General features: G+C 60.4%; 46 protein-coding genes, 1 tRNA gene and 1 pseudogene (2 of these 48 cut by a window edge). 21 read left to right on the forward strand and 27 right to left on the reverse strand.

From position 1 onward, the window contains the following. The 4 genes from CS390_RS10165 to CS390_RS10180 form a co-directional block, all read right to left on the reverse strand. Positions 1–249, reverse strand: the 5' portion of a protein-coding gene (locus CS390_RS10165; protein WP_099774248.1) for a tautomerase family protein. 141 nt of this gene lie to the left of the window's left edge; the window shows 249 of its 390 coding nt (coding positions 1–249); the start codon lies at positions 247–249; its stop codon lies beyond the left edge, outside the window. A 29-nt stretch (positions 250–278) separates the two neighbouring features. Continuing rightward, the gene (locus tag CS390_RS10170; protein ID WP_099774249.1) at positions 279–698 is read right to left on the reverse strand and encodes a hypothetical protein; all 420 of its coding nucleotides are present in this window, start codon (positions 696–698) and stop codon (positions 279–281) included. Between the two features lie 163 nt (positions 699–861). Beyond that, positions 862–1,206: a hypothetical protein gene (locus CS390_RS10175; protein ID WP_099774250.1), complete on the reverse strand. Its 345-nt coding sequence runs from the start codon at positions 1,204–1,206 to the stop codon at positions 862–864. Between the two features lie 48 nt (positions 1,207–1,254). Beyond that, a complete protein-coding gene (locus CS390_RS10180; RefSeq protein WP_099774251.1) occupies positions 1,255–2,853 on the reverse strand; it encodes an inorganic phosphate transporter in 1,599 nt (532 codons plus the stop codon). 213 nt (positions 2,854–3,066) lie between these two features. On the opposite strand from CS390_RS10180, the gene CS390_RS10185 reads away from it, so the two are divergent. Continuing rightward, positions 3,067–3,513 carry an N-acetyltransferase gene (locus CS390_RS10185; RefSeq protein WP_099774252.1) on the forward strand — a complete coding sequence of 149 codons (447 nt, stop codon included), beginning with the start codon at positions 3,067–3,069 and terminating at the stop codon, positions 3,511–3,513. On the opposite strand, the gene CS390_RS10190 is transcribed toward CS390_RS10185, so the two are convergent. The 11 genes from CS390_RS10190 to CS390_RS10240 all read right to left on the reverse strand — a co-directional run bounded on the left by CS390_RS10190 (position 3,488) and on the right by CS390_RS10240 (position 17,778). Continuing rightward, positions 3,488–4,951 (reverse strand): right-handed parallel beta-helix repeat-containing protein, encoded by a 1,464-nt coding sequence (locus CS390_RS10190; RefSeq protein WP_099774253.1) that lies wholly within the window; start codon positions 4,949–4,951, stop codon positions 3,488–3,490. The two genes, CS390_RS10185 and CS390_RS10190, sit on opposite strands and share 26 nt — an antisense overlap. 17 nt (positions 4,952–4,968) lie before the next feature. After that, positions 4,969–6,084: a polysaccharide lyase gene (locus CS390_RS10195; protein WP_065760783.1), complete on the reverse strand. Its 1,116-nt coding sequence runs from the start codon at positions 6,082–6,084 to the stop codon at positions 4,969–4,971. Next, on the reverse strand, positions 6,075–7,478 hold the full coding sequence (locus CS390_RS10200; protein WP_065760784.1) for an alginate biosynthesis protein AlgX: 1,404 nt from the start codon (positions 7,476–7,478) through the stop codon (positions 6,075–6,077). Before CS390_RS10200 ends, CS390_RS10195 begins: the two co-directional genes overlap by 10 nt. 41 nt (positions 7,479–7,519) lie before the next feature. Beyond that, on the reverse strand, positions 7,520–8,173 hold the full coding sequence (locus CS390_RS10205) for an alginate O-acetyltransferase AlgF (RefSeq protein ID WP_099774254.1): 654 nt from the start codon (positions 8,171–8,173) through the stop codon (positions 7,520–7,522). Between the two features lie 12 nt (positions 8,174–8,185). After that, the gene (locus CS390_RS10210) at positions 8,186–9,280 is read right to left on the reverse strand and encodes an alginate O-acetyltransferase (RefSeq protein WP_099774255.1); all 1,095 of its coding nucleotides are present in this window, start codon (positions 9,278–9,280) and stop codon (positions 8,186–8,188) included. 9 nt (positions 9,281–9,289) lie between these two features. Continuing rightward, positions 9,290–10,717 carry an MBOAT family protein gene (locus CS390_RS10215; protein ID WP_099774256.1) on the reverse strand — a complete coding sequence of 476 codons (1,428 nt, stop codon included), beginning with the start codon at positions 10,715–10,717 and terminating at the stop codon, positions 9,290–9,292. A gap of 14 nt (positions 10,718–10,731) precedes the next feature. Next, positions 10,732–12,189 (reverse strand): alginate export family protein, encoded by a 1,458-nt coding sequence (locus CS390_RS10220; RefSeq protein ID WP_099774257.1) that lies wholly within the window; start codon positions 12,187–12,189, stop codon positions 10,732–10,734. Beyond that, positions 12,186–13,631 (reverse strand): tetratricopeptide repeat protein, encoded by a 1,446-nt coding sequence (locus CS390_RS10225; RefSeq protein ID WP_099774258.1) that lies wholly within the window; start codon positions 13,629–13,631, stop codon positions 12,186–12,188. The genes CS390_RS10220 and CS390_RS10225 overlap by 4 nt, the downstream gene beginning before the upstream one ends. A gap of 10 nt (positions 13,632–13,641) precedes the next feature. Continuing rightward, the gene (locus CS390_RS10230) at positions 13,642–14,790 is read right to left on the reverse strand and encodes a PilZ domain-containing protein (protein ID WP_099774259.1); all 1,149 of its coding nucleotides are present in this window, start codon (positions 14,788–14,790) and stop codon (positions 13,642–13,644) included. Between the two features lie 15 nt (positions 14,791–14,805). Next, the gene (locus CS390_RS10235) at positions 14,806–16,299 is read right to left on the reverse strand and encodes a glycosyltransferase (protein WP_371918260.1); all 1,494 of its coding nucleotides are present in this window, start codon (positions 16,297–16,299) and stop codon (positions 14,806–14,808) included. Positions 16,300–16,470: 171 nt separating this feature from the next. Then, complete coding sequence (locus CS390_RS10240) at positions 16,471–17,778, reverse strand: nucleotide sugar dehydrogenase (protein ID WP_099774261.1); 1,308 nt, start codon at positions 17,776–17,778, stop codon at positions 16,471–16,473. 664 nt (positions 17,779–18,442) lie between these two features. Here CS390_RS10240 and CS390_RS10245 point away from each other — a divergent pair. The 6 genes and pseudogenes from CS390_RS10245 to CS390_RS10270 form a co-directional block, all read left to right on the forward strand. Then, positions 18,443–18,808 (forward strand): helix-turn-helix domain-containing protein, encoded by a 366-nt coding sequence (locus CS390_RS10245; protein WP_099774262.1) that lies wholly within the window; start codon positions 18,443–18,445, stop codon positions 18,806–18,808. A gap of 79 nt (positions 18,809–18,887) precedes the next feature. Next, a complete protein-coding gene (uvrY, locus tag CS390_RS10250) occupies positions 18,888–19,526 on the forward strand; it encodes a UvrY/SirA/GacA family response regulator transcription factor (protein WP_099774263.1) in 639 nt (212 codons plus the stop codon). A 2-nt stretch (positions 19,527–19,528) separates the two neighbouring features. Further along, entirely contained in the window at positions 19,529–21,352 is a 1,824-nt protein-coding gene (uvrC, locus tag CS390_RS10255) for an excinuclease ABC subunit UvrC (protein WP_099774264.1), read from the forward strand. Positions 21,353–21,384: 32 nt separating this feature from the next. Continuing rightward, positions 21,385–21,945: a CDP-diacylglycerol--glycerol-3-phosphate 3-phosphatidyltransferase gene (gene pgsA / locus CS390_RS10260; protein WP_065761978.1), complete on the forward strand. Its 561-nt coding sequence runs from the start codon at positions 21,385–21,387 to the stop codon at positions 21,943–21,945. 66 nt (positions 21,946–22,011) lie between these two features. Then, a tRNA-Gly gene (locus CS390_RS10265) sits at positions 22,012–22,087 on the forward strand. 277 nt (positions 22,088–22,364) lie between these two features. Beyond that, positions 22,365–22,898, forward strand: a pseudogene (locus CS390_RS10270) (integrase arm-type DNA-binding domain-containing protein); the annotation flags it as partial. Between the two features lie 246 nt (positions 22,899–23,144). On the opposite strand, the gene CS390_RS10275 reads toward CS390_RS10270, so the two are convergent. Genes CS390_RS10275 through CS390_RS10290 form a run of 4 tightly spaced genes read right to left on the reverse strand, consistent with a single transcriptional unit; the run spans position 23,145 to position 27,064 of the window. Next, a complete protein-coding gene (locus tag CS390_RS10275) occupies positions 23,145–24,011 on the reverse strand; it encodes a DUF1989 domain-containing protein (RefSeq protein ID WP_099774265.1) in 867 nt (288 codons plus the stop codon). A 39-nt stretch (positions 24,012–24,050) separates the two neighbouring features. Next, on the reverse strand, positions 24,051–24,722 hold the full coding sequence (locus CS390_RS10280; protein WP_099774266.1) for a GntR family transcriptional regulator: 672 nt from the start codon (positions 24,720–24,722) through the stop codon (positions 24,051–24,053). After that, complete coding sequence (locus CS390_RS25505; RefSeq protein ID WP_099774267.1) at positions 24,719–26,218, reverse strand: amino acid ABC transporter permease/ATP-binding protein; 1,500 nt, start codon at positions 26,216–26,218, stop codon at positions 24,719–24,721. Before CS390_RS25505 ends, CS390_RS10280 begins: the two co-directional genes overlap by 4 nt. A 15-nt stretch (positions 26,219–26,233) precedes the next feature. Beyond that, positions 26,234–27,064: an ABC transporter substrate-binding protein gene (locus tag CS390_RS10290; RefSeq protein ID WP_099774268.1), complete on the reverse strand. Its 831-nt coding sequence runs from the start codon at positions 27,062–27,064 to the stop codon at positions 26,234–26,236. Between the two features lie 870 nt (positions 27,065–27,934). On the opposite strand from CS390_RS10290, the gene CS390_RS10300 reads away from it, so the two are divergent. Next, on the forward strand, positions 27,935–28,657 hold the full coding sequence (locus tag CS390_RS10300; RefSeq protein ID WP_099774269.1) for a sulfite exporter TauE/SafE family protein: 723 nt from the start codon (positions 27,935–27,937) through the stop codon (positions 28,655–28,657). Positions 28,658–28,780: 123 nt separating this feature from the next. On the opposite strand, the gene CS390_RS10305 is transcribed toward CS390_RS10300, so the two are convergent. Further along, positions 28,781–29,347, reverse strand: coding sequence for a helix-turn-helix domain-containing protein (locus CS390_RS10305; RefSeq protein ID WP_099774270.1), 567 nt, complete (start codon positions 29,345–29,347; stop codon positions 28,781–28,783). A 123-nt stretch (positions 29,348–29,470) separates the two neighbouring features. On the opposite strand from CS390_RS10305, the gene CS390_RS10310 reads away from it, so the two are divergent. Beyond that, positions 29,471–30,385 (forward strand): DMT family transporter, encoded by a 915-nt coding sequence (locus CS390_RS10310; RefSeq protein ID WP_065760666.1) that lies wholly within the window; start codon positions 29,471–29,473, stop codon positions 30,383–30,385. 68 nt (positions 30,386–30,453) lie between these two features. Here the strand turns inward: CS390_RS10310 and CS390_RS10315 are convergent, their stop codons facing one another. From CS390_RS10315 to CS390_RS10335, 5 genes are all read right to left on the reverse strand, one after another. Further along, the gene (locus CS390_RS10315) at positions 30,454–31,215 is read right to left on the reverse strand and encodes an SDR family NAD(P)-dependent oxidoreductase (RefSeq protein WP_099774271.1); all 762 of its coding nucleotides are present in this window, start codon (positions 31,213–31,215) and stop codon (positions 30,454–30,456) included. Positions 31,216–31,292: 77 nt separating this feature from the next. After that, positions 31,293–32,072, reverse strand: a complete 780-nt coding sequence (locus CS390_RS10320; protein ID WP_099774272.1) for an amino acid ABC transporter ATP-binding protein — start codon at positions 32,070–32,072, stop codon at positions 31,293–31,295. After that, positions 32,065–32,727, reverse strand: coding sequence for an amino acid ABC transporter permease (locus CS390_RS10325; protein WP_099774273.1), 663 nt, complete (start codon positions 32,725–32,727; stop codon positions 32,065–32,067). The genes CS390_RS10320 and CS390_RS10325 overlap by 8 nt, the downstream gene beginning before the upstream one ends. A gap of 12 nt (positions 32,728–32,739) precedes the next feature. Further along, positions 32,740–33,381 carry an amino acid ABC transporter permease gene (locus tag CS390_RS10330; protein ID WP_099774274.1) on the reverse strand — a complete coding sequence of 214 codons (642 nt, stop codon included), beginning with the start codon at positions 33,379–33,381 and terminating at the stop codon, positions 32,740–32,742. A 197-nt stretch (positions 33,382–33,578) separates the two neighbouring features. Continuing rightward, on the reverse strand, positions 33,579–34,472 hold the full coding sequence (locus CS390_RS10335) for a transporter substrate-binding domain-containing protein (RefSeq protein ID WP_065760671.1): 894 nt from the start codon (positions 34,470–34,472) through the stop codon (positions 33,579–33,581). A gap of 201 nt (positions 34,473–34,673) precedes the next feature. On the opposite strand from CS390_RS10335, the gene CS390_RS10340 reads away from it, so the two are divergent. Further along, positions 34,674–36,170, forward strand: a complete 1,497-nt coding sequence (locus CS390_RS10340) for a PLP-dependent aminotransferase family protein (protein WP_099774275.1) — start codon at positions 34,674–34,676, stop codon at positions 36,168–36,170. Between the two features lie 89 nt (positions 36,171–36,259). Here the strand turns inward: CS390_RS10340 and CS390_RS10345 are convergent, their stop codons facing one another. Continuing rightward, complete coding sequence (locus CS390_RS10345; protein ID WP_099774276.1) at positions 36,260–37,582, reverse strand: aspartate aminotransferase family protein; 1,323 nt, start codon at positions 37,580–37,582, stop codon at positions 36,260–36,262. 298 nt (positions 37,583–37,880) lie between these two features. Here CS390_RS10345 and CS390_RS10350 point away from each other — a divergent pair, with 298 nt between their 5' ends. The 6 genes from CS390_RS10350 to CS390_RS10370 all read left to right on the forward strand — a co-directional run bounded on the left by CS390_RS10350 (position 37,881) and on the right by CS390_RS10370 (position 44,640). After that, positions 37,881–38,672: an aldolase gene (locus CS390_RS10350; RefSeq protein WP_099774277.1), complete on the forward strand. Its 792-nt coding sequence runs from the start codon at positions 37,881–37,883 to the stop codon at positions 38,670–38,672. Positions 38,673–38,792: 120 nt separating this feature from the next. Continuing rightward, positions 38,793–40,556, forward strand: coding sequence for a type I secretion system permease/ATPase (locus CS390_RS10355; RefSeq protein WP_099774278.1), 1,764 nt, complete (start codon positions 38,793–38,795; stop codon positions 40,554–40,556). 1 nt (position 40,557) lies between these two features. Further along, the gene (locus CS390_RS10360; RefSeq protein ID WP_099774279.1) at positions 40,558–41,871 is read left to right on the forward strand and encodes an HlyD family type I secretion periplasmic adaptor subunit; all 1,314 of its coding nucleotides are present in this window, start codon (positions 40,558–40,560) and stop codon (positions 41,869–41,871) included. Next, on the forward strand, positions 41,868–43,253 hold the full coding sequence (locus CS390_RS10365; protein WP_371917262.1) for a TolC family protein: 1,386 nt from the start codon (positions 41,868–41,870) through the stop codon (positions 43,251–43,253). The genes CS390_RS10360 and CS390_RS10365 overlap by 4 nt, the downstream gene beginning before the upstream one ends. Positions 43,254–43,783: 530 nt before the next feature. Then, positions 43,784–43,924 carry a hypothetical protein gene (locus CS390_RS24940; protein ID WP_157767130.1) on the forward strand — a complete coding sequence of 47 codons (141 nt, stop codon included), beginning with the start codon at positions 43,784–43,786 and terminating at the stop codon, positions 43,922–43,924. Positions 43,925–43,938: 14 nt separating this feature from the next. Further along, entirely contained in the window at positions 43,939–44,640 is a 702-nt protein-coding gene (locus tag CS390_RS10370; RefSeq protein ID WP_065760677.1) for a response regulator transcription factor, read from the forward strand. A gap of 202 nt (positions 44,641–44,842) precedes the next feature. Here the strand turns inward: CS390_RS10370 and CS390_RS10375 are convergent, their stop codons facing one another. Next, entirely contained in the window at positions 44,843–53,143 is an 8,301-nt protein-coding gene (locus CS390_RS10375) for a hypothetical protein (RefSeq protein ID WP_256587594.1), read from the reverse strand. Between the two features lie 482 nt (positions 53,144–53,625). Between CS390_RS10375 and CS390_RS10380 the strand changes: the two genes are divergently transcribed. From CS390_RS10380 to CS390_RS10400, 5 genes are all read left to right on the forward strand, one after another. Continuing rightward, the gene (locus tag CS390_RS10380) at positions 53,626–54,585 is read left to right on the forward strand and encodes an AMP-binding protein (RefSeq protein ID WP_099774280.1); all 960 of its coding nucleotides are present in this window, start codon (positions 53,626–53,628) and stop codon (positions 54,583–54,585) included. Further along, positions 54,582–55,349, forward strand: a complete 768-nt coding sequence (locus tag CS390_RS10385) for an ABC transporter ATP-binding protein (protein WP_099774281.1) — start codon at positions 54,582–54,584, stop codon at positions 55,347–55,349. Before CS390_RS10380 ends, CS390_RS10385 begins: the two co-directional genes overlap by 4 nt. Continuing rightward, the gene (locus CS390_RS10390; RefSeq protein WP_099774282.1) at positions 55,349–56,230 is read left to right on the forward strand and encodes a branched-chain amino acid ABC transporter permease; all 882 of its coding nucleotides are present in this window, start codon (positions 55,349–55,351) and stop codon (positions 56,228–56,230) included. Before CS390_RS10385 ends, CS390_RS10390 begins: the two co-directional genes overlap by 1 nt. Before the next feature lie 4 nt (positions 56,231–56,234). Next, complete coding sequence (locus CS390_RS10395) at positions 56,235–57,299, forward strand: branched-chain amino acid ABC transporter permease (protein WP_099774283.1); 1,065 nt, start codon at positions 56,235–56,237, stop codon at positions 57,297–57,299. A 78-nt stretch (positions 57,300–57,377) separates the two neighbouring features. After that, on the forward strand, positions 57,378–57,671 hold the 5' portion of the coding sequence (locus CS390_RS10400; protein WP_099774284.1) for an ABC transporter substrate-binding protein. The gene runs 1,047 nt beyond the window's last position; only the first 294 of its 1,341 coding nucleotides appear in the window; it begins with the start codon at positions 57,378–57,380; the stop codon falls past the right edge of the window.

The following is a 57,671-nucleotide window of genomic DNA, read 5'->3' on the forward strand; positions in this document are numbered from 1 at the left end:
CAGGCGAATGAGTGCTTTCTTCGCCTGTACCGAACGGCCCTCGAACAGGCTGATCTCAATGATGGTGTACTGGTGTGAGCGGTCGTCGGGGTAGAGGAAATCCGCCGGGTCCAGCGCAATGAAACGTTGGAAACGTTTCTCGACCGGATACGCCAGTGCAGCCATCACTGCGGCATGAATCGCCTCCGACAGTCCTGTGCGGTGGCGCTCCAGTGTCGAGCGCAGGCCATAGACCTTTATTTGTGCCATGGGTAATCCATCCTTGGAAATGTGCTGGGTCAGATTGTGGTGCTGGTTGCGAGGTAAAGGTCCTTTTGCCACTGCGCAAAGCGTTCATCCAGGCGTGGTTTCAGCCTGTCGAAGTTGTCCCAGGTGTCGGCCACACTGCTGGGGCGATCACCCTTTGTCGCCAGCAGGTCCTGGCAGTCGGCGGCAAACTGGCCGTTCTCGATGGCCTGGTAGTGGGCGACGAAGGCATTGCCCTGGCGGTTGAGGTCTTCAGCGTTGAGCCTGCTGTCGCAGCACTGGCGAAAGAACAGGCCGGGCGTGAGGGTACGTTCAACCAGCGAATTGATCTCGTAGTCGAAGTCTGCCTGAAAGTTACGGCTGGTCAGGGACCGTTGCACGGCCCAGGCGACGAACAGGGCGGTGTGGGGCAGTGTGGCAAGGGCTCGCAAGGAGGCGTCATCGTACGTCATGGGGCTCATCCTTTTTTGAATCATTATTCTTCCAGGGCAGTTAGCCTACACCACAACGCTGCCTGCTCGCAGCCAAGGCCCCATGTATCACTATGACGAGTAGGGGTGGGCAGGCGCAGTGCTTGCAGGCGGATGCCTGGACGCGGGTCCGCGAGCCGCAGGTTCAGGTCGCACGAAACTCCCAGACAATCTCTACCACACGCACCGCCAACAGCATGTAGACCAGGCACAGGATGACCTGCAGGAGCAGTGGATGGCGGGCCTTGGACAGCTTGCGCAGGCCGTCGGCCATGTTCAGCAGCATCAGAAACACGGCCAGCGCTATCAGCCCGACGCCGGCCATGTGCGCTGCGAACAGGCCGAAATACACTTGGCCATCACCGGTGAGCGTGCTGCTGCCCGCCGCCAGCAGCAGTGAGCACATGAGAAAGTTGCGCAGGTTGTCGAAGACGTCCTTGTTCAGCCCATTGTCCAGCAGACGGCAGATGTGGCGCAGCAGTTCAGCCATGGCAAGGCTCCGCGAGGTGGCGAGGGTGCCTTGAGTATGGCTGCTGTTTCAGAACACCTGGCGCAGTAACCAGTACAGGCTACCCGACAACAGAATCGCCGCCGGCAGGGTCAGTACCCAGGCCATCAGCAGGTTGGCGATGGTCCGTAGCTGCAGGCCCGAGCCATTGGCGGTCATGGTGCCGGCCACGCCAGAGGACAGCACATGGGTGGTCGAAACGGGCAAGCCATATAGGTCTGCCGCGCCAATGGTGAACATCGCGACCAGTTCGGCGCTGGCGCCCTGGGCGTAGGTCAGGTGGGTCTTGCCGATTTTCTCGCCGACGGTCACCACGATCCGCCGCCAACCGACCATGGTGCCCAGCCCGAGGGCGATGGCCACGGCAACCTTCACCCAGAGGGGAATGTAGTGCGTGGCATCGTCGATCTGCCGTTTGAAGTCTTGCAGGGTGGCCTGGGTCGCCGGATCAAAGTGGATCAGCTTCTGCTTGTCCATCAGGCGAATGGCTTCGCTGGTCAGGTACATGTCGTTGCGCACATTGGCCATGGCCTCGGCCGGTACGCCGGCAAAGGAGCCATATCCCTTGACCTCTTGGCCAATCAGGCCGGCGAGCGTGGCCAGGGCGGGTAGCAGATCGGCATTTGCCTGCTGGCTGCGAATGAAGGTGGTCAGGGTCTGTCGCGGATCGTCGGGGGCCGGTTGTGGCGCCGTGCGCACCAGCGCCTGTTGGGTGGCCTCGGCCACGAAGGCGAATTGCACGGATTGTTCAGCGGGCATGGTGCGGTTCAGTGCATAGGCCATCGGCAGGGTTCCGACCAGAATCAGCATGATCAGCCCCATGCCTTTTTGCCCGTCGTTGGAGCCATGGGCGAAGGACACACCGGTACAGGTCAGGATCAGCATCCCGCGAATCCACCAGGGCGGTGGTGCGTTGCCGACGGGCGCCTGGTACAGCGCCTTGCGCTTGACCAACAGGCGCAAGGTCAGCAGCAACAAGGCCGCGCAGACAAAACCGACCACCGGTGACAACAGCAACGAGTAGCCGACCTTGCTGGCCTGGGTCCAGTCTATGCCGCTGGTGCCGTTGCGACCGTGCATCAGGGCATTGGCCACGCCAACGCCGATGATCGAGCCGATCAAGGTGTGTGACGATGAAGCCGGCAGCCCCAGCCACCAGGTTCCCAGGTTCCAGACAATCGCCGACAGTAGCAGGGCGAAGACCATCGAAAAGCCGGCCGACGAGCCGACCTGCAGGATCAGTTCCACCGGCAGCAACGCGACGATACCGAAGGCTACTGCGCCACTGGAGAACAGTACGCCGAGGAAATTCCAGCAGCCCGACCAGATCACGGCGAACGAGGCCGGGAGCGAATGGGTATAGATGACCGTGGCCACCGCGTTGGCGGTATCGTGGAAACCGTTGACGAATTCGAACCCCAGAGCGATTACCAGGGCTACGCCCAGCAGGACAAAGGGTGTCCAGGTGGTAATCACCGTGCCACTGGCACTGACATCGCGAAACAGGCTCCAGGCGGTGTACACCAACCCGGCCAGCAACAAGGAGAAAAACAGGGTCAGCGTGGCGCGGCTGGGAGTTTGGCTAACGCTTGAAAGTGCAGAGCGTGTCGCCAGTGTCGGGGTGGTCATGAGAAGGGGTCCAGGTAGCGTTTGCCATGAAGGAACGAGCCTTGCGTGACCAGCATAGAAACAAATAGTTAATACGATCTGATCTTGATCAAGTAAACCTGGAAGTGCGTACGTTTTACTGACAAGCGTTGTATCGTCCACAGCGTCCGTACAGTCGCTGATACGCTGTTGATTCCTTCGTCGGCAAGGCCGGCATTTTTGGTTGATCGTTTAATGACCCTGCAACTGATTCGCGCTACTGACCAGCACTTGCCTTTTGCTCGCGCGCTGACGTGCGACAACATGCTGCCGTATTACCGGGAGTACGACCTCCTGTGGATGGATGAAGCCTTTGATCAAGCCTGGACCTGGCGTGAGCAATGGCTGATCGTCGAGGGCGAGCAGTTACTGGGTTTTTGCAGCCTGAGCCAGGATGCCCGGGCGCTGTTCATTCGCGAGCTGCAGGTGATTGCAAGCGCCCGGGGGCAGGGCGTCGGCTCCTGGGCGTTGGAGCAGTTGGCGGTCTGGGCGGCAGCGCGGCGCCTGCCGTTGTTGCGCCTGACCGTATTCAAGAGCAACCCGGCGCAGGGGTTGTACCGGCGCCGGGGCTTTGAAGCGGTGGGTGAGGACGATTGCTTTGTGCGCATGCAGCGCGTTATTGCACGGCAGCCACCTGGCTGACGCGAATCACCTGGTGCTGACGCAGGGTGGCGTCGAGCAGCAGGCTCTGTACGGGCAGCAAATCGCCGATCAACAGGTTCTGTAGCAGGGGTGTACCGTTGAAGCGGTTAGGCCCCAGGTCCACCTGGCTCAAGCCTTCGACCCGCACCACCGCCTTGCCGACCTGGCCCAGGGTGTTGCCGCTAAGAATCAACGGGCCGGGCAGGGCGCTGGCATTGCGCAGGCTGACGGCATATTCCGGGGTGTTGCCAATACGGTTGTTGATCAGCGTTGCCGCGGCGACTTCACTGGCATCTATCGCGCTACCCTGGCTGCTGCCGATCAGGTTGTCGTCAATCAGCAACGGTGCAGTGCCCGTGGGTTGCAGGCTGCGCAGCAGGATACCGTTGCCCCGGCTGGCGCCGATGCGGTTGCGGCTCAGTACGAGTGCACCGTGTTGTTCGCTGACCTCGATGGCAGCCTTGTTGGCGCCAAGGATCAGGTTGCTCTCGACCAGCGCCCGGGTGTTGCCACGCAGGCGGATGGCGCTGTTGTTGTCGACGCCGCGGATCTGGTTCTGGCTGATCAGTGCCTGGCTGTCGCGGATATCCAGGGCGTATTGCTGTGAGTGCTCAAAGCGATTGCTGTCGAACTGGGCCAGGGTATGTTGCAGCTCTACGGCACTGAGTTCGTTGAACTGGCTGTTACGCACCAGCAGCGTCGCCGGTCGGCTGTTGGCGGGTTGCTGCACGCTCAGGGCGGTACTCAGGCCACGCGACAGGTTGGCGTTGTAGCCCAGGCGGTTGAGGGTCGAGTTCAGCACCTGGGTGTGGCTGCCAGCCCAGGCCACCACAAACGGCCGCCAGGCCCGGTCAGTACTGCCTGGTTTGTCGCCCGCGACGCTCTCCAGGCGAGACTGGTTCAGGCCCAGCCAGCCCTGGTTGATCAGCGCTGTACCGGAGTAGCTGTACAGGTACAGGCTGGTGCCTTCGAGCACCAGGCCACCGTCGCTGGCGATCATCAGTGGGTAGCTGAGCAGGTAGCCGTCCTTGTAGCGTTTGAGGATGCGCTCGTCCTTGAGGGCGTCATGCAGTTGCGCAAGGGTGACGCTGCCACCGCGAATCAGGACTGCGTTGGGGTGGTGCGCCTGATAGCCGGCAATGGCACGGAACAGGCCGTTGTTGACGAACGGCTCGAACGGCCAGCTACCGCCCTGGGAAGAGAACATTGGTTGCAGGCTGACACTGCCGCGTCCGGCAGGGCGCGGGCGTTCAGGCATGTGCATCTGCACAGCCTCACGGGCCTGGGCCTGCAGCTGTTGCAGGTGTGCTTGGTGTGCTGCCGTGGCAACGGTGCTGAGTGACTGCTGCAGCGGCAGGCTCTGGCTGGCGGCGTGAGCGCTGCCAGCCAGCAACAGCGCCAGGCAGGGAAGGTAGAGGTGACGGGCAAACAAGGCCATGGCGGTTCGTCCTTGGGTTACGGCAGTTTGGGGTATAACGGCTTGAGCGGGCCGCCGAGCTGGCTGTAGTTGTCGACGTCGCCGTCTTCGCTGTCATACAGCTGACGCGCCAGGCGGTTGTCCGGGGCGCGTTGCAGGAACGGGATCAACCAGGCCAGCTTGTACGGCGCGACATCGGTCTGTGACTGGCCCTTGAGTTCCGGCAGGTTGCCGGGGTCAAGGATGCTGCGCGCGGCAAAGTTGGCCAGCAGTTCCAGGGTTTGCTGATCCTCGCTGCTCCAGGGCAGGTGGTTGGCCCGCGCCGACTCGGCCAGCAGCACCAACGGCACCAGGGCGTACTGGCTGTAGGTCGCGGCCAGCTTGCTGCGCGCCACTTCCAGCGGCAGGTAGGCATAGCTGCCGTCGCTGCTGCGCACGGCCTGCTGCAGGCCTCGGCGCAGGTTGCCGTCGGCCCACTGGATGAAGTCGTCGCGCTGCACCAGCATGCCGGTCGCGGCGACTGCCCAGGCGGCCCAATAGTCATGGTTGTTGAACCAGGTGAAGTCCGGCGTCTGGCGCGGCTGGTACTCACGGATGACCAGCTCGCCAAGGCGCTCGAACCAGGTGTTTTGGGCGGGCGAGAGCTTAACCTTGCCATTGCTCGCCGCCTGGGTCAGCAGCAGGTTCGAGGCCATGGCGGCGACCGCCCATTTACGTGCGGCCATGCCGGTGCTGCTGGCGTCGGGGTTGAGCAGCGCGCCCGCCTGGGCCCAGCGCTCCAGCCACTGGTCCTGGCAGGCCAGGGCCATGTTGGCTTCTTGTGGGGTTTTGGCCCGCAGGAAGCGTTTGTTGGCGTAAATCAGCCCACCGATGAACGCTTTGACCTGCTTGCCGACCTTTTCCGTGCCAGCGTCCGGGTCGCTGCGCAAGGTCGATTTGCTGGCGTCGCTCTGGTCGTACTTGCTCTGCAGTTGCAGGTTGCCGGTGTAGGGCGGTGGCGGCTCTTTACTGCAGGCCAGGCTGCGGTAGTCGGCAATCATCGCCGACTGCGCGGTGGCCTGAGCCGGCCAGATCGAGCTGGCGGCCAGGCTACTGCCCAGGTGCAGCGCGGCGCACAGGCCAAGCCCGGCGACGCTCCAGCGTTTTACAGGCATAGTCGGGTTTCCACTTCAGTGGCAGCAGTGCCGGGTTTGGTGGGTTCAAGAAACACCGAGAGCAGGTTGGCGCCGGCGAATTCCTTGGCCTTGCTCAGTTCCAGGTAGTACTGCCCGCCGGTGACGGCTGCTTCGCGGCGGAACCAGACCTTGTCGCGGGCGCCGTTGTCGTAATAGACGATGACGTAGAAGTCCTTGACGTTCTTGTCGCTGATCTTGATGTCGAGAAAGCCCTGGCCACTGCTGAGGTTCTTGCGTGCCTCACCGGCATTGCTGAGCAACTCGATGCGGTCACTGACCTTCAAGGCCGGGCGCTGCACGTGGTTGCCGAGCACTGCGGTAGAGGTCGAGCAACCGCCTTTGATCGCCGGAATCAGTTGCCGATACATGGGTTCGGACTCTAGCTGATAGTTGGCGGGCAACTCCCAGATGATCAGCTTGGGCGGCGCCTTGGGCTTGTAGTTGTCCGAGAGCAGGTATTCCAGCAGTGAGCCATCCTGGCCGACGCCGGGCAGGGCGTAGTTGAGGATGTCCACTTCCAGGTACTGCTTGAGGTAGCCGTCGAAGTTGAACTGCTTGCTCTCGTCCTCGCGCGCGGCCGAGTTACTGTCACCGACCAGAATCACCTCTGGGTCCGGTGCTTCGTCGAACAGTGCGTTGGCGTCGTCGGCCATGGGGATGGTCTGGTAGCCACGCACGTACTGGAAGCCATAGTTGTTGCCGCAGATATAGCTCATCGCCAGGTTCAGGGTGCCGTCCTTGGGCACCATGACGCCAGGTTCAGTGCGGTACTGCTTTTTGCTCAGTTCGGCATAGAACGGTTGCCGGCGCACCTCGTCGGCCAGCAAGCGTGCAGTTGCCTCGGCACCACTGGGGGTCCAGTGGTGGTCACGACGAAAGAAGTACTCGCCCTTGGGCGGGGTGTGCACCAGTTGCATCATGTCGGGTACCACTGCGCCGGCACTGCGCAACTGTTGCAGGTAGCTGCTCAGATTGCCGCTGGCCCGGGCGAAGTCGAAGCCATGCAGTTGGTCGGGATAGAGCTTGTCGCGGTGCATCAGCCCACGGGTGGGCTGGATCGCCATGGCGACATGGATACCTTGTTGGCGGAACGCAGCCATCAGCCGGGCAAACTCTGGACGCATCGGCGCCGGGATACCGAAATCGTTGGTCAGGTCGACCATCGAGCGGAACAGCCAGCGGTTTTTGCCCGGGACAATTTCACGCATCAGCTTCATGCGCCCTTCGGCGTACTTCTGCGGGTCGCTCAGGGCGGGGCAGGTCATGCACTCAAGGCTCTCGCAGGCAGCACGTTTGCCGGTTTCAGTTGCCGTGGCGGGCAGGCTGAAGCAGGCAAGGGCGGCGACAAGGCCCAGGGGGAGTAAAGTCTTCATGTGCGCGATTCATCATCCTGTTGAACAAGGGCAGTGGTCATTCACTCGCTGGGGTCAATGCTGTTGGCCAGGCTCAGGCTGCGGTAGCCGCTGCCTTGAGGCAGCAGCACGTAGCTGTAGGAGCGACCTTTCTTCAGGAACAGTTCCTCGAACCTGGCCACGTTCTGTTCCTCGACATAGGCGGCGAAGCCGATCTTGATTTCGTTGACCATGCGGCTGCCGGTCTGGTCCTTGCCCAGCGGGTCGATGATCACGTGCTTGCCGTCGACGGTTTTCAACGCCGCCTTGGCCGGCGTCAGGTTGTAGAAAGCGACCTGGGCCTTCTTCGGTTCGTTGACGTACTTGTCGGCAATCAGGGTGAGGCTTTCGCCGTCATAGACCACGGTACTGGCGGCGTTCTTGATCAATTGCGGCTCGATCGACTTGCTGCCGACCGCGATCTTGTGTGTACCGGCAGGGGTGAAACGGTAGCCGCTGAGTTGCCCGGGGGCGACCTTTTGCGGGGTTACCTTGCCGCTCAGGGTCACCTCGATGTTGCTGTTGCTCAGGTTCAATACCCGAACAAAGGCCGAGTCGGCCGGGGCCACGGCGTCATACAGGTCGGCGTTGCCTTCGGCGGCGATAACAATCGGCGCGTTGAGTACGCCAAGGGCCAGAGCGCTGGCGGCCAGGAACTGCTGCAAGGTACGGGTCATGGGGATCTTCCTTTAAAAGTGTTGGGGCTGGGCGGGGCGGCTCAGTGAACCGATCCGGTGGGCAAGCAGGGTGCGCAGCGGGAACTCCCAGACCACGGTGTCGATCTGGGGATTGGCCAGTTGGTCGCTCTGCAGGAATTGGCTCATGGCCTCGAATGGCCCGCGGGCCTCGACGGCGACACTGAGCAGGTCGCGGTTCAGTGCTTCCTTGAGGAAACCGACGAAGTTCCAGTCATCGATCTTGCTGTAGCTGGTGCCGACCAGCAGCAGGCTCTGGTGCTCCTCGGCGAACAGCTCATCGGCGTTCTGACTGGCCTTGAGGGTTTCGTAGACAGCGATCGAATTGGCACCGAACTGCGGAGCCAGGGGGCTTTGCCCGAACTGGATGTAGTTCATCAAATCGCCCTTGACGATTTTTTCCGCCACCTTGTTCGACACGTAACGTTCGTCACCGAGCAACTCAGGCCGTTGGCGGGCCAGTTCATAAGCGGCCAGGCGGGCGCCTTCCGGGCTCCAGTGGGTGTCGGACTTGAGGAACAGTTCCGGCCCTTCCAGGTGCTGCAGAAAGCTTGAACGCACCGGTGTGACGACGATTTGTCGTGCCTGAAGCTGGCCGACGAAACGGTCATACAGGCTCACCACACGCGGGTCGAAGGGGTGTTGGGTGTGGGCCGCATAGATGTCCAGCTTCATGGGCAACGGCAGTACGATCAGCTGCTTGTTGTGCTGTTTGAGTTGCTGCTCGACCGCGGCAATCTGTGCCAGTTGCCCCTCAATGTTGGCGTCCAGGTCGTTGGGTACGCGGTACTCCTGGTTGGTGTAGAGCCAGCCGTCCTTGCCCAGCACCACACCTTTGGTGCCTTCGCCAAACAGTTGGTACTGGGCGTTGGCCCACAGGGCTACCGAGGGTTCGCGCAGGAAGAAACGCTTGTCGTAGGCTTGCTCGAACTTGCGCAGCAACTTGCCATCGACGAACAGCGTCCAGGCGTCGCTCTGGTTTTTTGCGAAACTGAAGACGGGCGGTAGCGAGTAGATGAACATGCCCGCCAACACCAGGCAGAACAGAATGCCGTTGACCTTGCTTGCCGAGTTGAACACCGGGTACATGGCAGTCTCCTAGAACTGGAAGTACAAGAAGGGCGAGAAGGAATGCGCCGCCAGGCTGCTCAGCGCCAGGCCGAACCCGCACCACAGCAGCACGGCCTTGAGGCCGCCGACGTGGCGCATGAAGTAGTGCTCCTTGTTGCCGGCGTAGTAGCGCACGTTGTTGCTCCCGGCCAGGATCAGCCAGCACAGCGCCACCGCGGCAAAGGACATGGCCATCTTCGACGCGCCGAGGACGTAAAGCTCCAGTGAGCCGAGGCCGTTGAAGCCGAACAGTGCCTGGTAGATGGCCAGGCTATGGCGCAGGTCGTTGGTGAAAAACAGCGGCATGCTGAGGATGATCAACAACGCCGTGCGCAGGTTGCGGCCCAGGTGGTAGGGCGTGGTGATCTTGGTCGCCAGGTCGAATTTGCGCTCGATCACCATGCCGAAACCGAAGAACAGCCCCCAGCAGATGAACGCGAAGCTGGCACCGTGCCACAGGCCCGACAGCAGCATGGTGTAGACCAATGCGGGCAGGGCACCGGCAATGCGTTTGCGTACCAGCGGCATGTACACGTAGTCACGCAGGAAGTGCGCCAGGGTCATGTGCCAGCGGGCCCAGAACTCGGTGATGCTCTGCGAGACGTAGGGCTGGTTGAAGTTCTCCGGAAAACGAAAGCCCATCATCAGGGCCAGGCCCAGGGCCATATGGCTGTAGCCAGCAAAGTCGAAGTACAGCTGCAGGGTCGAGACCACCAGGCCGAACCAGGCATCGCTCAATTGCAGGGTGCCTTCGCTGACGAACAGCACGTTGATCGGCGCCAGTTGGTCGGCGATCAGCACTTTCATGATGAAACCGAGCATGAACCGGCACACGCCCAGCGAGAACAGCTCCAGCGAATGGGTCCGCTGGCGCAGTTGTGGGGCCAATTGGCTGTAACGCAGGATCGGCCCGGCAACCAGGTGAGGGAACAATGCAACGAACGCGGCAAAGTCGATGAAGTTGTTGGTCGGCGTGGCGTCCTTGCGGTAAATGTCGACGATGTAGCTCAGGGCATGGAACACATAGAAGGAGATGCCCAGCGGCAGGAAAATCGTCTCCAGGGTAAAGGTATTGATGCCCAGCGGTGCGAGCAGGGCGGCCAGCACTTCGGCGCCGAAGTTGGCGTACTTGAAGTAGCCCAAGGTCGAAAGGTTGCCGATGATACCGATCCACAACAGGCGAAACGCCCAGCGTTTGTCGCCGGCATCCAGGCGTGCCTTGATGCGCAGGCCGAACCAGTAGTTCCAGTAGGTGATGGCGACGAACAGCAGCAGAAAGTCCGGGCGCCACCAGGCGTAGAAGATGTAGCTGGCGGCCACGATCACCGTTGAACGCCACTGCGGCCGGGCAAGGAAGTACACGGCCAGGAACAGCGGCAGGTAGAGGAACAGAAAGACGTTGGAAGCGAAGATCATCTCGGGGCCCGTCCTTAGTAGCTGATCACGACGCCGAGCGTCAGCTGATAGTCATCGCCGGTGTCCAGCGCGTTACCTGCATTCAGGTAGCTGGCGCTGACCAGGGTGTTGACGTCCAGGTGTTTGCCGTCGATGGCCACGGGAAACATTTTCCAGTAGTAGTTCAGGTCGAGCATCTGCCCGACGGTCTTGCCACCGGTATGGCTGCCTTGGGTGATGGCCTGATTACGCGCACTGCGCTGATCACCGTCGATGCGGATCGGCAGGGTGCCTTCGGCGTCGCGCAGCTTGAGCTCGGTGAGCCTCAGGTCCAGGGCGCTGCGTGGGGTTGGCTGGGTTTCCAGGGCAAAGCCGTAGTAACTGAGGTTGCGCAGGTCCAGGCTGACGAACGAACTGGTCAGGCGGGTGCTGTAGGAGCCTTGTCGGGTGATACGGTCAGACTGGATGGTGTTCAGGCGAAAGCCGTCGTTATCATCGCTGGGCTTGTCGGTCAGGCCGCCGCGCAATGCCAGGCGTGGGGTCCAGGGCAGGTCGTGGAAGCGCTTGCCAATCTCGCCCAGTGCCGCCCAGCCACGGGTATTGTTGCCGGTGCTGGTATTGCCATTGCCATCGGTGTTGTCGATCTCGCCGTCGAGCCCGGCCAGCTCCAGGTGGTAGTCGCTGAACAGCGGGCTGACCTGCAAGTCATCGGCCTTGAAGAACAGCCCGTAGCGCATGCCCTTGAAGTCGTAGCGGTCTTCAGGGTCGTGGCCGCTGTGGTCGTCCTCATGCATCAGGCGTACGCCCGCCCAGTTACGCTCGCTCCAGCGGTAGGCATACTCACCCATCAGGTAGGTGGTGCGTTCTTCGCTGTCGGCCAGGGTGTTGACGTCACTGTTGTAGTTGTAGAACTTCTGCGCCACGGCGAGGAAGCCATGGGAGAAGGTGTCGTTGTAGTTGAAACGCAACGACTCAAGGCTGTCATCCCACCAGATCCCGTAGTCGTCAAAGTAGCGCTGGCGGCCTGCCGACAGTGAAAAACGCGGGTCGTCACCCAGCAGGTTGCGTTTGACGTAGAGCTCGCGCAGTTCGGCGTACCAGCCTTCGGGCTGCTCGCGGTCGAAGCTGTTGGCGTTTTCATTCTGCACACTGATTGCCTGGCTGGAGTCATAGTCCAGCCACAGGCGGCCGTAGACCTGCCACTTGGCCCAGCGTTTTTCCGGTGAGTACCAGGCGAACGAGGGCTCGTAGCGCAGGCTGTAGAACATCTCGCGACTGCGACCGACCTGGGAGTTTTCCGGGCCGTAGCCGGTTTGCACGGTGAGCTTGTTGAAGAACTCGGAGGTAATCACCGGCTCGCTGCCATCGTTGGCGGCAACCCTTACCGGTTCACTGCTGTCGGCTTCCGGGCCGGTGATTTCTTCGGCGGCCAAGGCTGCGTAAACAGGGGTCAGGGCGAGCAGGGCGCCGAACAGGGAATGGTGCGCTTTCACAGGGTAGCCTCCTTCAACAGATCGTTACGGGCCACCAGGGCGCGTTCGATGTCATCCTTTTTCAGGGTTTTTTCCAGGCGTTTGAGCAGGCTGCGGGCGCCGTTTTCGCCCAGGTCCAGCGCGACCCGTGCATAGGTGTAGGCCTTGACCGGGTCATGGCAGATCGCCCGGCCATAGGCATGCAGGGTCGCCATGCGGTACCAGGCCGCGGTGGAGCCGTCTTGTGCCTGTTGCTGGAAAATCGCCAGGGCTTTTTCCTGGTCGGGCTCGTCCTCGACGCCCTTGCTGTAGTACTCGCCAAGCAGCAGTTGGGCATCGGGGTAGTGGCTGGCGATCAGTTCGTCGATCAGCGCACGGGCTTTGTCCGGGTCTAGGGTGAGCCAGTTGTTGACCATGTAGAACGAGGCTTGCAGTGCCTTGGCCCGGGTTGGCTCCCGGGTCTTTACCTGGTCGATCAGGCTTTGGGTTTCCTCGGCGTTGTGCTCGGTCGGGTTGGAAATCATGTAGTTGGCCTTGGACACCATCGCCGGGACGAAGCCGCGTTCCACCGCGTTGTCACGCCAGCGGTGTGCTTCGGCGGTGGCAAGATCAAGGGCTTCGGCCTCGGCCTTTTCCTGGGCCAGTTGCTGTGGGCTCGGTTGGGCTTTGTCCGGGCCCATGCCATTGGCCTGGCGCTCGTAGCGGTCGGCGTCCTGTTCGGCGCGGCGCACGCTGGTAATGCTGTCGAGCAACGAACCGATACGGTGAACGATGTCCACCGGCAGTTGTGGCCGCTCGGCCTCCAGGGTTCGGGCGAAGGCCGGGAAGGCCGTGTCCTGATCCTCGCCAAGGAAGCGGTAATAGCGGTCGATGGCCCGCAGGTCAGTCCGCACCGCCTGTTGATAGCCTCGCTCGGCCGCGGCACGATCGCCCTGGCGCTCGGCCAGAACGGCGCGGTACAACGCAGGGCGGCAGTTGAGCAGGCACGACTGCTCGTACAGGCCAAGCACTTGCGCCGCTTCATCGGTTGGCACCAGTTCCGGGTACACCAGGAACACTTCCAGGGTTGTGCTGGCATTACGCGGATCGAGGTTGCTCGGGTAGCGCGTCAGCGCCTGTTCAACCCAGGCGCGCTGGCCCTGGCGCAGGCTCGGGCTGCGGTCGAGCAGGCGCGCCAGTGAAGCCAGCGCCGGGACCAGCCCGCGCCCGTCGGCAAAGGCTTCGCGGTACAGACGAATCACTTCCTGGCGGCTGGCACCTTCACTGCTCGACAACAGGTCGCCCAGCAACAGCTTGGACGCCAGGTCACCACGCTCGGCCAGCACGCGCAGATCAGCCGTGACCTCAGCGCTGGGGTCTTTGTACAGCGCATAGCGGATTTGCTCCAGGCTCTGCCCGGCCAACGCCGGGGCAGTGCAGGCCAGGGCGCCGAGCAGCAACCAGGTGGGCGTCATCGGTTTCATCGCTCGGCCCTTAGCGCGACAGCGACGGCAGACCGAGGAACAGGTCTACTGACACCGGTTTCAGATAGGCCTGGGCTGGCAAGCGCGTGTCCGGACGGATCGTCAGGGCCAGGTTCTTGTTCAGCTCATCCACCCGCGAGTCCACCACCGTGCCGGTGAAGCGCTCGTCGAGGCCGAACACCTGCAGGTCGACCGAGGTCACCCGGGACATGTCGGCGAGCTTGTCGAACGGCACGTTGGCGGTGACGAACAGGTCTTCGTTTTTCGGCAGCAGGTGCATGAGTGGCGCCTGCTTGTAGCCGAAGCCGTCCAATGGCTTGCTTGGGAAGTACACCTGGCAGTCGCACGGGCTGTTGATCACGGTTTCGATGGTGGCGCGACCGAGCAGGGTTTGCAGGTCGCCGGGCGACAGGTCGGCGACTGCCTTCATGTCGGCCGGGCTGGTAAAGCTGGTCGCCAGTTGCGTTGAAATGCTCGCTACCGGCTCGCCGGCCTTGACCTCGGTCTGCCCCGGTTGCAGCAGGAACTTCACATAGCCGTTGTCGGGCATGCTGATGACCTGGGCATTGGCCGACACCTGGGCTTGCAGCGCCGGGATGCGAAACAGTAGCAGGTAGCTCTTGTAGGCAACAAAACTCAGTGCAGCGATCCCGGCGGCGGTGTACAGCAGGGTGCCGGTCATGGCCTTGAGGCGGTCGCCGGCCGAACGCGCGCTGGCATAGGTGTGCTTGCGTTCCTTGATGTAGTTCTCGCGTTGCATCACGTTGAACAGGCCATTGATGTCGGCGATTTCGCCGGACATGTAGGCGGTGATGATGTAGCGCAGGATGTCGCGCTTCTGGGTATCGAGGTCGACGAACTGTGCGCCGACCTCCTGGCCGCGCTGGGACACGATCTTGACCTTGCTGTCGATATTCAGGTCGATCTGATTCAGTCGCAGCTTGATCGAGGCGTTGTACAGGCTGCCGATCTTCAGCGGGTCTGCATGAACCAGGCCGATACCGCCCAGGGAAATGTCCTGCAGCGTGCTCTCGAATGAGGGTTGGCCCGTTGCGCTGAGCAGGACCCGGGCATTGAGTTTGGTGCGCACGTACTGACGTTCGTCGATCGCTTCATGGACCACATTGGCCGGTACTGTTGGGGTGCTGGAGCTACTCATGACAGGCGCCTTTCCTTAACGTTGCGTGAGTTCGAGAAGAACCGAGATGACCCCGAAGAAGATCGCGATGGAGGAACACAGCATCGCTTTGGAGGACCAGCGGTTCAGGGCTGCATCGAAGTTGACGCTGCCGTTGCTTAATGTGGTTTTTTGTCGGGTCCAGCGCTGTTGGTCCATGTGGAACATTGCGTAAACCTTCATCACCGAGCCGACGATCTGGTTGTAATAAAGAACGAACGGGTACACCGGGCTGACCGGGTGCCCGGCAAACAGGAACATCACCGTGACCAGGGTGCGCGACAGCAGCACCCAGAACAGGTACACCAGCAGGTACTGGATGCCGAACACCAGGCCTGCCACCACCGATGCAGTCAGGCCCATCAGGCATGTCCACATCGATACCCGCTGATCCAGCAGCACATACAGGGTGAACAGCCCCAGTCGCGCTCGCCCGAGCAGGTGGGTGGCGCGGAAGTTCTGCCGCAGCGAGTTGCCGTACCAGCGGAACATCAACTGCCGGGTTGCGCGCCAGAAGCTGTTGTCTGGCGGATGCTCCACAGTCAGGGTGTTACTGTCGGGCACATAGAAGGTGTCCCAGCCAGCGCGCATCAGGCTCAACCAGGATGACTTGTCGTCACCGGTGAGGAACTGGAAGCGGCCCAGGCGCCAGTGTTCGAGGAAGTCGGCTTCGACATCCTTGATGAACTCGGGGTCGGTCATCACACTGGCACGGAAGAACGACAGCCGTCCGGTCAGGGTCAGCACGCGGTGCGACAGGGCCATCGAGCACATGTTGATGTGCCGTTGGACAAAACGCATCGAGTGCCATTCGCGCATCAGGCGGCTGCCTTCGACCTCGCAGAACTCGTTGGTGGTCAGGCCACCGACATTGGGCAGGTAGGCAAACAGCTTGACCGCACGTTCGACACAGCCGGGCAGCATCATGGTGTCGCCATCGACCACGCCGACCACCGAGTCTTCCATGGGCATCTGCCGCGACAGTGCGCGAAAGGCATGCGCCAGACCATCACGCTTGCCGGTGCCGCGGGCGCGGACGATAACCAGCTTGATGTCATCGCGGCCCTGGACCTCGTTACGCATGATGTCCTTGATGAAGTGCTCGTCGCCTTTCTCGACGATCGAGGCGATGATCGTGCACGGTACCTTGAGCCGCTGCACTTCCTGGAATACCGACTGGTAGACCTTGAAGGTGGTATGGGTCGGGATACGGAAACTGGTGACCACCATGAACATGTGGGCTGGTAGCGCTGCATCGCCCATGCGCTCGACGGCCTTGCGAATACGTGGAAACTTCCAGTGCAGGAAGTACATGCCGCGCAGGTAATGGACAATGGCGTTGCCATAGCGCCACATGCCCAGGGTGCCGATGATGAAAATGAACAGGTGGTGACTGGGGTCCAGGTACTGCGGTGCAACCATTTCCGAGGCCAGCGCGACCAAGCCGAACAGGCATGCCCAGGCGCAGAAGCGTGCGCTTGCCCTGAGCATGCCTGAGTGACTCGCAGGTTGGCCTGACTGTCGTTCCATGTGTTCGTCTCTCCTTGATGGTGGCGGCGCCTGCCGGCGACACGGCTGCACGTCGCCGGCCCGCGAGGCGGGCAGACGATGGCAGGTCATGTATGGCGGGTGCCGGCTGCTCTCTTGGTGGAGCGTTCAGGCTTACCAGCAGATCCCTTCACGGGAGGCGTCACTGGTGTGCGGCATGAAGCCGACCAGATCGACGATCTGCTTGTTGTCGTTGCGCTCCAGCGCCAGGGCGAAACGGTTGTCGTTGTTGCCGAGCACGATCACGTCCGAGTCGTCGATGACCTGTTGCAAGTCGTTGCAGAGCAGTGAGGAGACGTGCGGGATTTTCCCTTCGATGTAATCGCGGTTGGCGCCGAATACCCGTGCGTACTCCACGTTGGCGTCGTAGATGCGCAGGTCATAACCTTTGCCGATCAGCATTTCGGCCAGCTCTACCAGCGGGCTCTCGCGCAGGTCGTCACTGCCAGCCTTGAAGCTCAAGCCGAGCAGGCCGACACGACGCTTGTCGAAACCGGTCACCAGGTCGAATGCGTTCTGCACCTGGCTGCGGTTACTGGCCATGATCGAGGCAAGCAGTGGATGCTCGACGTCCAGTTGGCCGGCGCGGTAGGTGAGGGCGCGAACATCCTTGGGCAGGCATGAGCCACCGAAGGCAAAGCCGGGGCGCAGGTAATAGCGTGACAGGTTGAGTTTGTGGTCCTGGCAGACCACATCCATCACTTCACGGCCGTCGACGCCCGAGGCCTTGGCAATGTTACCGATCTCATTGGCGAAGCTGACCTTGGTCGCATGCCAGACGTTGCAGGTGTACTTGATCATTTCGGCGACTTCGATCGACTTGCGAATCACCGGTGCGTCCAGGCCCTCGTAGAGCGATTGCAGCAGCTCGCCAGACTGGCTGTCGAGCTCACCGATGACGGTCATCGCCGGAAAGTCGTAGTCGTTGATCGCCGTACTTTCGCGGAGGAACTCCGGGTTCACCGCGACGCCGAAGTCGACGCCGGCACGTTTGCCGGACGAGGCTTCAAGCAGGGGGATCACCACATTCTTCACCGTGCCGGGCAGCACGGTGCTACGTACCACAACGGTGTGCCGCGAGGGCTTGTCACGCAGCGCTTCACCGATCTGGCGACACACAGCCTCCATGTAGACCAGGTCCAGGTCGCCGTTCTTCTTGCTCGGGGTACCAACGCAGAGTAGGGACAGGTCGGTTTCCAGTACTGCGGTCTGAACATCGGTGGTGCCACGCAGCAGCCCTTTGCGCAGGCCCTCCTGCAGCAATGCCTCAAGGCCAGGTTCAACGATGGGTGATTGGCCCTTGTTGATCATCTCGATCTTGGCCTCGGAGATATCGACACCGATCACCTGATGTCCGCGTGCCGAAAGGCAACCGGCACAGACAGCCCCAACATAACCCAATCCAAAAATACTGATATGCATAGTTCCCTCTCTCCCGGTTCATCGACTGATCCGGGATCGTTAGTTAGACATGTTTATAGGGCGGCAGGCGCACGCTGACAGACAGCGCGAAGTTGTATTGCGCAGGCGGTTTTTCTGTCTTTTTTACATCCTATAAGACGACTTTTAATACTTGCAAGTGGCGAGTGCCTACAAAGTTGATAAGTGGTCAAATTAAATCGATTAACTTTAAAAAACTGTTAAAAATCAATAACTTAAAGTTTGATGTAAGTTGGGCGTCAAAAAATTGAAAGCTTTTTTGTGGTGGTTTGTTGGCGTCAAAATGTCTGCTTAAGGCGTTTTTTTGGCCTGAAACATTGAGGTGTGTTCATTTTTTGGCGCGTGCGCTCGCGCAGTGTCAGTGCGCGCAGTTCATGTGTTTTTTATAGTGTGTGGTGGGCCGCTGCAGCTAACTTCGATAACATTCAATACTCTGTAATACCGCTGTGATAGGGAACTTCTGCGTTGCCAGAATTAATGTTCAAACACTAACGGTGTGTGGGAATGAGTGGCGTCATGTCGGGCTGTCACGGGCTGGCTTGTGTTGCACGCTGCATCGCGTGCATAGTTCAGCAGCGCTTCATTACCTATTGTTATTTTCAGGGAGCCCCCCTTGGGGGTGTCGTGTAAGGGATTTTGTATTCAGATGACTGGAATCGGTTCGCGTATCAGGGAAGAAAGAGAGCGGCTTGGGCTGACTCAGCGTGCTTTTGGCGACATCGGTGGTGTCGAGCCCAATGCTCAGGGCAAATACGAGAGTGGTGAGCGAACGCCCAAGCTGGACTATCTGGCCGCTGTGGCAGGGCGCGGTGTCGATGCCTTGTATGTGCTCACCGGGGTGCATACTCCGGTGACGGCCAAGGGCTTGTCGTCTGCTGAAAGCCAGTTGCTCGATTGCTATCGAACGTTGCCGCAGGCCGATCAGGAGGCTGTGGTGCAATTGCTTCACAGCCTGTCCAGGGGGATGCAGCGGCCCGCTGTGGGTGTAAGGAAATTGACGTCGGTATCGTGACGCTTTCCGTTAGGATTCGTGCCGGGTTTTTTGTTAGAGTGGCGGGATCCAATTTAAGACCGTAACGCGAGGTGTCAGCTTGATTAGGGTCCTGGTGGTCGATGATCACGATCTGGTGCGTACAGGCATTACCCGAATGCTGGCTGATATCGACGGTCTTCAGGTGGTCGGCGAGGCGGATTCGGGCGAGGCTTCATTGAAGGTCGCGCGTGAGTTGAAGCCGGATGTCGTCCTGATGGACGTCAAGATGCCGGGGATCGGCGGCCTGGAAGCCACCCGCAAGCTGCTGCGTAGCCACCCTGATGTGAAAGTGGTGGCGGTAACGGTCTGTGAAGAGGACCCGTTCCCGACGCGTTTGCTGCAGGCTGGAGCTGCGGGCTACCTGACCAAGGGCGCCGGGCTGGATGAAATGGTTCAGGCCATACGCCTGGTGTTTGCCGGGCAGCGTTATATCAGCCCACAGATCGCCCAGCAGCTTGCACTCAAGCCGTTCCAGCCGCAGGGTTCGCCTTTCGACGCGTTGTCCGAACGAGAGATCCAGATCGCGCTGATGATCGTCGGTTGCCAGAAGGTACAGATCATTTCCGACAAGCTGTGCTTGTCGCCGAAAACCGTGAACACGTACCGTTACCGTATCTTTGAAAAGCTTTCGGTCACCAGCGACGTCGAACTGACGTTGCTGGCGGTTCGCCATGGCATGGTCGACGCCAATCTCTGAACATGATCCCTGTTTTTGACTCAAGCGCCTTCCTGGCGACCTGCAGTGGTCGCCCGGGCGTCTATCGAATGTTCGACGAGGACGCGCGCCTGCTTTATGTAGGCAAGGCGAAGAACCTCAAAAAGCGCTTGGCCAGCTATTTCCGCAAGACCGGTCTTGCGCCGAAAACGGCAGCGCTGGTGGGCAAGATCGCTCAGGTCGAAACCACCATTACCGCCAACGAGACCGAGGCGCTGCTGCTGGAGCAGACGCTGATCAAGGAATGGCGGCCGCCTTACAACATCCTGCTACGTGACGACAAATCCTACCCATACGTCGTGCTTTCCGAGGGTGAATACCCGCGCCTGGGCATTCACCGTGGCGCCAAGAAGGCCAAAGGCAAGTATTTTGGGCCTTATCCCAGCGCCGGAGCCATTCGCGAGAGCTTGAACCTGCTGCAGAAAACCTTTCTGGTGCGCCAGTGTGAAGACAGCTATTACAGCAACCGCACGCGGCCTTGCCTGCAGTATCAGATCAAGCGCTGCAAGGCTCCGTGTGTCGGTCTGGTTGAGCCGCAGGTGTATGCCGAGGATGTACGTCACTCGGTGATGTTCCTGGAAGGGCGCAGCCACCAACTGACCGATGAGTTGAGTGCGGCCATGGAGCGTGCAGCCATGGCCCTGGAGTTCGAGCGCGCGGCTGAGTTGCGCGATCAGATTGCCTTGCTGCGGCGGGTCCAGGACCAGCAGAGCATGGAGGGCGGTAGCGGTGATGTCGATGTGATAGCCGCGTTCGTCAACCCGGGTGGTGCCTGCGTACACCTGATCAGTGTGCGTGGCGGGCGGGTACTGGGCAGCAAGAACTTCTTTCCGCAGGTGGGTATTGAAGAGGACGTGGCCGAAGTCATGGCCGCGTTTCTCTCGCAGTATTATGTGGGGAACCCTGAGCGCGACCTGCCGGGCGAGCTGATCGTCAACGTGGTGCATGAGGACTTCGAGGCGATCACCGCCGCGATCCATAGCCTGCGTGGCCGCGAGTTGAGCATCAGCCACCGAGTTCGCGGCACGCGCGCGCGCTGGCAGCAACTGGCGGTTACCAACGCCGAACAGGCGCTGATGGCGCGCTTGGCCAACCGCCAGCACATGGCGGCGCGATTTGAAGCACTGGCTCAGGTGCTCAAACTCGACGAGATCCCTCAACGACTGGAGTGCTACGACATCAGTCACTCCAGCGGTGAGGCGACCGTGGCGTCCTGCGTGGTGTTCGGGCCGGAAGGCCCGCTCAAGTCGGACTACCGTCGCTACAACATTGAAGGCGTGACGGCTGGCGACGACTATGCGGCCATGCACCAGGCCTTGACCCGACGCTTTGCCCGGCTCAAGGAAGGCGAGGGTAAACTGCCCGATATCCTGCTGGTGGACGGCGGCAAGGGCCAACTGAACATGGCTCGGGATGTACTGCAGGAACTGGCCGTACCCGAGCTGATTCTGCTGGGCGTGGCCAAGGGCGTTACGCGCAAGGCCGGCTTTGAAACCCTTTACCTGAATGATGCCGCCCACGAGTTCACGTTGCGCGGGGATTCCCCGGCGCTGCACCTGATCCAGCAGATTCGCGACGAGGCCCACCGGTTTGCCATCACCGGCCACCGTGCTCGACGCGGCAAGGCGCGGCGTACCTCCAGCCTTGAAGGTGTTGCCGGGGTAGGGCCCAAGCGTCGTCGCGACCTGCTCAAACACTTCGGTGGGTTGCAGGAATTGGCCCGTGCCAGTGTAGAAGAAATCGCTAAAGCACCCGGAATCAGTAAAAAGCTTGCTGAGTCGATTTATGACAGCCTGCATAGCGAGTAGAATGCCCGCTCACTTTGCAGCCAGTTGTGCCGATGAATATTCCTAATTTGCTTACCGTTCTTCGCGTCCTGCTCATACCGATCTTCATTTTGTTGTTCTATATGCCTTACCACTGGAGCTACCTTGCCGCCAGCACGGTCTTTGCCATTGCCGCAGCGACCGACTGGCTGGATGGCTACCTGGCCCGGCGCCTGCAACAGAGCACACCGTTCGGTGCGTTTCTCGACCCTGTTGCCGACAAACTGATGGTTGCGGTAGCGCTGGTATTGCTGGTTCAGGTGCATGCCAACCTGTGGCTGACCTTGCCCGCGGCGGTCATCATCGGGCGCGAAATCGTTGTTTCGGCGCTGCGCGAGTGGATGGCCGAGCTTGGCGCCCGCGCTCATGTGGCGGTGTCGAACCTGGGCAAGTGGAAGACTGCGGCGCAGATGCTGGCGCTGGTGATCCTGTTGGCCAACCCGCCGGTGCTCAACTTCTGGGTGGTGCTGGGTTACTCGTTGCTGATGATCGCTGCGGGCCTGACCTTGTGGTCGATGCAACAGTACTTGCGGGCGGCCTGGCCACACCTGCGGGACGGTTCAGAAAAAAAATAAAACTTTTTTGAATCAAAGGCTTGACGAGGTTTTTAAAATCGCTAGAATAGCTTCCATCAAGACGACGCGGGAATAGCTCAGTTGGTAGAGCACGACCTTGCCAAGGTCGGGGTCGCGAGTTCGAGTCTCGTTTCCCGCTCCAAATTTGGTGCAGCGAATCTTGATAGCTTCATAGAAAGGTGCGCTGCACATGAAAAACCCCAAGGTGAAAGCCTTGGGGTTTTTTGTTTTGCGGTATATCACTCGACTTTTATCCGGATCGCCTTGGGCGGCGAGATGAGGCTGGCACAGTCAGCCATCACGCCTCACTAGCAGCAGACAATCCAGAACGGCCGTTGTTTAAGGCGATTCGCTTTTTCGGTAGAGCGAGGTGGAGCACGAGACGAGCATTTGGCCTCTGACAGGTTCAGGAGGTCACCATGGCACTCTCGGAGATGGCGATTCGGCATGCCCGAGTTACTGGCAAGGACTACACACTAGCGGATAGCGACGGCTTGTTTCTCGGCGTCACGGCTCAAGGCGTGAAGATCTGGCATTTCCGCTACTACTGGGCCGGTCGGCGGAAGCGCATGTCGTTTGGTAGTTATCCGCAAGTTGGCCTTCGCGATGCGCGCACGCGGCGAGATGAAGCAAGAGTACTCATTGCTCGAGGCACCAATCCGTGTGAGCAGCGCCAGGCAGTCCGCCTCTCCAGTGACCATACTTTCGAGACCGTATTCAATCAGTGGGTCGCCTTTCGCCGCCTGAGTCTCAAGGAGGGGAGGCAGAGTACGCTGTCGCAAATCTTGCGCATCTTCGCCAAGGATATTTTGCCCTGCGTCGCTGAGCGCTCCATCTACGACATCAGCCGTCAAGTGCTGATGGAGGTGCTGGATCGTATCGAGTCTCGCGGTGTGTTTACCACGGCGGAGAAGTGTCGAACCTGGCTCAATCAACTGTTCCGCTATGCACTGAAGTGCTTGCGATTTTCGAAGCACTGCCCGCGTTAGATAATTGGGAAGTGTGTCGCATGCTGAGCGAGCCTCATGCCAAATTGGGCGGAGATGCTCCGAGCAATGTTGTAAAGTTCGAAAATTTTGATGAGCTATTGAGCCTGGTAATTTCCATGTGCAAGAGACGAAAATGCCCGCAATAGTGATTTGCCGCGAGGGGCAGCTATCGACGCGTAGCTGCCCCTCGTGGAGTATACCTAGATATAGCTATTGACCGATCCCATGAGTTCGATCGTATCCACTGACACCAGGCGCGATCCACCCTTCAGGCCGCTGCTCTGCTTCGTAGATTTCCACCAGTAGTGGATAGCATTTCGCGGTGTCAGACGAGTGTTCGGCTGAGCAGTCACCGCCGGGGCAGGCAGAAAGGCAGCCAAGCAGGTCGATTTCTGCAAAAAATTCGAGATAATCGCCAGGTTGCACTGGGCTGGCCTTCATGAAGTATTGGCCCGTGTCGCGGGTGAATCCGGTGCACATGAACACGTTTAGAACATCATGCACATGTGTCTCGGCGTCATGCGGTGCTAGTCCTGTTGATGCAGACAGCGCGCGGGTCAGGTTGGAATGACAGCAGTAGTGATATTGACCACCATGACTGAGTAGATTATGGGTGTAGGGATCGCAGCGCGTACCGATCACGTCGTGGACTGAGCCGCCGTATTCATCAAATCCATACCAGTCGAGCGTGTCATGGGTGATGGTCGCCATGGGGCGCAGATTGGGAAAGCTGGAGAACAACTGATCGCCGACTCCCAGGTGTGTACCATTCAATGCTCGGGTCTTGCCCGTATAAAACCGCTCTGTGAGGTCATGTTGGTTGAAGAGGTTCAGATCGCCGACCTGCGGCCCTTCAGTCGAGACAATGCGAAAAAAATATCCCGCTGGAACGGTGAAAGTTGCTGCATCGCGGGCCGGCACCATTACGGTTCTGACATGCTTGAGTCCGTCGCGCAACGCGCGGTAAGTGCCGATGTCCGGACGGGGTAATGTCTCGACCGGGTAGCAGAGTACCGGCTTGATTGACTTGCGCTGTGCGGCGTCATTCGGGGCCTTGGATAGAGGTGTGGGCTTCATGCGCTTCTCCTTTGGGGTGTGCGTGGCCATGTCTGTGGGTTACCCACGGGTAGGGTGGCTCAGTAGGTCGAGCAGGGCATGCTCGGAATCGTCTAAGTAACGAGTCATGGCTTCGGCTGCCTCGTGGCGGCGGCCAGCAGCAAGTAGGTCGTGGATCTCGCAGTCTCGTTCCAGCCATGGGCGCTGGAAGTTTTCTTCGTCAGGGGCCACGGCGAATACCAGACGCATCTGCGCGGCGATGTTGGTGAAGAAAGCGTCCAGCAGTGGGCTGCTTAACAGTCCGACGATGTGCTGGTGAAAGCGCAGGCTGTGGGTGCCGAAGGCCTGCCAGTCTTCGCGGTCGCGGGCCAGCTCGGCTGCCTCGATAGCGCCGAGCATCGAGTCGGATTGGTACTCGCGCAGTGGCTTGCTGCCTAGGATTGCCTGGATCTCCAGAGTGCGGCGCACCAGGAACAGATCGCGCACTTCAGCCAGGCCTATGCGGCGGACCATCACGCCCTTGTTGCGCACGTAGCTAGTCAGTCCCTCTCTGCCGAGTTGGTGCAGGGCCTCTCGCACGGTGTTGCGCGAAGCGTTGTAGCGGCTGGTCAGCTCGGCTTCAACCAGGGCCATGCCGGGCAGCAAGCGCCCACCAATGATGTCCTCGCGCAGTTCGCAGGCCACCTGGTCCGCCAGCGACAACACTTGCACTGTGGGGAGTTTGTTGTTCATGCCAACTGTACGTCCTTCAAGAAGCGCCCCATGCGTTCGCTGCGGTTGTCGAGCAGGTCGCGCGGTGCGCCGGCCTGGACGATTTGTCCGCGCTCCATGAACACCACGCGGTCGGAGACTTGGAAGGCAAACTTCATTTCGTGAGTGACGATAACCATGGTCATGCCTTCGCGGGCCAGCTCTTCGATCACCTTGAGCACGTCGCCTACCAGTTCCGGATCAAGGGCCGAGGTGGGCTCGTCGAACAGCATCACCCGCGGGCGCATGGCCAGTGCCCGGGCAATGGCCACACGCTGTTGCTGGCCGCCGGAGAGTTGGTGCGGGTATTTACCAGCGTGATCCCGCAATCCCACCTTGGCCAGCAGCGATAGGCCCAGGGTGCGCAGTTCGGCCTCATTGGCGTGCCTGTGATGGCGTGGTGCGAGCATGACGTTCTCAAGTACAGTCTTGTGTGGGAACAGGTTGAACCCCTGGAACACCATGCCGACCTGGACGATTCCTTCCAGGTGCAAGCGGCTGGACAGGCTGCCGCCGTCTTCCAGGCGACCACGCAGGAACGGCCTTCCGCACAGTTCGACCTGGCCGCGGTCGAGGCCTTCCAGGCCATTGAGGGTGCGGATGAGGGTGGTCTTGCCGGAGCCTGACGGACCGATGATGGAAACTACCTCGCCGAAGCGGATGTCCAGGTCGATACCCTTGAGCACTTCGAGCTCGCCGTAGTGCTTGCGTGCTCCCAGTACTCGCAGGGCGAAATCACCATGGCGCGTGGCCAGAGGGGCGGTCGGCAGGTGAGCGTGGCTGTCCGGGACGGGCCGGGGGGTGCGCTGGCTGACGTCCAAGTGGCGTTCCAGGCGTTTGAGCAGGTAGCTGAACACCGTGACGATCAGCACGTAGTAGAACGCGACCGCCAGCATGGTTTCCATTACTAGAAAATTCTGGGTATAGAGCTGTTGGCCCACCAGCAGGATCTCCGACAGCGAGATCACCGACACCAGTGACGTCAGCTTGACGATGGTGATGTATTCGTTGGCGAGTGTCGGTAGTGCCACCCGAAGCGCCTGAGGGATCACGATCAATCGCTGAGTGCCGGTGTAGCCGATACCCAGTGCCTTTCCAGCCTCGAGTTGGCCTTTGGCCACGGCCAGTAGCCCGCCCCGATGAATTTCCGCGATATACGCCGCTTCGCTCAGCACCAAGGCGATCAGGCCTGCCGCATAGGGGTTGGAGAGCAGCACGCTGGTCGCTGGGAATATCTGGGGCAGGTTGTAGACGAAGATCAGCAGCACTAACAGCGGAAGGCTGCGGAAGAACCAGATGTACAGCGCTGCGGCGCGGTTGACGATGCTGTGGCGCGACTGTCGGGCCAGGGCGAGGATAAAGCCCAGTACGATGCCCGCCAGCCAGGTTTCGACGCTCAGTTCGACGACCGTGCCGACCGCCTTCCAGAAGTCACCGTTGACCAGAAGGCCTGCGGTGTAATGCCAATCAAATTGCATGCTGTGTGCTCCGGGTTACTGCGAAACCGCTTGAGGGCCCTGGCCCAAGGCCTGGGCAACGTCGGTTGGGCTGGGTTCGCCCAAGTTGTAGCGGCTGAGTAGAGTCTGGTAGTCGCCGCTTGCTTTCATGGCGGCCAGGCCTTGATCGAGTTGCTTGAGCAGCGCGTCATTGCCCTTGCGAACGGCAAGGCCGATGACCACTGGGTAGATCAGCTTCTGTGAGCTGAGGGTGATACGACCCTTGAGTTTTTCAGCGGTGATGGCGGCCACGGCAGCGTCTTCGAACTGCACGTCCACGGCCTTGGCTAGCAGGGCCTGAGCGGCTTCAGGGGAGGTCGGGAATTCGCGGGAGTCGATCGGCGCCTGGCCGTTGGCCTGGCAGTAGCTTTTGGACAGAGCCATCAGCTTGGGAATCCACGAGCCGCCCTTGATCGAGCCGACGCGCTTGCCGCACAGGTCTTCGGGGCGCTGCGGGCGGAAGCTGTCGTCGGCACGCACCATCAGCGAGGCGCCACTTTTCAGGTAGGGCACGAAGTCCACTTGAGCGGCGCGCTCAGGGGTGACGTACAGGGCCGAGGCCACCACATCGAACCGGCGTGCATTCACGCCCATTACAAGGTTGGCGAAGCGGGTGTCATGGAACTGTGGCGTGAGCTTGAGCTGCTGACCGAGCTGGGTCATGAACTCAGGGTCGAAGCCGGCTGGCTTGCCCTCGGCAAGGTAGGTGTAAGGCGGGTAGGTCAAGTCTGAACCGATACTCAGGTGCTTGGGCTGCAAGGTGCCGTCGGCGGCGTGCGCGGTGGCGACGAGAGTCAGGGTGAGGGTTAAGGCTACTGCGCGAGACATGGGGGACGCTCCACTTATGATTGTTCAACAATCGATGTGGTTTGTATTATCAATATTTGTGCCATAGCTGAAATTTTTGGCATGTAAACTTAGTTCGTCTTGCAACCTGCACCAAAAAAGCCCAGAAGTGTTACGCGCAGAAACAAAATGGCGCGTGTGTCGTTTCTCAGAAACATCTGAGAGAGCGAATGGGTAGTATCTCTGCGGTATCACACCATACGTCCATATTCACCCATCGCCTTCCCGCCCGAGTGAGCTAGGCCACCGGGCTCGCAGCACTTCGAGCAGGGCGAATGCGGTGCTGCCCTAGGCGCAGATCGACAGGCGCCATCGCTGCATGCCACGTCAGGTGTGGTGCAGCGTTTCACGTTCGGGCAGGGGGCTGGCTTTCAGTGCCTAGAAATCATTGACGTTCAGGGTCCACTCCGAAGCAACAACGCTGAGGTGCTGCTGGCAGCGGCATTGGCTGGAAAGGGGGATCGTATTTTTTCCTTCCTGGCTATTCAGCAAAGAGTGCTTCAGGAACAAAGAGTTGATCCGGCTTCTGCCCGAATGGGAAGGCTCCGTGGAGGCGATGCCAAGTCAAATACACCTGATATCCCCCGAGAACCGGCTTCGCTCGCGAAAAGTGTGATTGGTTTGGGATTACTTTCTGAACGCCATTGGCACGCCTCCTTACTGGGATGACTTGGAGTGACAGCCTGGCTATGCGCGGGCGCTTATCCAGCGCTAACCCGGCGTACGCCCCTATACAGCGTCAACGTCGTCCGCTCGGCGCCGTTGGCTCAGGTTTTGGCTGCAACTGGCCCTGTCGAGTAGCAGGCTGTCCCCTTAGAGTCCTGCAAATGACTTCTGTTGGGATGGGGCCGCATGTTCATGTTTCTGTCGTTCTTCGCTGGCGTGGTGCGCGGTTACAGCGGGTTTGGCTTTGCCATGGTGCTTACACTTGGCCTGCTGACCCGCCTGGCTCCGGCCCAGGTAATCCCTGTGGTACTGATGCTAGACCTGGTGTGCAGCGTCAGTCTGTGGCCAGGGGCGTTGAAGACCCTTCATACCGGGGTTGGTGCTCGTTTGATTGTCGGGATGTTGCTGGCGGTGCCGCTGGGTGCCTTGGCCTTGGCCAGGCTTCCTGAGCAATGGATGGCTCCCGTGGTAGCCGGGTTGTGCTTTCTGGGGGGGGGGCTGGTACTGATCAAGCCCCCCGTGCACAAGGTGTCGAGGGCATTGGCGACCCATTGGGCCTTGCCTGCCGGTTTGGCATCTGGGCTGGTCACGGCCATGGCGTCTGCCGGCGGTCCTCCACTGGTGGTTTATCTGCTGCGCAGCGGCTTGTCGACAGCGAGTGTGCGGGGAACGGCTATCGTGTTTTTCGCAGCCAGCAGTGCTTGCGCCCTGGTCAGTCTGTGGTTGCTGCATGCGCTGAGCCGCGACCAATTGAGTCTCGCTGCGACATTACTGTTGCCGGCGCTGGCGGGCAATCTGATGGGTCAATGGTTGTTCCGCCGCAAACCCATGTCACTGCAGCTGGTGATCGGCGTGCTGCTGGTGCTGTTATCTGCGGCGACGCTGATCAGTCATTTCATCTCTGCATAACGCACTGAGGCAGTAAAGCCCGTGGCGTGTTGACGGCCCGGCACAATCTGGCGTTTCCCTCAACGGTCTTGAACGACCGCAATTAGCAACCAGACCTGGCCAAGTCGGGCTCAGCAAACCGCTTCAGCTATGCTCGATCAGCATGACCGCAAGGGTGTTCGACTCCAGCGCCTCAAACACATGAGGCTGATTCGCCGGATATCTCATGTAGTCCCCGCTTCGCAGAAGCGTTGGTCCACTGGCCGGGCCAGCATAGGCGCAGCCCTGACAAACAAACACATGTTCAAAAGTACCCGTCGGGTGCGCCTGGGATCGATGTGGCTGGCCGGGCTGAGCGATCACCCGGTACATGTCACGGCGTACACCCGGCGGGCAGTCAGCCAAGAGCGTTGCTGCGTATTCGGCATCGTCCGCGATGACAGGCGATCCTTCCCCTGCGCGAATCACTGTTACCTGTTGCACAGGCTGCTCGAAAAAGCGCGTGACCTGAATGCCCATGGCTGTGGCCAGTGACCATAACGTTTCGATGCTGGGGTTGCCGGATCCTGATTCCAATTGCGAGAGCGTGGACTTCGCGATGCTGGCGCGGCGGGCGAGATCGCTTACTGATAGTCCCGCCTGCAAACGTTCGCGTCTGATCGCATTGGCGAGGAGTGTGATGGGGGTAAGATCGTTCGTTATATCGGTCATTTGTTCGTTATGAATTGACTTGACTGGTCTGTAGCGGCCATTATGGCATCCGATTGTTCGTTTTGGTGTACTGCGGTTGTTCATCATTCCATGAATGACCGTGCGCAAACAGGATGTTGCAGAATGAAGACCCACTCGCGTGGAACCCTTGAAATGATTGCCGCCATGTCCATTTCCGGCACCGTCGGGTGGTTTGTGGTGCAGTCTGGCCAGTCCGCTTTGTCGGTGGTGTTCTGGCGCTGCCTGTTCGGTGCTGGCGTCATGAGCTTGGCCTGCTGGTGCCTGGGCGTCTTGCGCAATGTTCGGGTGACGCAGCGGCAGTGGGGCTGGATGCTGCTAGGCGGTGTAGCGCTGGTCTGCAACTGGTTGCTGTTGTTCAGTGCTTACGATCAGGCATCCATTGCCGTTGCCACGGTGGTCTACCACACCCAGCCGTTCATGCTGGTGGCGTTGGGAATACTGCTGTTCGGCGAACGGCTTTCGACAACCGGGGCAGGGTGGTTGATGCTGGCTTTCCTCGGCATGCTGCTGATTGTTTCCTCCACGTCTGGCGCAGTGGGCGAACATTACCTGACGGGTGTCGCGCTTGCCCTGGCTTCGGCCTTTTTCTACGCGATCGCTGCAATCATCGCCAAGCGCCTGAAGGATGTGCCGCCACACCTGATTGTGCTGGTGCAACTGCTGGTCGGCGTAACCATGCTCTGGCCTTGGGCGCATATGCCCGATGCGACTGAACAGGCGCAGACGTGGGGGTATCTGATTACCATCGGGGCGGTACATACCGGGCTGATGTCGACACTGCTGTATGGTGCGATCCAGAAAATTCCTACCGCGCTGATTGGCTCCCTGTCATTCATCTATCCGGTGGTGGCCATTCTGGTCGACTGGGTGGCTTTCGACCATGCGCTCAGTGCTCTGCAGTTGGCGGGTGCGGTGGCCATCCTGCTGGCTGCTGCCGGGATGAACCTCGGGTGGGGTTGGCCCAAGGGCGGCAGGCCAAGGCGGTCGTCAGAGGGCGGGCCTGCTGCCCGGGCATGAGTCGCACCGGAGCAGCCAAACCCTCGGTGCGTTGTCTTGCGGTGCCCGGCACAACCTGGGCATTTCCCTCAGCTGTCGCGATCGACTGCAAATGGCGACCAGGCCTGGCGGCTCGGCATGATTTCCAGACGGTTGATGTTGATATGGTCGGGCAGGGTGCAGACGTAGAAAATCTGCTCGGCAATGTCCTCGGCCGTCAGCGGTGTTGTGCTGCTGTACAGGGCATCTGATACAGCCTGGTTACCTTTGGTGCGCACCAGGGTGAACTCGGTCTCGGCCATGCCCGGTGCAATGTCGGTGACCCGCACGCCGGTGGCGATCAGGTCGCAGCGCAGGTTGTAGCTGAACTGTTTGACGAAGGCTTTGCTCGCGCCATAGACGTGGCCGCCCGGATACGGCCATTCGCCGGCCACCGAACCGAGGTTGACGATGCTGGCGCCTTTGCCGGTTTCCAGCAGCTTGGGCAGTACCGCGTGGGTCACGTTGACCAGGCCGGTGACATTGGTGTCGATCATGGTGTGCCAGTCTTCCAGCGCAACGTGCTGTGCGGCTTCCGGCGCCAGGGCTAGCCCGGCGTTGTTGATCAGGCTGTCGATCTGACGAAAGCCTTCCGGCAGGTCGTCGACCATCTGCTGCACGGCCTTGGCGTCACGCACATCCAAGGCTGCGATATGCACCGCAACCTTGCTACCCAGTTCTTCTTGCAGCGCTTGCAGACGCTCCAGGCGCCGGCCGCTGAGGACCAGCGACCAGCCCGCTTCGGCGAAGCGCCGTGCCGTGGCCCGGCCGAAACCCGATGTTGCACCTGTGATGAATGCCACCTTGTTCATGTGTTACCTCGTTGGATTGTATCGAGTGCCCAGCGTGGGGAAAGACGTTGCGACGGGTGCAGGGGTTGTTCGGCCGGTCAGGCCGATAGCTCCAGGAATTTGCGTACCCGTTCGGTCTCCGGGTTACTGAAAAACTTGGTGGGCGGCGCCTTTTCGATGATCAAGCCCTTTTCAAGAAACACCACCTGATCGGACACGGCACGGGCGAACTCCATTTCGTGGGTGACCACAATCATGGTGTAGCCCTCGCGGGAGAGATTCTTCATGACCGTCAGCACTTCGCCGACCCGCTCGGGGTCGAGGGCCGAGGTCGGCTCGTCGAACAGAATCACCTCCGGGCTCATGGCCAGGGCACGGGCAATCGCAACCCGCTGCTTCTGCCCGCCGGAGAGGGTGAAGGGGAAGGCATCTTGCTTGTCGGCCAGCCCGACTTTTTCCAGTAATTCAATGGCGATCACCCTGGCTTGCTCCTTGGGCATGCCTTTGACGTAGATCGGTGCCTCCATGACGTTCTGGATGACGCTCAGGTGCGGCCACAGGTTGAAGCCCTGAAACACCATGCCGGTCTTGGCGCGCAGGGTAGCCAGCTCCTTGTTGTTCATCTTGCGTCCGGCCTGTTCATTGACGCCGATACGCTGGCCAGCGATATGAATGGTGCCGCGGTCGGGTTCTTCCAGCCAGTTGATGCAGCGCAACATTGTGGATTTTCCCGACCCGGAAGAGCCCAGCACGCTGACCACCTCGCCCTTGTTGACCACTAGGTCGATGTCGCGCAAGACCTCGATGTCGCCAAAGCTCTTGGACATTCTCTTGATACTGACTGCGGGTACAGCGGCAGGGGGTGTGTATTCAGACATAGTCGAACCCTCGTTTGGCGCCGAACCGGGCGGCGCGTTTGAGTGCCAGTTCCAGGCAGATGCTGATCAGCCAGTACAGCGCGATCACCACGACGAATGCCTGGGTTGGAATGAAGTAGGTCGATTGCACCGAGTTGGCTGCTGCCGTCAGCTCCTGCACGGTGATGATGGTCAGGAAGGCGGTGTCCTTGAGTGCGATGATCAATTGGTTGCCCAACAGCGGGCGGGTCTTGATCACCAATTGCGGCAGGACGATCCGCAGGTAGAGCCGCAAGGGTGTGAAACCATGGGCCTTGGCGGCTTCCACGTAACCTTCGGGCATGATCAGGCGGCTGCCTCGCAGAATTTCGGCGAAGTAGGCTGCGTGGTAGATGATCAGCGCCAGCAGCCCGGCGGTCCATGCGCTCAGGCGCAGGCCCAGTTGTGGCAGCCCGTAGTACAAGAGGTAGGCGAGGATCAGGAAGGGCAGTGTGCGCATCAGGTTGATCAGCAAGCGCAGTGCTTTGGACAGGGCGCTGTCGTCCTCCAGTTGGTAGACCAGCACGCAGCCGAGCACGAAGGCGCAGATGATTGAGAGGCTGAACAGCCCCAGTGTGGCGATCAAACCGTTGAAGAAAATCTCGCGGGCGTCCCAGAGAATGCTCCATTCAGTCATGTCGATGGCTCCTTACATGGCCAGACGGTTGGCTTTCTTTTCTGCCATTGCCTGCAGCTTGAGCAGGACGCTGATAATCAGCATGTACAGCAGTGCGGCGGCAAGGATGGGGGGCAGTGGCTCGTAAGTTACCGCTGAGATGCGGTTGGTCACGCGGGTCAGGTCGACAATGCCGATAACGGCGATGGCCGGGCTGCCCTTGATCAGGAACGACATTTCATTGACCAGGCCGGGGAGGCTGCTACTGATCATCAGCGGCAGCATGATGCGACGGAAGAACACCCGGCTGGTCATCCCGCAGGCCAGGGCCGCCTCCTTCTGCTCGCGGGAAAAACTGAGAAAGGCCGCTCGCCAGATCTCCGCATTGAAGGCGGCGGTATTGAGGGTCATGGCCACGATCGCGGCGCTGTTGCGGTTCATGTTGATGCCGAAGGTCGGCGCCGAGAGAAACAGAAACAGTACAAAGGTCACCAGCGGGGTGGCACGGGCCAGACTGATATAGAGCACCAGCAGTTGATCGACAAAGGGAATTCTGGCCATGCGCACCAAGGCGATGCCCAGCCCTAACATGACACCAATGGCAATGGCGATACCGGAGATCCAGAGGGTCGTCCAGGCGCCTTCGAGTAGCAATAACCAGGCTTGTCCGTTCATGCCTCAGGTCCTTGAATAACGCGAATAAGATGGGCTCTGCCAGGGCTTTGCCGGGTGGCTATCAGGTCAAGCAACGCCTTACAGGGAGCAAGGGCGGCGAGACGCCAGGCCCTCGATCAGAAACACAAGCAAAATCGGGCCCAGGTGCCTCGCCCGGCCGTTCAAGGCAGGGCAGGCATTGGTTGATGCACAATGACTCACTGCATGCCGGCGAGGGTATGGAACTGTCCGACATCGGTGATCGGTGCTTTCGGCATGTCCGGGAATGCCTCTCCGAACCATTGGGTTTGCAGCGCTGCCAGACGGCCATTGGCACGGATGTGATCCATGAAGCCGGTGAGGAAAGTCAGCAACTCGGGGCTGCCTTTGGGCACCGGCCAGGCGGCGAACCCGGCACCCGACACTGCGATGCCCTTGGCGAATGTATCGCCACGGGTTTTCACCAGGTCATTGACGGAAATCAGGGCGTTGATCGCGTAGTCCAGCCGGCCGTTGGCCAGGTCGGCGTAGACCTCCGGATAGGAGGGGTACTCCACCACCTTACCGATTTCGCAGCCTTGGGCCGCCATCATTTTCTTCAACTCCGGCAAGCGAGCCAGCAAGGCACTGCCGGCCTGTAGCCCAACGGTTTTGCCGCACAGGCTGGCAATGTCGCTGAGGCGCGTGTCACCGGCGCGCTTGACATAGAAGTGCTGGGCGGAAGCGAAGGGCGGGGCGAAGTTGAAGACGCGCAGGCGCTCGTCGGTCACCAGGGCGCCAGTGAAGGCCAGGTCGTACTGACCTGAGGACACCGAAGCGAGCAGGCCCGTCCAGGGCAGGATGTCTTGCTTGACGTCGAACTTCTGTTCTTTGGCGTAGGCCTTGAGTTCGACGAGCAGGTCCTTGTGGAACCCCTCGGGCTTGCCGTCGACGATGAAGTTGAACGGTGCATAGTCGTCCTCAGTGGCCACGCTCAGGAAGCCTTTGCTTTTGACATCTGCAAGATCTGCCTGGGCGCCGAAGGAGGCTGACAGCACCAAGGTGGCGAGGGTCATCTTGCGCAACAGACCCAGGGACTTGGCTGAGATCGAATCCTTGCTTGAGTGCTTCATGAGTATTGCTCCAATTGTCAGAAGGGGGTGAGCCTGACCGCCTTCGCCCGGGGGTCTTGTGCTGGCCTGGACTCAACCATAGTGAGGCGCTCCGGCGCAGCGATAGGGGCAGTTCGGTGCATTCGACTGGCCAGCCAACAAGGCAAAAAGCATGGCGCGCTATTTGCTTTGGTCAGGGGTCGGTAAGTGAGTGGAGGGGCTATGATCGATCATCTGTTCCACCTGGATTTTGACCAGCAACGCGGCCTTCAGGAGCAGCTCAGAGAGTCGTTGGTGTCAACCATTCTGGGCGGCGGGTTCCCGGCAGATGAGCCGTTGCCGTCCTGTCGCAAGTTGTCCCAGCAGTTGTCGATTTCCCGCAATACCGTGGCGTTGGTGTACGAAAGCTTGCTGGACAATGGTTATCTGGTCAGCCGCCCGCGTAGCGGCTATTACCTGCACCCGGATTACTGTGGGGCCGAGTTCGACGAAGCCTTGTTGTGCTTCACGCCTGTGCGTCAACCGGGTGGTTGCGACGATGGCAGCAGTGAGCGCGCACCGGATTGGGCCGCCCGTTTCAAGATGCTCCCCAGTTTGAAGCACGGGGTGTTGCGGCCCAGCAACTGGCCGAGCTTTACCTATCCCTTCATCTATGGTCAGCCGATCCAGGACTTGTTTCCTCTGGAGCGCTGGCGGGAGGTCTCGCGCAATACCCTGCGCGGTGAGCGCGACCAGGGGTGGATGCGCGACCGTTTCGACCGCGACGATGAAATGTTGATTGAACAGTTGCGTACGCGGGTCTTGCCCAAGCGCGGAATCTGGGCACGGCCCGACGAAATCCTGGTGACCTTGGGGTCGCAGAATGCGTTGTACCTGCTGGCGACCCTGTTGATGCGCAATGGCGTCAAGGTGGCCATCGAGAACCCCGGTTTTCGTGATGCCCAGAGTATCTTCGACCTGCAAGGGGCTCAGGTGCAGTTGCAACCGATCGACGAGCAGGGGCTGGTGGTTGATGCGCGTCTTGATGATTGCGAGTACCTGTATGTCACCCCAGGTCACCAGGTGCCGACCGGCATATCAATGAGTGCCCCGCGCCGGGGTGAACTGTTGCGCCAGATCCGCCTTCACGATCAGGTGCTGATCGAGGATGACTACGATGCAGAGCTCAACCTCGACAACCATCCCCAACCGGCACTCAAGGCCAGCGACAGCAACGGTCGGGTGATCTACCTGAGCAGCCTGTCCAAGGCATTCTCGCCGGGCCTGCGTATGGGCTACATGGTGGCTGACGCCGAGCTGATCGATGAACTGCGGGCCTTGCGTCGGTTGATGTACCGTCATCCACCGCTGAACAATCAGCGGATGCTCGCCGAGTTTCTCGCCCAGGGCCATTACGATGCACACCTGAGGCGCTTCCGCGAAGAACATGCCCGCCGTCGTGAGACGTTGCACGAGGCCATCAGTCAGACGCTTGGCATGTGTCGGCCGATTGGCAGCGAAGGTGCCAGCGCTTTCTGGCTGGCAGCCCCTCCCGGTGTAGATACGCAAAAAGTAGCTTGGGCCGCGGCCCAACAGAGCGTACTGATCGAGTCAGGTTCGCAGTTTTTCTTTGATCAGGCACCGCCCGCGAACTTCATGCGCTTGGGCTTTCATGCCATTGATCCCGAGCGAATCCGACCGGGCATTCGTCAACTGGCGCAGGTACTGGAAGGCTTCTGAGCACGACAGGGCGGCATCGGCCGCGCCGTCTCAGAAGTAGGCGCCCGGCAGTCGTCTGGAGGATGCTCTGCCGGGCGCACAACGGTGTATCAATGGGCGTGCCTGGCTGAGAACTCGCCAATCACTTCATCGAAGATCCCCAGTGCCTGGGTGACCTGTGCAGGATTGACGATACACGGTGGTACGACGTGCAAGCGGTTCTCCACGATGAACGTGAGCAGGCCGCGCGCCTGGAATGCCGCTTTCATCTGGGCCATAACAGGGGCGGGCAGCGGTGTCTTGAGCTTCTCGTCGCTGACAAATTCCAGTGCCCAGAACAAGCCGATCCCCCGGGCCTCGCCGATCAACGGGTACTTGTCGGCCAAGGCACGAAGGCCTGGGCCCAGCAGCTCTTGGCCGATACGGCGGGCGTTGTCGACAATGCCTTCTTCGGCCATGACGTCCAGGGTGGCAACAATGGCGGCCATGGCCAGTGGGTGACCGGAATAGGTCAGGCCACCGGGGAAGAAATGGTTGTCAAAATAGTCACAGACAGGTTGGGAAATCATCACGCCGCCAGCGGGAATGTAGCCAGAGTTGACCCCCTTGGCGAAGCAGATCAGGTCAGGCACCACGTTGAAATTGTCCAACGCCAGCCAACTGCCCGTGCGACCGAAACCAGCCATGACTTCGTCGAGAATCAGCAGCATGCCAAACTCATCGGCCAAGCTGCGCACGCCTTCCAGGTAGCCCTTGGGCGGAACCAGAATCCCGGCGGTACCTGGCACCGTTTCCAGGAGAATGGCTGCAATGGCGTTGGGGCCTTCGCACTCGATCACGCGGCGCAGGTGTTGCAGCGCACGCTGGCATTCCTCTTCTTCATCGGTGGCGTGAAATTCGCTGCGAAACAGGTAGGGATTGAAGAAGTGCACGTGGCCCCGGGCGAATTCGTTGGGTACCCGCCGAGGATCGCCAGTGGCAACAATCGCGGCACCCGTGCTGCCGTGATAGGAACGGTAGGCCGAGAGAATTTTGTCGCGGCCAGTGTAGAGACGCGCCATGCGCATGGCGTTTTCATTGGCGTCGGCGCCGGCGTTGGTGAAGAACACCTTACTGAAGTTGCCAGGGGCGTGGGACAGAATGCGTTTGGCCGCCTCGCCGCGCATCAGGTTGGCTGTGGCAGGGGCCACGGTCACCAGTGTGCCGGCCTGCTCCTGGATGGCGGCAATGACCTTGGGGTGTTGATGGCCGATATTGGTATTGACCAACTGGCTGCTGAAATCCAGGTACTGGCGCCCTTCGTAGTCCCACAGCGTGCAGCCTTCACCGCCAGCGATTACCAGCGGGTTGAGGTTGCCTTGAGTGGACCAGGAGTGAAAGACGAATTGGCGATCCAGGGCATGGACGTATTCGTTGGAAACCGGTTTGTTCATGTTCAACCTCTCGACTGGCGATGATGTGCCCGTGGGTTCACGTGCCTGGCTTCACCATAGAAACAATCGCCGAGGTGCCTGTAGGGCCAGATACAGGGAACCGCCGGGTCAGGGCGCAACCTGCGCACGAGCGGCGCTGGAGAACCGTTTCGCCCTGACGGTGGGCTGCTTTGACAACGCCCGTAAAGGTCGCAGAGACGCGCGGACTGACACGACCAATCCGTCCAACTGTCCCTTGGCGTGCTGGGGAATCTGGCTAGTCTTCCCGGTACCTCTTCATGACTCAGGACCTTCGACCATGGCACACGCTTTTGAAATCAACCGCACGCCCAGTGCACTGGCGCTGGCGGGCACGCTGGACAGCCCAGAGATTCGTCAGGCCCGAATCGACCTGGCTGCCTGCTTTCGCATGGCGGCCCGGCTGGGAATGGGCGAAGGCATTTGCAATCATTTTTCCTTCGTACTGCCTGGGCACCGGGACCTGTTTCTGGTTAACCCTTATGGCCTGGCGTTTGCCGAGGTTACGGCCTCGTCGCTGCTGATCTGCGATTTCCACGGTCGCGTGGTGGCGGGAGAGGGCCAGCCTGAGGCCACGGCGTTCTTCATTCATGCCCAACTGCACCGGCTCAACCCTCGGGCGACTGCAGCCTTCCACACCCACATGCCGCACGCGACGGCGCTGTGCATGCTGGAGGGGCAGCCTTTTGCCTGGGCTGGGCAAACATCGCTGAAGTTCTATGAGCGCCTGGCCGTGGACGAGGATTACAACGGCCTGGCGCTGGACGCCACCGAAGGCGAGCGCATCGCCCGAGCGGCGGGGGCGGCGGACGTGTTGATGCTGAAGAACCATGGCCCGCTGGTGCTGGGGCCGAGCATCGCCGAGGCCTGGGATGACCTGTACTACCTGGAGCGGGCCGCCGAGGTGCAGCTCAAGGCAATGGCCAGCGGCAGACCCTTGCAGCGTGTACCCCATGAAGTTGCCAGTGCGGCCTGTCGGCAAATGCTGATCGGCAATGCCGAGAGTGCACGCCTGCATCTGGAGAGTGTGAAGCGTCAATTGATGCGCACGGAACCTGAGTTCGCCGTGTAGGGCCGACGACGGCCCCTGCTGGTCAGTCTTGCGACCCTGGGCGATCCGGTCAATTGTCGAACACAGTTGTTCGACATGATCTAAGCTCCTCAAAGGTTGGCTTTACGAGCAGGGGTCTCAATGCGAAGCACACCTGAAAACAGTCTGAAAAGTGCGCTGAAAACCTGTCGAGACAGCTTTGTTTTTGTTGGTTTTGCCAGCTTTTTTATCAACGCACTGATGCTCGTTCCTACCTTCTATATGCTTCAGGTATATGGCCGAGTGATGAGCAGCGGAAGTCTGACGACCCTGGCAATGCTGACGCTGATCATGACCGGGTTGTTGCTCACGCTCGGTTCTCTGGAGTGGGTTCGTTCGCGCATCATGGTACGGGTCAGTACCCGGCTGGATGTGTTGCTCAGCCGCCAAGTCTATAAAGCCAGTTTCAAACGGGCTTTGGACAGTGGCGGCATGGATGCTTCGGCACAGCCCCTCAACGACTTGACGGGCTTGAGGCAGTTTCTCTCCGGTAACGGATTGTTCGCCTTCTTCGACGCCCCCTGGTTGCCGATTTATATCGCGGTGATGTTCCTGTTTCATCCCTGGTTTGGCTGGGTGGCGACAGGCAGTGCGCTACTGTTGTTATCACTCGCATTTCTCAATGAGAGGCTGACGGGGCCGGCACTGGCCCAGGCCAACAAGGAACATATCGGCGCGACGCTCTACACCACGAAGAACCTGCGCAACGCAGAGGTGATCGAGTCCATGGGCATGCTTGAAACCCTGATGGATCGTTGGGGGCGTCGGCAAAGAAACGTTCTGTTGTTGCAGTCCATGGCGAGCGATAGAGGGGCTATTGTCAGTACGCTTTCCCGGACTTTCCGGCTCCTGGTGCAATCACTGGTGCTGGGGCTGGGGGCGTACCTGGCGGTGGACCATCAGGTCGGAGCCGGTATGGTGTTTGCCGGGGCCGTGCTACTGGGGCGTGCGCTGGCCCCCATTGACCTGATCATCGGCAGTTGGAAAGGCTTCATTGCGGCGCGTTCGCAATACCGCCGTCTGAACGACATCCTCGACAAGCAACAGACGCAACCCGAGCGTATGTCTTTACCTCCGCCCCAGGGGCACGTGCAGGTCGAGAATCTGGTTGTCGCGGCACCTGGCTCGAATACACCTATCATCAAAAACATAAGCTTCAGCGTCCCTGCCGGTTGCGTGGTGGGAATCATCGGCCCAAGTGCCGCCGGCAAGTCGACCCTGGTCAGAGCATTGATAGGGGTGTGGGCGCCGCAGCATGGGGTCGTCCGGTTGGATGGCGCGGATATCAGCGCCTGGGACAAACAAGAGCTGGGCCCATATATCGGGTACTTGCCTCAGGACATTGAATTGTTCGAGGGCAGCATCGGCGAAAACATTGCCCGCTTCGCCGAGGTCGACTCGGCAAAAGTCATTCTGGCTGCCAAGACCGCTGGCGTTCACGAAATGATTTTGCTGTTGCCTGATGGCTACGACACTGTGATTGGCAGCGAGGGGGTCATGCTGTCGGGCGGGCAGCGCCAACGCATCGGATTGGCCCGTGCCCTGTATGGCAGCCCTAGGTTGATTGTGCTTGACGAGCCCAACTCCAATCTTGACGACGTCGGTGATCGTGCCTTGGCGGCAGCTATCCAGCAGTTAAAACAGACTGGTGCGACGCTGTTTGTGATTACCCACCGAACCAATATCGTCTCGCAACTTGACCGGCTCATGGTCATGAACGCTGGGGTTGTCAGCCTATTTGGGCCTCGCGACCAGGTGCTGGCCGAACTCAACGCAAGGCAACAGCAGGCACAACGGCATGCCATGCCTGCAGGTGCCAGTGTTGCTGCGGTCGATACCGGCAAGGACGAAGACAATGAATCCTAAGATGCCCGACCGGCAAATTGACAGTCTCGCCGACCTGCCAACGTCGGATCGTAAAGTACGCCGGTTGGGCGTCGTCATTGTCAGTGTGACTTTCGGCCTGTTCGGCACCTGGGCGTCTTTCGCGCCCCTCGACGGGGCCGCTTATGCGCCGGGTGTGGTCACGGTGCAGACTTACCGCAAAACCGTCCAGCATCTTGAAGGGGGCATTGTCAAAGAGGTACTGGCCCATGACGGCGACATCGTCAAACGTGGTGACCCGCTGATCATTCTTGATGATGCCCAACTGCGCTTTGAATACGAGATGACCCGAAGCCAGTTGGTCGCGGCCAAAGCCATGGAGGCAAGGCTTATCGCCGAGCGCGACACGCTGTCGGCGATCGGTTTTGGTGACGTGGTCGATCCCACGAGTTCGCGCGGTATGGAAGCGCGCCAGAGCGAGACCCAGGTATTCAATGCTCGACAGGGCTCGCGGCTGGGCCAGATAGCAGTATTGCGGGAGCGCATCGGGCAGTTGCAGCAACAGGTCAAGGGGCTGGAATCGATGATCGACGCCAAGATGCATCTGGAGAAATCCTACAGCGCTGAAATCGATGAGTTGACGGACCTGCTCAAGCAGGGGTTCGTTGATAAACAACGTCTGCTCGAGCAGGAACGCAAACTGGGGATGCTCAGGTCTGAGGTGGCGGATCACCGTTCCACAATCAACCGTACGCGTCTGCAGATCAACGAAACACAGCTGCAGATTCTGCAGATCGACAAGGATTTCAATGCCGATGTGGTCAAGCAGCTGGCCGAGGTTCAGACCAAGATATACGACTTGCAGGAGAAAACCTCGGCTCTGGAAGACCGGCTCAGCCGTATCGTCATCCGCGCACCCGACGCAGGCATGGTGATTGGCATGACAGTGCACACCATTGGTGGTGTCGTGCGCCCGGCAACGCCACTGCTGGACATCGTTCCATCGATTTCCGAGCTGATCATAGAGGCTCAGGTGACGACGCTGGATATTGACCGTATCGCCATCGGCAAGCGTGCCGATATCCGTTTCAGCGCGTTCAACAGCGCGACCACACCGGTGATCGAAGGCGAGGTCACCGGTGTATCGGCTGACCGGCTGACCAATGAGAAGACCGGGGCCGCCTATTACCTGGCTCGGGTTCGGGTAACCGAGAACGGCGTGCGTACCTTGGGTGAGCGCAAGTTGTTGCCGGGGATGCCGGCGGACGTGTTGATCATCACGGGCCAACGCACGCTGTTGCAGTACTTGATGCAACCGGCTCGCAACGCTCTCTCTCAATCGATGATCGAGGAATGACCGTGGGCACGTCGGCCATTTTGTTGGGTAGTGCGTTCATGGTTGCGGCGGGCGTTGCCTTGGCGCAAACCCCTGCTGTCGTATCGAAAGGGGTCAGTGCCTCGACGTTTTCCACCGACCTTGTGCAGCTGTATCGGGAGGCGCGGCTGGAGGATCCGCAGGTACTGGCCTCTTTTGCGCGAGCCCAGGCGGGTCAGGAACATCAGCGCGAGGCCCTGGGAGCGCTATTGCCGCAAGTGTCGATTAACGCAGGGATGAACCAGATTCACCAGGAAAACGACCTGATACAGCAGAGTTACGATAGCGAGAGCTACAGCCTGGTGTTGCGTCAGTACCTCTATAACAAGGCCGCGTGGGAGAACTATAAAAAATTTCAAAGCCTGGCCAAGCAGTCCGAATCGGAAGCGCTGGATGCCCAGGCGGAGGCGACAGTGGAATTGGCGAGGCGTTACTTCACGGCATTGGCGGCAGAGGATGAGCTGGAGTTAGTGATAGCGGAGCGTCTAACCACGCAAAAAAGTCTGGACCGGATCAACGTGTTGTACGAAAAGCAGTTGGCCTTGATTACGGATCAGCTTGACCTCAAGGCCAGGGTGGATTTGCTCGCGGCGCAGGAGCTGGATGCCCGTAACCAAGCCATTATCAGCCGCGAATCACTGGCAGAGATTGTCGGTCGCCCCGTCAAAGAGAGGCTTAATCGGATTCGTGATGACGTGCAACTACAGGTTTCTGCGCAGAGTCTGGAAACCTGGGTTCGCGAGGGAATCGCGTCAAACCCTGCGCTCAAGGCTCGCGAGAGCGGGGTCGAAGCAGCGAACGCCGCGTTACGCAGTGGCAAGGGCGGGCACTATCCGACCTTGAGCCTGAGCCTGAGTGCTCAACAGACCAACGAAGGTTACAACAATTCCCTGACGCCACGTACTGACAGTTATGTTGCGGGCGTTGGCATTCAGGTGCCGCTGTACAGCGGCGGCTCGACCTCGGCGCGGGTCCGTGGGCTCTATCAGGATCAAGTGACTGCCGAGCAGGAACTGGAAGCGATTCGGCGTCGGGTGGTCAAGGAGATCACCAGCGCATACCTCACCGCCAGTTCGAACGGTGAAAAGATCGAGGCGAACCGCCTGGCGTTGGCCTCTGCACAGTTGTCGAGGGTAGCCGCAGAGAAAGCGCTGAACTATGGAATGGTCAATGCCGTCGATGTACTGGCCAGCGTGCGTAACGAGTTTCGCGCTCGGCGTAACCTGCTCAAGACGCAATACGAGTTCCTCAGTAATGTGTTCAGCCTCAATCGCTGGGCGGGAAAGCCGTCGGCCGAAAGTGTCGAAAGTGTGAATGGCTGGTTGAGTCCCCGCAGCGCTGGCCAGGATGTCGTGCGTCCCTGATCTCGCCAAGCCACGACCGTCTCTTGTAAGCACTTTTGTTGGATAACTGTCCCGTTACCCCTTCCGATTCCGATTGAACCTTCACGTTGGCCATCCTTCGCTCAAGCCGGCATTCATCCGCACGTTCATCCAAGTGGCGTGACGGTTGGCCAGTACAGAGGCGCCGAGCGGCGGCACTGCACCATGCCCCTACAACCCACATTAAACGCGTTTGGCGTGCCCGTGCGCGTACCCAGGGCCGACCAGAGGGGCTCGTTGAGGCAGGGTTTGACGTTAAATTGACGCCATCGTTTTTTTGTACATTTTCACCCGCCATTCGTCGGTTGATTGACGTTTTTGGGCGGGGCAGGCTGTGGCTGCAGGCCGTCGCTGGTGAGCCTAAGGTCTTGATTTTGCGAGACTAGAGTACGTTTTGAGAGCATCGGTCGAGCGACGTGTAGGAGGGGTGAGTCGGTGGCTGGCGGTTAGGTGGGCTGGCAGCATACCGTGCTGGCCTAGACTCAGTTTACCGGCTTAGGGAGCACATCATCATGCGCAAGCTATTGATAGCTATTCCTATTTGTGTTGTTTCGATGCCGTTGTCCGGCTTATGGATATATTTGCAGCCCCTGCTGGTGCAGCCGGTGGAAGCCCATGCTTTCAACATGTGGGCGGGTACCGTCTTTCAATAGGGGGCAGAAAGAGAATGCCTGAACACAGAAAACCAATACGGGTGATGCTGATCGATTGTCGCCCTCTTGTTCTGATGGGCCTTCACGATTTGATCAATGCCAGAAAGCCCCGGATGGAAGTGAGCGGCCAGGCCACCACCTACACCAATGCGCTGGACCTTGCCGATCAGTTGCGCCCAGACGTTATTTTTTTCAGTTTCTTTCCTGATGCGCTTAACCCGCTGGAGGTTGTCTCGGGGCTCACCCGCAGCGCGGAAATGAAGGTGCTGGTGCTCAAGGGTTTGTACGAATCCATTCCCGTTGCCCAGGCGATAGAGGCGGGCGCACGCGGTATCGTGCTTGCGGAAGACCCGACGGAGTCGATCATCCAGGCCATCATCAAGGTTCACCATCGCAACATCGGGCTGGATAGGGCGTGGGCCGGTGGGCTCTCCGGCTATGCCGCGACCGGGCATATACCCTTGAGATGCAATCTGGAACAGGCGAAACAGGCGCGGCTGACACTGCGCGAGCGGGAACTGATTCGCGCCATTGTGGATGATCCGTCTGCCAAATACATGGGCATCGCCGAGCGCCTGGGCATTAGCGAACACACGGTACACAACCACCTCAGCAACATCTATCAAAAGCTCGATCTCATCAATCGAATCGATTTGCTCATGTACGCAATGAAACATGGGCTCACCAGCAACGGAGAGCCGCCTGAGTCCACGTGAGTGGAGTCGGATTGAGCCTCACGCAAGAACCGCGACCTGAAACGGCTATGGGTGCATGGCGCGCTGCTGTGTTGCCGTTCTTTGTTGTGGCGCTTGACCATCCAGAGTGGGTTCGGCCATGCAGGTCTTGTATTCGATTGCCAGGAAGCAATGCGAGGGTGGTTTCTACGCCACCCTCGCATCCTGTACTACGCGCAGTACCTCAGGCACCGCCAAACACAATGTCGCTATTCAGAACATCGACTCCGACCAAGGTGATCGTCGTTGTTTGTCCGCCGGACTCGGCAATTGTCACGATGCTGTCTGCACCGGCGTTGTTGATTGATTGGACAACCGCGTTCTGGTCGCCGTTGAGCACCAGCGTGTCTCGGTGGCCGGCGGTCACATCGAAGCCGGTGACCTGATACTGGTTCTCCGTGAGTGACAGATCGACGTTGAAGGCATCACGCGCACCGCTTGTTCCAACCAGCGTGAAGTCGAAGGTGGCGTTGGCACCATCGTTGGCAAACAAGTCGGCGTTAAAGGTACTCGTCGCCGAGTCCCCGTCCTTGTCGGTCACCGTCGCGTTGAACGTCAGCTTGACATCACTGGCCAGGTTCTCGCTTTCCTGAATGAACTCGATCACCGGTATCTTGATCTCGCCTCGGCCCATCGTCAGCTGAACCGCGTCGATCAGTGCCGTTCCTTCCCTCTCGATGAGGAAGGACACCTGTCCACCGGCCTCCGGTGTCAGGGTATTCACTTCGATGAGGTCAGAGAACGTACCATCCTCGTAGTAAATCCTGTAGTACAGGTCTTCTGTCGCGGTGTTGTATCCCCCCACGGAGTTGTCGATGAAGACCTTCATTCCCGTCAGCAGGGTCTCTGGGTTGATGACGAAGCTCTCATCGGCAGCGCTGATTGCTGCCAGGTTATCTCCTTGGAACAGGTTGTTGGCAACGCCGATGCCGGATGTGCTGACGTTCATCGATGCAGGATCGATGTACGACGGTAACGGGTTAGTCTGCAGCGCTGCTTCCGTGGGGTCGTAGGCTCCGAGCCCGATACCGGACAGGATGTCCGTTGTAGACGCAAGCGCTTTTGCGGAAAAGAAGACAATTTCCTCAGATGCAGAAGGAATGGTTGGATCATTTGTCTCCGGAATCAACAGCGTGCGAACCGGATCAGGACCGCCGGCAGCAAGTGAGCCGTCGGCACTGCTGAGCACCACCGTCGAACTGAAGCCCTGAACCAGATCCAGTGCATAGCTGCCATTGGCAAACACGGTCAGCGTGTAGTCGACGCTGGTATCTGCTGTTTGAGCATTGTTGTCAAAGTCACCGGTCAGCGTCCCTGCGAATTGGTACGCGCCATTGGCATCCGGTGAGGGCGATAGCTCGGTGAGCGTGCCGGTCCCGGTCGTTGTTGTGTTGTCTGGCCTGACAAGCGTGAACTCACCGTTCACCAGGGAGACATCCAGACCGGCCGCACCTAGCCCGTCGGCTCCGTCCGACTTATCCCAGAACCCGTATTGTGCAAGGACGCTACCGGTCCCGATCAGGTTGCCGAACGCGAGTGTCGGCGTGTCGTCGTCAACGGTGATGACCAGCTTGTCAGCGGCGGCGGTGACGGTGTCGCCGTCCTTGTCGGTGGCCTGCAGCAAGCTGCCCAGGTTGATGGTGATGTCGTTTTCGTCATTGCCGGCTGCATGGTCCAGCGGCTTGAGCAGGGTGAAGGAGTAGGCACCGGCAGCGGTGAGGCTGAAGGTGAATACATCGACCACACCGGCCTTGGCCGTGAGGGTGTTGCCCACGACGCTGTACACCAGTGCCACGCCGCCCGAGCTTAGCGCTGACAAGCCACTGGTATTACTCGACAAGCCATAGCTCAGCGGCGTGTCGGCACCGGACTGGAAGATGCCGGTTACGCTGCCACTGGCGGTGGTTGCCTCGCCGGCAACGTCGCCGATCCCGCCGGGGATGCCGTTGGTCAGGCCGTCTTCATCGACCGTTCCGGTTACAGGGGTGCCGGTTGCCGTTGGGGTGTCGTCGTCAACGGTGATGACCAGTTTTTCAGCGGCGGCGGTGACGGTGTCGCCGTCCTTGTCAGTGGCTTGCAGCAAGCTGCCCAGGTTGATGGTGATATCGTTTTCGTCATTGCCGGCTGCATGGTCCAGCGGCTTGAGCAGGGTGAAGGTATACGCACCGGCGCTGGTGAGGCTGAAGGTGAACACGTCTACCACACCGGCTTTAGCCGTGAGGGTGTTGCCCACGACGCTGTACACCAGTGCCACGCCGCCCGAGCTCAGTGCCGGCAAGCCGCTGGTGTCACTCGACAAGCCATAGCTCAGCGGCGTATCGGCACCAGACTGGAAGATGCCGGTCACGCTGCCACTGGCGGTAGTCGCCTCGCCGGCAACGTCGCCGGTTCCGCCGGGGATGCCGTTGGTCAGGCCGTCTTCGTCAACCGTTCCGGTTACAGGGGTGCCGGTTGCCGTTGGGGTGTCGTCGTCAACGGTGATGACCAGTTTTTCAGCGGCGGCGGTGACGGTGTCGCCGTCCTTGTCAGTGGCTTGCAGCAAGCTGCCCAGGTTGATGGTGATGTCGTTTTCGTCATTGCCGGCCGCATGGTCCAGCGGTTTGAGCAGGGTGAAGGTGTAGGCACCGGCGCTGGTGAGGCTGAAGGTGAATACGTCCACCACACCGGCCTTGGCCGTGAGGGTGTTGCCCACGACGCTGTACACCAGCGCGACGCCGCCGGAACTCAGTGCCGGCAAGCCGCTGGTGTCACTCGACAAGCTGTAGCTCAGCGGCGTATCGGCACCGGACTGGAATATGCCGGTTACGCTGCCACTGGCGGTAGTCGCCTCGCCAGCAACGTCGCCGGTCCCGCCAGGGATGCCGTTGGTCAGGCCATCTTCGTCGACGGTGCCAGTCGCTGCCGTGCCGGTTGCCGTTGGGGTGTCGTCGTCAACGGTGATAACCAGTTTTTCAGCGGCGGCGGTGACGGTGTCGCCGTCCTTGTCGGTGGCTTGCAGCAAGCTGCCCAGGTTGATGGTGATGTCGTTTTCGTCATTGCCGGCCGCATGGTCCAGCGGTTTGAGCAGGGTGAAGGTGTAGGCACCGGCGCTGGTGAGGCTGAAGGTGAACACATCGACCACACCGGCCTTGGCCGTGAGGGTATTGCCTACGACGCTGTACACCAGGGCGACGCCGCCGGAGCTCAGTGCAGGCAAACCGCTGGTGTCACTCGACAAGCCATAGCTCAGCGGCGTGTCGGCACCGGACTGGAAGATGCCGGCCACGCTGCCACTGGCGGTGGTCGCCTCGCCAGCAACGTCGCCGGTGCCGCCAGGGATGCCGTTGGTCAGGCCGTCTTCATCGACCGTTCCGGTTACAGGGGTGCCGGTTGCCGTTGGGGTGTCGTCGTCAACGGTGATGACCAGTTTTTCAGCGGCGGCGGTGACGGTGTCGCCGTCCTTGTCAGTGGCTTGCAGCAAGCTGCCCAGGTTGATGGTGATATCGTTTTCGTCATTGCCGGCCGCATGGTCCAGCGGTTTGAGCAGGGTGAAGGTGTAGGCACCGGCGCTGGTGAGGCTGAAGGTGAATACGTCCACCACACCGGCCTTGGCCGTGAGGGTGTTGCCCACGACGCTGTACACCAGGGCGACGCCGCCGGAACTCAGTGCAGGCAAGCCGCTGGTGTCACTCGACAAGCCATAGCTCAGCGGCGTGTCGGCACCGGACTGGAAGATGCCGGTCACGCTGCCACTGGCGGTGGTCGCCTCGCCGGCAACGTCGCCGATCCCGCCGGGGATGCCGTTGGTCAGGCCGTCTTCATCGACCGTTCCGGTTACAGGGGTGCCGGTTGCCGTTGGCGTGTCGTCGTCAACGGTGATGACCAGTTTTTCAGCAGCGGCGGTGACGGTATCGCCGTCCTTGTCGGTGGCCTGCAGCAAGCTGCCCAGGTTGATGGTGATATCGTTCTCGTCATTGCCGGCCGCATGGTCCAGCGGCTTGAGCAGGGTGAAGGTGTAGGCACCGGCGCTGGTGAGGCTGAAGGTGAACACATCGACCACACCGGCCTTGGCCGTGAGGGTATTGCCTACGACGCTGTACACCAGGGCGACGCCGCCCGAACTCAGTGCCGACAAGCCGCTGGTGTCAGTCGACAAGCTGTAGCTCAGCGGTGTGTCGGCACCGGACTGGAAGATGCCGGTCACGCTGCCACTGGCGGTGGTCGCCTCGCCAGCAATGTCGCCGGTGCCTCCAGGGATGCCGTTGGTCAGGCCATCTTCATCGACGGTGCCAGTCGCCGCAGTACCGGTTGCCGTTGGGGTGTCGTCGTCAACGGTGATGACCAGTTTTTCAGCGGCGGCGGTGACGGTGTCGCCGTCCTTGTCAGTGGCTTGCAGCAAGCTGCCCAGGTTGATGGTGATGTCGTTTTCGTCATTGCCGGCCGCATGGTCCAGCGGCTTGAGCAGGGTGAAGGTATACGCACCGGCGCTGGTGAGGCTGAAGGTGAACACATCGACCACACCGGCTTTAGCCGTGAGGGTGTTGCCCACGACGCTGTACACCAGTGCGACGCCGCCGGAACTCAGTGCAGGCAAGCCGCTGGTGTCACTCGACAAGCCATAGCGCAGCGGCGTGTCGGCGCCGGACTGGAAGATGCCGGTTACGCTGCCACTGGCGGTAGTCGCCTCGCCAGCAACGTCGCCGGTCCCGCCAGGGATGCCGTTGGTCAGGCCATCTTCGTCGACGGTGCCAGTCGCTGCCGTGCCGGTTGCCGTTGGGGTGTCGTCGTCAACGGTGATGACCAGTTTTTCAGCGGCGGCGGTGACGGTGTCGCCGTCCTTGTCAGTGGCTTGCAGCAAGCTGCCCAGGTTGATGGTGATATCGTTTTCGTCATTGCCGGCCGCATGGTCCAGCGGTTTGAGCAGGGTGAAGGTGTAGGCACCGGCGCTGGTGAGGCTGAAGGTGAATACGTCCACCACACCGGCCTTGGCCGTGAGGGTGTTGCCCACGACGCTGTACACCAGGGCGACGCCGCCGGAACTCAGTGCAGGCAAGCCGCTGGTGTCACTCGACAAGCCATAGCTCAGCGGCGTGTCGGCACCGGACTGGAAGATGCCGGTCACGCTGCCACTGGCGGTAGTCGCCTCGCCGGCAACATCGCCGGTGCCGCCGGGGATGCCATTGGTCAGGCCGTCTTCGTCAACGGTGCCCGTGACAGGGGTGCCGGTTGCCGTTGGGGTGTCGTCGTCAACGGTGATGACCAGTTTTTCAGCCGCGGCGGTGACGGTATCGCCGTCCTTGTCGGTGGCTTGCAGCAAGCTGCCCAGGTTGATGGTGATGTCGTTTTCGTCATTGCCGGCCGCATGGTCCAGCGGTTTGAGCAGGGTGAAGGTGTAGGCACCGGCGCTGGTGAGGCTGAAGGTGAACACATCGACCACACCGGCCTTGGCCGTGAGGGTATTGCCTACGACGCTGTACACCAGGGCGACGCCGCCGGAACTCAGTGCAGGCAAGCCGCTGGTGTCACTCGACAAGCCATAGCTCAGCGGCGTGTCGGCACCGGACTGGAAGATGCCGGTCACGCTGCCACTGGCGGTGGTCGCCTCGCCAGCAACGTCGCCGGTGCCGCCGGCAATGCCATTGGTCAGGCCATCCTCATCGACCGTGCCAGTCGCCGCAGTACCGGTTGCCGTTGGGGTGTCGTCGTCAACGGTGATGACCAGTTTTTCAGCGGCGGCGGTGACGGTGTCGCCGTCCTTGTCAGTGGCTTGCAGCAAGCTGCCCAGGTTGATGGTGATGTCGTTTTCGTCATTGCCGGCCGCATGGTCCAGCGGCTTGAGCAGGGTGAAGGTATACGCACCGGCGCTGGTGAGGCTGAAGGTAAATACGTCCACCACACCGGCCTTGGCGGTAAGGGTGTTGCCCACGACGCTGTACACCAGTGCGACTCCGCCGGAAGTCAGTGCAGGCAAGCCGCTGGTGTCAGTCGACAAGCTGTAGCTCAGCGGCGTATCGGCACCGGACTGGAAGATGCCGGTCACGCTGCCACTGGCGGTGGTCGCCTCGCCGGCAACGTCGCCGGTTCCGCCAGGGATGCCGTTGGTCAGGCCATCTTCATCGACGGTGCCAGTCGCCGCAGTACCGGTTGCCGTTGGGGTGTCGTCGTCGACGGTGATGACCAGTTTTTCAGCAGCGGCGGTGACGGTATCGCCGTCCTTGTCAGTGGCCTTCAGCAAGCTGCCCAGGTTGATGGTGATGTCGTTTTCGTTGTTGCCGGCCGCATGGTCCAGCGGTTTGAGCAGGGTGAAGGTGTAGGCACCGGCGCTGGTGAGGCTGAAGGTGAACACGTCCACCACACCGGCCTTGGCGGTAAGGGTGTTGCCCACGACGCTGTACACCAGTGCGACGCCGCCGGAAGTCAGTGCAGGCAAGCCGCTGGTGTCACTCGACAAGCTGTAGCTCAGCGGCGTATCGGCACCGGACTGGAAGATGCCGGTTACGCTGCCACTGGCGGTGGTCGCCTCGCCGGCAACGTCGCCGGTTCCGCCGGGGATGCCGTTGGTCAAACCGTCCTCGTCGACGGTGCCGCTCGCAGGCGTGCCGGTTGCCGTTGGCCCATCGTCCTCGAAGATGATCTTGGAGCCGATTTCAGCGGTCGAAGTCACCGCTTGGCTCAGTGTGACACTACCGATATCGAAATCGGCGTGGTTATTGCCCTTGGCATCGACGGCTGCACCGTTCTCGATGAGTACACGGTTGTGATTCTGCGTTGTGGTGTATTCAATCTTGTAGCCGGCCTTGATGCCAGTGATGGTGGCAACGCCACCTGTAAAACTGATGGTAATGCTCGGATCATCCACCGATCCGTTTGAATTCTCGATCACCGCCCCGGTACTTTTGTTGATGATGCGAACATTAGTGATTGCAACCGATGCATCACCTGCGTACCCGTTGACGAAGTTCACACCAGGTTCAGCCGCCGTGTTGAACGCGCTGATTTTTACGATGGCACTCTTGCCGCTCTGTAGCTGAACGACGTCGAAGCTGGCAGCCTTTGCATTGAACATGCCGGTGAAGTCGATGTTGGATTCGACATCTGCTTCGTTCTGGTCAAGGTTGGGAATGGTCACATTCTGCCTGGCACCCGTGACGAACGTAAAACGGATGCCCTCTTGTTCCACAATCATCTGATTGTTGGTGCCAAAGGTGGTCGGACCACCCGCTTGGCTGGTATTGATCGTGTCACCGGTGGTTATGTTGGCGCCGCTTGACTGGTCCGCGGGGTCCTTTCCGGTCGCGATGATGGTGGGGTCTGTGATCCGCAAGACACCGCCGTCGTTGACCACTGTCGGGTTCGCCGTGGTGAACATGAGGAAGAGGTTCTGGCCGGAGGGCGCATTGGCCAGGCTGAATGTCAGATCCTGACTGGCGCCGACGAAAACAATATTCGTGAGATCGATCGGGTCGTCAGGGTTGCTGGCATCTGGATTCTTGAACGGTTCGTACTGCACGGTCCAGATTTTGCCGCCGGTGACCGGCGATCCGGTTTCTTGAATATAGGCAGCGAACACGATCTCACCGGCTGGGCCGCCGGCGCGGCCCAGAACGATGTTGTTGTTGGTCTCATCCGTATAGAGAAGGATATTGGTGCCATTGAGGGTATCCAGTCCGCTGTCCAAGCCATTGAGCGCCGCGCCAAGACTGTCGGTGAAGCTCACATCGGTAATGTTTGCTCCGGGCGTAGGGGTGATGGTGAACGCATCACTGCCGGTGTTGCCAGCAGCCCCGGTATAGCCACTCAAGGCAGCCCCCGTCGCGGTACCTGCCCCAAGTGTTGTCAAGCGTGCCGAGAAGATCGACGGCAGGGAGGCCACCAGAATGTCATTGTCGTTAGCATCTTCTGCAGGGCTTGGAGTGGCTGTGCTGTTCTGCAACCCGGCTGTTTCGTCCAGCGTCACATTCGCACCGGTCGCCACGATGCTTGGGCCGCTGTCCGTAAACGAGGTTGTCGCTACGGCGTCGTCGCCGGTACCGAACACACCATCGCGGCCCGCAGCGCTGGCGGTGAGCAGAAACCTGGCATCTGCCGAGTCGTCGGGGTTTACGTACCACGAGGTGGTGACGCTGCCATTGACCTGGCCGTCGAGATCGCCGGTACCACCGTCGGTCACATACCAGGGGTCGTGCCCCTCGCCAGTATCGGTGTTGAGTACATCGTCAGGCGTGCCCCACACGCTGTCTGCGCCAGCGTCGGTGACGTGATCCACCTCAAGCTTCACGGTACTGCCGGCGGCGAACCCGCTGGCCGTAATGATGGCTGTGCTGCCAGGAGCGTAGTCTTTCAGGTCGGTGGTGACCGTCGGCGCAGTCAGGGCGGCGGGATTGCTCAGGAATGTAAACGTCGTGCTGTCGTTCGCTTTGAAACCTTGGGTGAAGGGCGAAAGATCTGCACCGGTGTAACCGGCTAGGTCGTTCTTCAGGGATGAGCTTTTTTTGTAAATAGTCATGACTTTCTCCAGACAGTTTTCAGTCTTCGAGACCTGACCGCAGCCCCTTTCTGCTACATGCCACAACTATGTAAAAGCGCCGGTGATTGCGCATTGGCCGATACTCCTGGGCGCGCTGGGAGTTTCGGACTACTTGGGGAAGGGGAAACGGGATAACGAACAGGGATGGCGGTCGCGCGGCGCTGACTGCCCGTTCAGGTGGTCGGGTGCGTTCTTCTGGCACGGTAGAGCGCCGATCAACTGTCCATGCACGAACAGTTGATCAACAGGCTGTCGCCACGCAGGCACGAGTCGGTGGCATAAAAATGTTGATAACTATCTGAAAATTAACAGATTTTATCTGTTGGCACGGATCCTGTTACACAGCTTGCAAACGCACCGGATAGTGGTGCGAAGCTGAGTAGACAGGAGCAGCCCAGTGCCACGTGAAATGCAGTTGAGCATCGTTGAGATGAGCGGTCTGGGCCTTCCAGGAGTTGCCTATGACGGTCCATGAGCTGAACACCCGGCCGCTTGACGTGGTGCCGGACTTTGCCCTGTCGGCGCTGCGTCGCTGGGCCAGGGAAAAACCGTTGCAGATCGCCCTGCGTCATCGTCGCCAAGGCACTTGGAAGGCCTGGCGCTGGATCGATGTGTTGCGTGAAGTTGAACGGTGCGCTGCCGGCCTGCGTCAGCAGGGTTTTGTGCCTGAAGCGCGGCTGCTGTTGTGCGGTGCGATTGAGCCGTCCCTGCTGATCCTGGCAATCGCGGCCCACAGCCTGGGTGGATACAGCGCAGTCATCAGCCCGCAGAGCCGTGGCGAGGTGTTGCAGCGGCAGTTGCGCCTGTTACGACCGGATTTTGCCTTCGTGCAGCGCCGCGAGACCGTTGCGCACTGGCGTCTGGCCGGGCTTGACTCGCTGGCGCCACTGCGACTGTTCTGCGCCCAGGCCAGCACCGCACCGCACGGCGCGTTCCAGGTATTGCCCTTGGCGACACTGTTTAGCGGTGAACCGTTGTATCACGCTCGTCAGGGGTGGGCTCAGACCGCTCGTGATGCGGTGGTCTGGGTTGATGAAGGCACGGAGTGGGCCCAGGGCCTGGCCCATGTGCTAAGCCGCTGGCTGGAACGTGGCGAAGGTTTTGCCTTTCCGGAAACCCGTGAAACGGCGAGCCGCGACCGCCGTGAAATCGCCCCGACTGCACTGTTGTTATCTGCTCAGCGTGCACAGACACTGGCTGAGGAAATCGAGGCACGGCTGGCACCTCAAGGCAGTTGGCGCCGCCGCTTGTGCGACTGGACCCAGGCGAATCCTCGGCGTGGCTTGCGCCGCTGGATCAAGTCGCGGGTGCGCCATTTGCTCGGTTTCCAGCGGGTGGCCCACATTGAACACCCGGCCAATGCCGAGCGTGCCCCTGGCCGGCTGTTGTGGCTGCACGAGGACCTGGAGCGTGTCGCATGAGTACGCTTCTTGAAGTCCGCAACATCTCCCTGTCGTTCAAAGGCGTGAAGGCCATCAACGACCTGTCGTTCGCCGTGCGTCGTGGCGAAATCTGCGCGTTGATCGGCCCCAACGGCGCGGGCAAGAGCTCGCTGTTGAACATCCTCAACGGTGTCTACCGTGCCGATGCAGGCGAGCTGGTGTTCGATGCCGAGCGGCTGCAGCGCCCGCATCCCCTGACGGCAGCGCGCCTGGGCATCGGCCGCACGTTCCAGAACAACGCGCTGTTCAAGAACATGAGCGTGCTGGACAACCTGCTCACTGGCCTGTCGCGTTTCCAGCGCAGCTTTTTTCTCGAGCAGGCGCTGGGCTTGCCACGGGCCCGGCGCGAGGCGCGGGTGTTCGCCGAACGTGCCGAGCAGGTGTTGGAGTTCCTGGAGTTGCAGCCCTGGCGCGACGTCGCGGTGGGCAGCCTGGCATATGGCCTGCAAAAGCGCGTCGAGCTGGGCCGCGCCCTGATCGCCCAGCCAACGCTATTACTGCTCGACGAACCCATGGCCGGCATGAATGCCGAGGAAAAACAGGAAATGAGCCGCTTTATTGCGGACATCAACCGCGACCTGGGCACCACGGTGATTCTGATTGAGCATGACATCAAGGTGGTCATGGACCTCTGCGCCCACGTCGTGGTGCTCGACTACGGGCGCAAAGTCGGTGATGGCACGCCCGCTGAAGTGCAGGCCAATCCTGACGTAATTGCAGCCTACCTGGGGACCGTGCACTGATGAATTTCTTCTTGGAAACCCTGATCGGTGGCTTGCTCGCCGGCACCATGTACTCGTTGGTAGCGATCGGTTTTGTGCTGATCTACAAGGCCAGTGGCGTGTTCAACTTCGCCCAGGGCGCAATGCTGCTGTTTGCTGCGTTGACCTTTGTCAGCCTGCACGAGCAGGGCGTGCCCTTCGTGCTGGCGCTGGCCCTGACCCTGGTAGTGATGATCATCGGCGCCCTGCTGATCGAACGCCTGGTATTGCGGCCGTTGGTCAACCGCTCGCAGATCACCCTGTTCATGGCCACCCTCGGCCTGTCCTTCATCGTCGAAGGGCTGGCGCAAGGGCTGATGGGCGCCCAGGTACGGGCGCTGGACCTGGGCATCGAGGATATCCCGTTGTTCGTGGGCGAGGTCATGATCAGCCAGTTCGACCTGGTTGCTGCCGCGGTTGCCGCAGTGCTGGTCGCGCTGTTGGCGCTGCTGTTCAACCGCACGCGAATCGGTATAGCCCTGCGTGCGGTGGCAGACGATACCCGCGCGGCCTTGTCCATTGGCATCAACCTCAACCGCATCTGGCAGATTGTCTGGGCCGTGGCCGGGATGGTCGGGCTGGTGGCCGGCTTGTTGTGGGGCGCGCGTCAGGGGGTGCAGTTCTCGCTGTCACTGGTGGTGCTCAAGGCCTTGCCGGTACTGATCATCGGCGGTTTCACCTCGATTGGCGGAGCCATCGTCGGCGGGCTGATTGTGGGTGCTGCCGAGAACCTCGCCGAGGCCTATATCGGCCCGCTGATTGGCGGTGGCATCACCCCTTGGTTCGCCTACTTCCTCGCCTTGGTATTCCTCTATATCCGCCCGGCCGGCCTGTTTGGCGACCGTGCCATCGAACGAGTGTGATCGTATGACCACGACTACTGCGCGCCTCACCGCCAGCTTTGACGATGCGCCCCTGACCCTGGTACGTCGGCGCTGGCCCCTGGGCCTGGCGCTCCTGCTGCTGGTGGCCTTCGTGGCCTTGCCGCTGCTGGGCGATGACTACTGGCTCAATGCAATCCTGATCCCGTTTCTGGTGCTGTCGCTGGCCGGCCTGGGCTTGAACCTGCTGACCGGCTACACCGGCCAGACGTCGGTCGGCGCTGCGGGTTTCATGGCGGTCGGCGCCTTTGCCACCTATGGCCTTTTGCTGCGAGTGCCGGGTATCCCGCTGCCGTTGGCGTTGGTGGGCGGCGGGTTGATTGCCGCGTTCCTCGGCATGCTGTTCGGCATCCCCAGCGCAAGAATCAAAGGCTTCTACCTGATGGTCACCACACTTGCCGCACAGTTTTTCATTGAGTGGGTGTTTGCCAAGTTTCCCTGGTTCTACAACTATGCGTCGTCCGGCACCATCAGTGCGCCGCGCCTGGAACTGTTCGGCTACAGCCTGGCCACACCGGTTGGCCGCTACCTGCTGACCCTGAGCTGTGTGGTGCTGCTGACCTGGGTTGCGGTGAACCTGGTGCGCAGCCAGATCGGCCGCAACTGGATGGCGATCCGCGATATGGACACGGCCGCGGCAGTGATCGGCATCCCGGTGGATCGCTACAAGCGTCTGGCGTTTGCGGTCAGTTCGTTCTACCTGGGCATTGCCGGTGCGCTCTGGGCGTTCGCCTACCTGGGGACGGCCAGCGCCGGCAGCTTTGATATCAACCGCTCGTTCCAGATCCTGTTCATCATCATTATCGGCGGCATGGGCAGCATTGCTGGCAACTTCGTCGGTGCCGCGTTCATCAGCCTGATGCCGATCTTTCTCAACCATGCCGGGCAGTGGTTGTTCGGCGGCAATGTCGATGCCGGTCAGTTGCAGAACCTGCAAAAAATCATCTTTGGCACGCTGATCATCGTGTTCCTGATCAAGGAACCGGAAGGCCTGGTACGCCTGTTCGGCAACCTGCGCGACCGGCTCAGGACCTGGCCACTGCGCTTCTAGCGCGATCAAGATTTCCATGCACCTTGACCCGACCACGGGAGGGGACGAACCACACTCCATCTCAAAGAAGTGAACGACATGCGTAACCCCCTCCAGCGTACCCTCATCAGCGCCTTGTTTGCGCTTGGCTTCCAGTCCCTGCTGCCCGCGGTGGCGCAGGCCGCCAGCAATGAACAGTTTGTGCCCATGGCCACCTACCGGGTCGGCGCCTATGCCTCCAGTGGCATCCCTTGGTGGGCTGGCGAGATTGACTATTTTCGCTACATCAACGAAGTCGAGGGCGGCATCAATGGCGTCAAGCTGGTCTGGCAGGAGTGCGAGACCGAGTGGAGCGTTGATCGCATCGTCGAGTGCTACGAGCGCTACAAGGGT

The organism is Pseudomonas sp. HLS-6 (assembly GCF_002753995.1).
Taxonomy (GTDB): domain Bacteria; phylum Pseudomonadota; class Gammaproteobacteria; order Pseudomonadales; family Pseudomonadaceae; genus Aquipseudomonas; species Aquipseudomonas defluvii.

Bases quoted from the DNA above. Each gene is read 5' to 3' on its own strand.
- CS390_RS10290 (WP_099774268.1), bottom strand. From the start codon at position 27,064: ATGTCTCGCGCAGTAGCCTTAACCCTCACCCTGACTCTCGTCGCCACC.
- CS390_RS10390 (WP_099774282.1), top strand. From the start codon at position 55,349: ATGAATTTCTTCTTGGAAACCCTGATCGGTGGCTTGCTCGCCGGCACC.
- CS390_RS10315 (WP_099774271.1), bottom strand. From the start codon at position 31,215: ATGAACAAGGTGGCATTCATCACAGGTGCAACATCGGGTTTCGGCCGG.
- uvrC (WP_099774264.1), top strand. From the start codon at position 19,529: ATGATCCCTGTTTTTGACTCAAGCGCCTTCCTGGCGACCTGCAGTGGT.
- CS390_RS10345 (WP_099774276.1), bottom strand. From the start codon at position 37,582: ATGAACAAACCGGTTTCCAACGAATACGTCCATGCCCTGGATCGCCAA.
- CS390_RS10310 (WP_065760666.1), top strand. From the start codon at position 29,471: ATGAAGACCCACTCGCGTGGAACCCTTGAAATGATTGCCGCCATGTCC.
- CS390_RS10215 (WP_099774256.1), bottom strand. From the start codon at position 10,717: ATGATCTTCGCTTCCAACGTCTTTCTGTTCCTCTACCTGCCGCTGTTC.
- CS390_RS10195 (WP_065760783.1), bottom strand. From the start codon at position 6,084: ATGCCTGTAAAACGCTGGAGCGTCGCCGGGCTTGGCCTGTGCGCCGCG.
- CS390_RS10385 (WP_099774281.1), top strand. From the start codon at position 54,582: ATGAGTACGCTTCTTGAAGTCCGCAACATCTCCCTGTCGTTCAAAGGC.
- CS390_RS10275 (WP_099774265.1), bottom strand. From the start codon at position 24,011: ATGAAGCCCACACCTCTATCCAAGGCCCCGAATGACGCCGCACAGCGC.
- CS390_RS10230 (WP_099774259.1), bottom strand. From the start codon at position 14,790: ATGAGTAGCTCCAGCACCCCAACAGTACCGGCCAATGTGGTCCATGAA.
- CS390_RS10370 (WP_065760677.1), top strand. From the start codon at position 43,939: ATGCCTGAACACAGAAAACCAATACGGGTGATGCTGATCGATTGTCGC.
- CS390_RS10355 (WP_099774278.1), top strand. From the start codon at position 38,793: ATGCGAAGCACACCTGAAAACAGTCTGAAAAGTGCGCTGAAAACCTGT.
- CS390_RS24940 (WP_157767130.1), top strand. From the start codon at position 43,784: ATGCGCAAGCTATTGATAGCTATTCCTATTTGTGTTGTTTCGATGCCG.
- CS390_RS25505 (WP_099774267.1), bottom strand. From the start codon at position 26,218: ATGCAATTTGATTGGCATTACACCGCAGGCCTTCTGGTCAACGGTGAC.
- CS390_RS10335 (WP_065760671.1), bottom strand. From the start codon at position 34,472: ATGAAGCACTCAAGCAAGGATTCGATCTCAGCCAAGTCCCTGGGTCTG.
- CS390_RS10225 (WP_099774258.1), bottom strand. From the start codon at position 13,631: ATGAAACCGATGACGCCCACCTGGTTGCTGCTCGGCGCCCTGGCCTGC.
- pgsA (WP_065761978.1), top strand. From the start codon at position 21,385: ATGAATATTCCTAATTTGCTTACCGTTCTTCGCGTCCTGCTCATACCG.
- CS390_RS10360 (WP_099774279.1), top strand. From the start codon at position 40,558: ATGCCCGACCGGCAAATTGACAGTCTCGCCGACCTGCCAACGTCGGAT.
- CS390_RS10365 (WP_371917262.1), top strand. From the start codon at position 41,868: ATGACCGTGGGCACGTCGGCCATTTTGTTGGGTAGTGCGTTCATGGTT.
- CS390_RS10190 (WP_099774253.1), bottom strand. From the start codon at position 4,951: ATGGCCTTGTTTGCCCGTCACCTCTACCTTCCCTGCCTGGCGCTGTTG.
- CS390_RS10200 (WP_065760784.1), bottom strand. From the start codon at position 7,478: ATGAAGACTTTACTCCCCCTGGGCCTTGTCGCCGCCCTTGCCTGCTTC.
- CS390_RS10175 (WP_099774250.1), bottom strand. From the start codon at position 1,206: ATGGCTGAACTGCTGCGCCACATCTGCCGTCTGCTGGACAATGGGCTG.
- CS390_RS10380 (WP_099774280.1), top strand. From the start codon at position 53,626: ATGACGGTCCATGAGCTGAACACCCGGCCGCTTGACGTGGTGCCGGAC.
- CS390_RS10280 (WP_099774266.1), bottom strand. From the start codon at position 24,722: ATGAACAACAAACTCCCCACAGTGCAAGTGTTGTCGCTGGCGGACCAG.
- CS390_RS10240 (WP_099774261.1), bottom strand. From the start codon at position 17,778: ATGCATATCAGTATTTTTGGATTGGGTTATGTTGGGGCTGTCTGTGCC.
- CS390_RS10305 (WP_099774270.1), bottom strand. From the start codon at position 29,347: ATGACCGATATAACGAACGATCTTACCCCCATCACACTCCTCGCCAAT.
- CS390_RS10170 (WP_099774249.1), bottom strand. From the start codon at position 698: ATGACGTACGATGACGCCTCCTTGCGAGCCCTTGCCACACTGCCCCAC.
- CS390_RS10330 (WP_099774274.1), bottom strand. From the start codon at position 33,381: ATGAACGGACAAGCCTGGTTATTGCTACTCGAAGGCGCCTGGACGACC.
- CS390_RS10235 (WP_371918260.1), bottom strand. From the start codon at position 16,299: ATGCTCAGGGCAAGCGCACGCTTCTGCGCCTGGGCATGCCTGTTCGGC.
- CS390_RS10395 (WP_099774283.1), top strand. From the start codon at position 56,235: ATGACCACGACTACTGCGCGCCTCACCGCCAGCTTTGACGATGCGCCC.
- CS390_RS10350 (WP_099774277.1), top strand. From the start codon at position 37,881: ATGGCACACGCTTTTGAAATCAACCGCACGCCCAGTGCACTGGCGCTG.
- CS390_RS10325 (WP_099774273.1), bottom strand. From the start codon at position 32,727: ATGACTGAATGGAGCATTCTCTGGGACGCCCGCGAGATTTTCTTCAAC.
- CS390_RS10245 (WP_099774262.1), top strand. From the start codon at position 18,443: ATGACTGGAATCGGTTCGCGTATCAGGGAAGAAAGAGAGCGGCTTGGG.
- CS390_RS10300 (WP_099774269.1), top strand. From the start codon at position 27,935: ATGTTCATGTTTCTGTCGTTCTTCGCTGGCGTGGTGCGCGGTTACAGC.
- CS390_RS10185 (WP_099774252.1), top strand. From the start codon at position 3,067: ATGACCCTGCAACTGATTCGCGCTACTGACCAGCACTTGCCTTTTGCT.
- CS390_RS10180 (WP_099774251.1), bottom strand. From the start codon at position 2,853: ATGACCACCCCGACACTGGCGACACGCTCTGCACTTTCAAGCGTTAGC.
- CS390_RS10320 (WP_099774272.1), bottom strand. From the start codon at position 32,072: ATGTCTGAATACACACCCCCTGCCGCTGTACCCGCAGTCAGTATCAAG.
- CS390_RS10205 (WP_099774254.1), bottom strand. From the start codon at position 8,173: ATGACCCGTACCTTGCAGCAGTTCCTGGCCGCCAGCGCTCTGGCCCTT.
- CS390_RS10375 (WP_256587594.1), bottom strand. From the start codon at position 53,143: ATGACTATTTACAAAAAAAGCTCATCCCTGAAGAACGACCTAGCCGGT.
- CS390_RS10340 (WP_099774275.1), top strand. From the start codon at position 34,674: ATGATCGATCATCTGTTCCACCTGGATTTTGACCAGCAACGCGGCCTT.
- CS390_RS10210 (WP_099774255.1), bottom strand. From the start codon at position 9,280: ATGTACCCGGTGTTCAACTCGGCAAGCAAGGTCAACGGCATTCTGTTC.